Annotated in this window: 42 protein-coding genes, 2 tRNA genes and 3 pseudogenes (1 of these 47 running past the window's edge); 37 read left to right on the plus strand and 10 right to left on the minus strand. The window is 55.0% G+C overall.

What is annotated here, in order from left to right:
* Positions 1–1148: 1148 nt before the first annotated feature.
* Positions 1149–1295 carry a hypothetical protein gene (locus ACT3UA_RS12945; RefSeq protein WP_444616831.1) on the minus strand — a complete coding sequence of 49 codons (147 nt, stop codon included), beginning with the start codon at positions 1293–1295 and terminating at the stop codon, positions 1149–1151.
* A 237-nt stretch (positions 1296–1532) separates the two neighbouring features.
* Here ACT3UA_RS12945 and istA point away from each other — a divergent pair.
* Positions 1533–2363: pseudogene (gene istA, locus ACT3UA_RS12950) on the plus strand (IS21 family transposase); the annotation flags it as partial.
* A 9-nt stretch (positions 2364–2372) separates the two neighbouring features.
* Here the strand turns inward: istA and ACT3UA_RS12955 are convergent.
* From ACT3UA_RS12955 to ACT3UA_RS12965, 3 genes are read right to left on the minus strand one after another with little or no spacing between them, the layout of a single operon-like run.
* Entirely contained in the window at positions 2373–3392 is a 1020-nt protein-coding gene (locus ACT3UA_RS12955; protein WP_444616833.1) for a tyrosine-type recombinase/integrase, read from the minus strand.
* Positions 3379–4353: a tyrosine-type recombinase/integrase gene (locus ACT3UA_RS12960; RefSeq protein WP_444616835.1), complete on the minus strand. Its 975-nt coding sequence runs from the start codon at positions 4351–4353 to the stop codon at positions 3379–3381. Before ACT3UA_RS12960 ends, ACT3UA_RS12955 begins: the two co-directional genes overlap by 14 nt.
* Positions 4350–4958 carry a tyrosine-type recombinase/integrase gene (locus tag ACT3UA_RS12965; protein WP_444616837.1) on the minus strand — a complete coding sequence of 203 codons (609 nt, stop codon included), beginning with the start codon at positions 4956–4958 and terminating at the stop codon, positions 4350–4352. Before ACT3UA_RS12965 ends, ACT3UA_RS12960 begins: the two co-directional genes overlap by 4 nt.
* Before the next feature lie 802 nt (positions 4959–5760).
* Here ACT3UA_RS12965 and ACT3UA_RS12970 point away from each other — a divergent pair.
* The 10 genes and pseudogenes from ACT3UA_RS12970 to metG all read left to right on the plus strand — a co-directional run.
* A pseudogene (locus ACT3UA_RS12970) lies at positions 5761–6570 on the plus strand (Mu transposase domain-containing protein); the annotation flags it as partial.
* Positions 6567–7295, plus strand: a pseudogene (gene istB, locus ACT3UA_RS12975) (IS21-like element ISAar33 family helper ATPase IstB); the annotation flags it as partial. The pseudogenes ACT3UA_RS12970 and istB, both read left to right, overlap by 4 nt.
* 782 nt (positions 7296–8077) lie before the next feature.
* Complete coding sequence (locus ACT3UA_RS12980) at positions 8078–12508, plus strand: glycosyltransferase (RefSeq protein WP_444616839.1); 4431 nt, start codon at positions 8078–8080, stop codon at positions 12506–12508.
* 117 nt (positions 12509–12625) lie between these two features.
* On the plus strand, positions 12626–14539 hold the full coding sequence (locus ACT3UA_RS12985; RefSeq protein WP_444616841.1) for a glycosyltransferase family protein: 1914 nt from the start codon (positions 12626–12628) through the stop codon (positions 14537–14539).
* 49 nt (positions 14540–14588) lie between these two features.
* Entirely contained in the window at positions 14589–15764 is a 1176-nt protein-coding gene (locus ACT3UA_RS12990) for a glycosyltransferase family 4 protein (RefSeq protein WP_444616843.1), read from the plus strand.
* Between the two features lie 9 nt (positions 15765–15773).
* Complete coding sequence (locus tag ACT3UA_RS12995) at positions 15774–17519, plus strand: glycosyltransferase family 4 protein (RefSeq protein WP_444616845.1); 1746 nt, start codon at positions 15774–15776, stop codon at positions 17517–17519.
* 132 nt (positions 17520–17651) lie between these two features.
* Positions 17652–18884: a UDP-N-acetyl-D-mannosamine dehydrogenase gene (gene wecC, locus ACT3UA_RS13000; protein ID WP_444616847.1), complete on the plus strand. Its 1233-nt coding sequence runs from the start codon at positions 17652–17654 to the stop codon at positions 18882–18884.
* A 30-nt stretch (positions 18885–18914) separates the two neighbouring features.
* On the plus strand, positions 18915–20099 hold the full coding sequence (gene wecB / locus ACT3UA_RS13005) for a non-hydrolyzing UDP-N-acetylglucosamine 2-epimerase (protein WP_444616849.1): 1185 nt from the start codon (positions 18915–18917) through the stop codon (positions 20097–20099).
* 123 nt (positions 20100–20222) lie between these two features.
* Positions 20223–21227, plus strand: coding sequence for an NYN domain-containing protein (locus ACT3UA_RS13010; protein ID WP_444616851.1), 1005 nt, complete (start codon positions 20223–20225; stop codon positions 21225–21227).
* Positions 21228–21284: 57 nt separating this feature from the next.
* Positions 21285–22835, plus strand: a complete 1551-nt coding sequence (gene metG / locus ACT3UA_RS13015; RefSeq protein WP_444616853.1) for a methionine--tRNA ligase — start codon at positions 21285–21287, stop codon at positions 22833–22835.
* A gap of 70 nt (positions 22836–22905) precedes the next feature.
* Here metG and ACT3UA_RS13020 read toward each other — a convergent pair whose 3' ends face one another.
* Positions 22906–23595 carry a response regulator gene (locus tag ACT3UA_RS13020; RefSeq protein WP_444616855.1) on the minus strand — a complete coding sequence of 230 codons (690 nt, stop codon included), beginning with the start codon at positions 23593–23595 and terminating at the stop codon, positions 22906–22908.
* A 5-nt stretch (positions 23596–23600) separates the two neighbouring features.
* Entirely contained in the window at positions 23601–24812 is a 1212-nt protein-coding gene (locus ACT3UA_RS13025; RefSeq protein WP_444616857.1) for a sensor histidine kinase, read from the minus strand.
* A 161-nt stretch (positions 24813–24973) separates the two neighbouring features.
* On the opposite strand from ACT3UA_RS13025, the gene ACT3UA_RS13030 reads away from it, so the two are divergent.
* From ACT3UA_RS13030 to thiL, 11 genes are all read left to right on the plus strand, one after another.
* Positions 24974–26032 carry a 3-isopropylmalate dehydrogenase gene (locus ACT3UA_RS13030; protein ID WP_105554632.1) on the plus strand — a complete coding sequence of 353 codons (1059 nt, stop codon included), beginning with the start codon at positions 24974–24976 and terminating at the stop codon, positions 26030–26032.
* 118 nt (positions 26033–26150) lie between these two features.
* On the plus strand, positions 26151–27245 hold the full coding sequence (locus ACT3UA_RS13035) for a branched-chain amino acid aminotransferase (RefSeq protein WP_444616859.1): 1095 nt from the start codon (positions 26151–26153) through the stop codon (positions 27243–27245).
* An 85-nt stretch (positions 27246–27330) separates the two neighbouring features.
* Positions 27331–28416 carry a UDP-glucose 4-epimerase GalE gene (gene galE, locus ACT3UA_RS13040; RefSeq protein ID WP_444616861.1) on the plus strand — a complete coding sequence of 362 codons (1086 nt, stop codon included), beginning with the start codon at positions 27331–27333 and terminating at the stop codon, positions 28414–28416.
* A 229-nt stretch (positions 28417–28645) separates the two neighbouring features.
* The gene (locus ACT3UA_RS13045; protein WP_444616863.1) at positions 28646–30898 is read left to right on the plus strand and encodes a hypothetical protein; all 2253 of its coding nucleotides are present in this window, start codon (positions 28646–28648) and stop codon (positions 30896–30898) included.
* Positions 30899–31043: 145 nt separating this feature from the next.
* The gene (locus ACT3UA_RS13050; RefSeq protein ID WP_444616865.1) at positions 31044–31808 is read left to right on the plus strand and encodes a fumarylacetoacetate hydrolase family protein; all 765 of its coding nucleotides are present in this window, start codon (positions 31044–31046) and stop codon (positions 31806–31808) included.
* Between the two features lie 121 nt (positions 31809–31929).
* Positions 31930–33435 carry a glutamate--tRNA ligase gene (gene gltX / locus ACT3UA_RS13055; RefSeq protein ID WP_444616867.1) on the plus strand — a complete coding sequence of 502 codons (1506 nt, stop codon included), beginning with the start codon at positions 31930–31932 and terminating at the stop codon, positions 33433–33435.
* Between the two features lie 686 nt (positions 33436–34121).
* A tRNA-Gln gene (locus ACT3UA_RS13060) sits at positions 34122–34193 on the plus strand.
* Between the two features lie 48 nt (positions 34194–34241).
* Positions 34242–34314: transfer RNA gene (locus ACT3UA_RS13065), tRNA-Glu, on the plus strand.
* A gap of 95 nt (positions 34315–34409) precedes the next feature.
* A complete protein-coding gene (locus ACT3UA_RS13070) occupies positions 34410–36179 on the plus strand; it encodes a dynamin family protein (RefSeq protein WP_444616869.1) in 1770 nt (589 codons plus the stop codon).
* Positions 36176–37819, plus strand: coding sequence for a GTPase (locus ACT3UA_RS13075; RefSeq protein ID WP_444616871.1), 1644 nt, complete (start codon positions 36176–36178; stop codon positions 37817–37819). The genes ACT3UA_RS13070 and ACT3UA_RS13075 overlap by 4 nt, the downstream gene beginning before the upstream one ends.
* 6 nt (positions 37820–37825) lie before the next feature.
* Positions 37826–38842, plus strand: a complete 1017-nt coding sequence (gene thiL, locus ACT3UA_RS13080) for a thiamine-phosphate kinase (protein ID WP_444616873.1) — start codon at positions 37826–37828, stop codon at positions 38840–38842.
* Between the two features lie 12 nt (positions 38843–38854).
* Here the strand turns inward: thiL and ACT3UA_RS13085 are convergent, their stop codons facing one another.
* Positions 38855–39577: an IclR family transcriptional regulator gene (locus ACT3UA_RS13085; RefSeq protein ID WP_096287226.1), complete on the minus strand. Its 723-nt coding sequence runs from the start codon at positions 39575–39577 to the stop codon at positions 38855–38857.
* Positions 39578–39699: 122 nt separating this feature from the next.
* Between ACT3UA_RS13085 and leuC the strand changes: the two genes are divergently transcribed.
* The 6 genes from leuC (at position 39700) to ACT3UA_RS13115 (ending at position 46288) form a co-directional block, all read left to right on the plus strand.
* The gene (leuC, locus tag ACT3UA_RS13090; RefSeq protein ID WP_096287228.1) at positions 39700–41139 is read left to right on the plus strand and encodes a 3-isopropylmalate dehydratase large subunit; all 1440 of its coding nucleotides are present in this window, start codon (positions 39700–39702) and stop codon (positions 41137–41139) included.
* 14 nt (positions 41140–41153) lie between these two features.
* Entirely contained in the window at positions 41154–41759 is a 606-nt protein-coding gene (gene leuD, locus ACT3UA_RS13095) for a 3-isopropylmalate dehydratase small subunit (protein WP_444616876.1), read from the plus strand.
* A 247-nt stretch (positions 41760–42006) separates the two neighbouring features.
* Positions 42007–43326 carry a UDP-N-acetylglucosamine 1-carboxyvinyltransferase gene (murA, locus tag ACT3UA_RS13100; RefSeq protein ID WP_096287100.1) on the plus strand — a complete coding sequence of 440 codons (1320 nt, stop codon included), beginning with the start codon at positions 42007–42009 and terminating at the stop codon, positions 43324–43326.
* A gap of 14 nt (positions 43327–43340) precedes the next feature.
* Positions 43341–44114 (plus strand): lysophospholipid acyltransferase family protein, encoded by a 774-nt coding sequence (locus ACT3UA_RS13105; protein ID WP_444616878.1) that lies wholly within the window; start codon positions 43341–43343, stop codon positions 44112–44114.
* A 27-nt stretch (positions 44115–44141) separates the two neighbouring features.
* Positions 44142–45176, plus strand: a complete 1035-nt coding sequence (locus tag ACT3UA_RS13110) for an NAD(P)H-dependent glycerol-3-phosphate dehydrogenase (protein ID WP_444616880.1) — start codon at positions 44142–44144, stop codon at positions 45174–45176.
* Complete coding sequence (locus tag ACT3UA_RS13115) at positions 45176–46288, plus strand: D-alanine--D-alanine ligase family protein (protein WP_096287102.1); 1113 nt, start codon at positions 45176–45178, stop codon at positions 46286–46288. Before ACT3UA_RS13110 ends, ACT3UA_RS13115 begins: the two co-directional genes overlap by 1 nt.
* Before the next feature lie 65 nt (positions 46289–46353).
* Here ACT3UA_RS13115 and ACT3UA_RS13120 read toward each other — a convergent pair whose 3' ends face one another.
* A complete protein-coding gene (locus tag ACT3UA_RS13120) occupies positions 46354–46788 on the minus strand; it encodes a DUF3515 family protein (protein ID WP_444616882.1) in 435 nt (144 codons plus the stop codon).
* Positions 46789–46941: 153 nt separating this feature from the next.
* Here ACT3UA_RS13120 and ACT3UA_RS13125 point away from each other — a divergent pair, with 153 nt between their 5' ends.
* Genes ACT3UA_RS13125 through rsmD form a run of 4 tightly spaced genes read left to right on the plus strand, consistent with a single transcriptional unit; the run spans position 46942 to position 51775 of the window.
* Positions 46942–47988 carry an LCP family protein gene (locus ACT3UA_RS13125; protein WP_096287104.1) on the plus strand — a complete coding sequence of 349 codons (1047 nt, stop codon included), beginning with the start codon at positions 46942–46944 and terminating at the stop codon, positions 47986–47988.
* Between the two features lie 22 nt (positions 47989–48010).
* Entirely contained in the window at positions 48011–48976 is a 966-nt protein-coding gene (locus ACT3UA_RS13130) for a DAK2 domain-containing protein (protein ID WP_176484203.1), read from the plus strand.
* A gap of 7 nt (positions 48977–48983) precedes the next feature.
* Positions 48984–51155 carry an ATP-dependent DNA helicase RecG gene (locus ACT3UA_RS13135; RefSeq protein ID WP_255248463.1) on the plus strand — a complete coding sequence of 724 codons (2172 nt, stop codon included), beginning with the start codon at positions 48984–48986 and terminating at the stop codon, positions 51153–51155.
* Positions 51156–51184: 29 nt separating this feature from the next.
* Positions 51185–51775, plus strand: coding sequence for a 16S rRNA (guanine(966)-N(2))-methyltransferase RsmD (rsmD, locus tag ACT3UA_RS13140; RefSeq protein WP_096287108.1), 591 nt, complete (start codon positions 51185–51187; stop codon positions 51773–51775).
* Here the strand turns inward: rsmD and ACT3UA_RS13145 are convergent.
* Together ACT3UA_RS13145 and ACT3UA_RS13150 are read right to left on the minus strand one after the other, a co-directional pair.
* Positions 51746–52528 carry a spermidine synthase gene (locus ACT3UA_RS13145; RefSeq protein WP_444616886.1) on the minus strand — a complete coding sequence of 261 codons (783 nt, stop codon included), beginning with the start codon at positions 52526–52528 and terminating at the stop codon, positions 51746–51748. The genes rsmD and ACT3UA_RS13145 overlap by 30 nt on opposite strands.
* On the minus strand, positions 52525–53736 hold the full coding sequence (locus tag ACT3UA_RS13150; RefSeq protein WP_444616888.1) for an aminotransferase class I/II-fold pyridoxal phosphate-dependent enzyme: 1212 nt from the start codon (positions 53734–53736) through the stop codon (positions 52525–52527). The genes ACT3UA_RS13145 and ACT3UA_RS13150 overlap by 4 nt, the downstream gene beginning before the upstream one ends.
* 113 nt (positions 53737–53849) lie before the next feature.
* Here ACT3UA_RS13150 and coaD point away from each other — a divergent pair, with 113 nt between their 5' ends.
* From coaD to ACT3UA_RS13175, 5 genes are all read left to right on the plus strand, one after another.
* On the plus strand, positions 53850–54323 hold the full coding sequence (gene coaD / locus ACT3UA_RS13155) for a pantetheine-phosphate adenylyltransferase (RefSeq protein WP_444616890.1): 474 nt from the start codon (positions 53850–53852) through the stop codon (positions 54321–54323).
* Positions 54324–54400: 77 nt separating this feature from the next.
* Entirely contained in the window at positions 54401–55303 is a 903-nt protein-coding gene (galU, locus tag ACT3UA_RS13160; RefSeq protein ID WP_444616892.1) for a UTP--glucose-1-phosphate uridylyltransferase GalU, read from the plus strand.
* Positions 55304–55423: 120 nt separating this feature from the next.
* A complete protein-coding gene (locus ACT3UA_RS13165) occupies positions 55424–56485 on the plus strand; it encodes an LCP family protein (RefSeq protein ID WP_444616894.1) in 1062 nt (353 codons plus the stop codon).
* 144 nt (positions 56486–56629) lie between these two features.
* A complete protein-coding gene (locus tag ACT3UA_RS13170) occupies positions 56630–57478 on the plus strand; it encodes an ABC transporter permease (protein ID WP_444616896.1) in 849 nt (282 codons plus the stop codon).
* A 148-nt stretch (positions 57479–57626) separates the two neighbouring features.
* Positions 57627–57671 carry the beginning of an ABC transporter ATP-binding protein gene (locus tag ACT3UA_RS13175; RefSeq protein ID WP_444616919.1) on the plus strand. It continues 681 nt past the right edge of the window, so the window shows 45 of its 726 coding nt (coding positions 1–45); its start codon is at positions 57627–57629; the stop codon falls past the right edge of the window.

Raw genomic sequence — 57671 nt, forward strand, 5'->3', positions numbered from 1 at the left:
GAAGCTGAACGGGGATTTGGATCCAGGCCAGGACGGGGTGTTGGAGGTTGTGTTGGATCCTTTGCCGACGCGTCGGGCCACGGTGGCGTTGGGTGAATTGTGTGAGTTGCTCAGCGGCACGCGGACTGTGTATCCGGGGACGGATCGGGTGTTGCGGTACCGGGTGAAGGGCTTAGAGGCGTCTCATTAATTTTCTACCGATGTCCAGAGCCCTGGGGATGGGAAGTAAAGCAGCCACGGCCCAGCTGGGGCTCAACTACTATCCTGTTCGCGGAGTTTTTCGACGGTGGCAGCTTCATGGCTGCTGAATTGCATCTGGTGGTACTCCTGTTCTGTGGACCCGGTGTGAAATCTCGGTACATCGTGGACACCGAATCTCACCAGTTCGTGGACAGCGGATCTCAATACTTTGTACACAGCTACCAACAGTCATGAACTGTTGGTAGCCGGCGAACGATCATCGGTGGTCGAAGACCATGGGGATCTGTTCTTCTTGCGCTTGGCTCTGAACCGCATTATTGGTGGCTTTCAAAGAGTCAGATATTCATGCCCAGATATCCGCCGCGTGTTGGTCATACAGTTTCGGTTTGGCCCAGCCTGGAGTCCGCTTCCGAAACCGGAAAGTGATTCATGTCGAAGCGACGCAAATACGTCGACCACCAATGATCATCTTCGCCAAGGTACTTGGGAACAATTTTCGATCTCCAATGCAACAGGGACTTTGGATGGGTTCTGCCAACCAGCCCCTGCGCTGTGAGGTCGATCGGTGATCCCTAGAGATGACCGTTGGGCGACCGCGCTCATCGGCGATTCTGCCTCGAGTATCGAGTTTGGGGGTGCATTCGCTCAATCTTTGGAACTTGTGCTTTGCGGTACCGGGACAGCTCTTAGACGGTGGTGTGTGCCGATGGCGGTTAGGTTGCCCGAGCTCTGATCGTCGTCTTAGCTTCGTGGCGTGGTGCACGCCCGATAGTATGCCCCCGGCGGGCCTCGGGTGGGGCATTGAACGCCCGGTTCAAGTTGATTCTGGCTACTAAGTTTACCGGCAGGTACCTCAGGAGCAATGCCAAGCGTGCCACTTCATACCCGGCATCAATGAAAATGATCAGTTCCGGATCCTTTCTCCCGTAGGCGCTGGCGCCGATCGGTCAGTTGACCAATTCACGAATTTGGGTGGCGTGGATTTCGGTGGCGTCTTGCCCGAGGGGTAGGCGCCCCGCATCGAAGGGCGTGGTCCATGAAATGGCCCCGGCGGGTAGCGGGGTGATGAAGGAATACGGCCATCTCGGGTTCATCTGGGATTGTCCATCGCGGGCGTAGGTCTGGCAAGGCGCCATTTCCGAGACCCAGACGGCGACAAGTCGTTGTCTGAATATTTGACTCTTTGAGAGCCACCGATATTTCGATTCAGAGCCGCCACGTCGAGATGACGTTATTGTCTTTCAGAGCCACCCAATATTCTCTCTCAGAGCCACCCTGTATAAACTCCTCCCACCACGCAACAGCCTGCGTGGTGAAAGGAGCCATTTTCAATGGTACGTAAGATCAAAGCGAAGCGAATACTCCAGCTTCGCGCCGAGGGCTTGTCAGGACGCACCATCGCGTCCACCCAAGGCATTTCCCGCAATAGTGTCGCAGAAGTCCTCAACGCTGCCGCCGCCAACTCCAGTAGCTGGGACGAGTTCAAGGACCTCACCGAAGACAAAGTCTACGAACTCTTGTTCCCTGGCCGCAGCGAGCACGAAAGCGTGTTCACCCAACCGGACTGGCCCACCGTGCATAAGGAACTGGCCAAAGTCGGCACCAACCTGAAGCTCCTGCACGGCGAATACTCCGATCAGGCCAAAACCACCGGCGCAGCATTCATGGGTTACGACCGGTTCTGCAAGTCCTACCAACGTTACGTCCTGGAACACGGGGCCACCTCACGAGTGGAGCATAAATCCGGTGTCAGCGTCGAAGTTGACTGGTCAGGTCCAACGATGGCCCTGCATGACCCGGTCGCGGGCCGACGATCCACGGTGTATTTGTTCGTCGCCTGCCTACCGTTCAGCCGGTACGCGTTCGTTGAACCCTGCCTCGATATGAAGCAGGAATCCTGGATGCTATGCCACGCAGCGATGTTCACCGCTTTCGGCGGCAGCGTGCCGCGGATCGTGTGTGACAACCTGAAAACCGGGGTGATCAAGCATCCCGCCGAAGGGGAGATTATCCTCAACGATGCCTACCGTCACCTCGCCGAGCACTACTCTTCCGCGATCCTGCCAGGCCGCGTCCGCAGGCCAAAAGATTATTCCGAGTATTCCGTTATCCCGAGTATTCGTCTGCACTTCTTTGATCAACCGGAATCCGTGCGCACTTCCTCGGGATAACTATTTGAGGCCGGCGAGTCGGAGAATCAAATCATCGGTTCCCTTCCAGATCGGGGCAGGGTCGGGAGTTCTGCTGGCTGCTTTCTGGATGGCCTCGCGCACCATCTGGTTATCTGCCGAGGCATAGATTTCGGTGGTGGAAATGTGCGCATGACCCAGGAATTCCTTGATATGCGGCAAGGCCACCCCGGCACGCAACAACTGCATTGCACGCGCGTGCCGCAGCTGGTGGGCATTCACGTGCTCGGGAACCTCGGGGCATTGCGCTTGGGCGATGACCGCATACTTGTTGAGCATGTAGGCGACGTTGTCCTGGCTCATCTGGTGTTTTTGTCCTGCCCAGACCGTATAGAACAACGTCGCATCAGGCTCGGCCGGGTTCGAATGGAAAAACTTCAGGTACTGCTCAACGTGGCGTCCTGTCTTGTCCATGATCGGCACCGTTCGCGTCTTTTGCCCTTTGCCGGTTAGCGTCACCGCACCGCCTCCGGGCGTGGTGACGATGTCGGCAGGTTTTAGGCCCAGGATTTCCTGGATGCGCGCGGCGGCGTCGAACATCAGCAAGATCAACAGAGTGTCTCGCAGCCCTTGGCGGGTTTGTTGCCCCGGCGCGCGAATCAAGGCCTCGACGGCTGGCATGCTCAACGCATTCGGGACATGCTCCGGTGCGCGTGCCGGGCGGACCCTTTTGACGTCTAACCAGACCGCAACCAGTGCAGGCTCCTCTCCGGCGCAGTACGACAAAAAGGACTTGATGGCGGCCAGCCGTTGATTCGCTGAGGCGGCACTGAGCTTCCGGACATCTATGAGCCACGAGATGAACTCGGACATGCTGCTGTAGGTGATCGCGTCGAATCCGACCTGCTCCAGCTTTAAAGAACGGGTTTCGCCCAGAAACGCCAGCAGCGTGTTCAGGGCCGCCTTGTAGGAACGGATCGTGTGTGGGCTGAGTCTGCGCGAACGGGGCAGATAGCTGGTCAACCAACTTCGCACCAGGGCGAAGAATTCATCGGAATTCATGGTGTGCCTCCGGGAATATGGATTCAATGCTTGTGTTGGCGATACCGCGCAGCTCGGGGTGGAAATCTGCGGCCAGATGGAAGTAAAACCAGGTATCTTCCGTGTTGCTATGCCCCAAATGCAGGCTCAGATACGCGACCAGCACTTCTGGGCTTCTACCTGCGAGCACCCATCGGTTAATCAGTTCGACTACGTGCGCGTGGCGCAAGTCGTAGGGTCGCGGCGCCGAACCGGGGCTCGCCACGATCAGGGAGCCCGCGGCCTCCAAAAGCTCATGAAACCAACAGTTCGGGGTGCTTTTGCTGTAAAAATTTCCCTGGTGGTTGGGAAAGAACGGTATCCGGTCCGGATACAAAGAGCTGATCGCGGCATCATAGCGGCGGCAGTACTCGTGCAGGTCCGGTGACATGAACACCATCCGGTCCTTGTGCCCCTTGGACTCACGGATCAGCACCGAACCATGGGCGAGGTCGACATCATTGCGGTGCAGGTTCCTCGCCTCACCCGGACGCAGACCCAGGCAGTAGAGCATCCGGAACATCACCGGAATGATCAGCTGCCGCTGTCCACCAAACGGCGAAACTTGGATCGCGTCGGCGGAATCAAAAAGTGCCCGCAACTCCCGGTGGGAGAAAATATGCGGACGGTAATGGACTTGGCGCCCCGGAATGCCTTTCGGGATGACATAGGCTTTGGCTCCCACCGACGCCATGTATTTGGCGAGCTGCCTGATCGGGGTGATCCGTCGCGTCTGAGCGTTGACGTTCTCATTCGGGCGTTTCACTGCCCATTCCATGGCCATGGCCTTCGATAAGGTGCTCTGGTTTGGATAGTGCAGGGAACAGATGGCGTCGAAGGCCAACAAATGCCGTTCAGAGGTCTCATAGGGCAGTCCCATCGCACGCTTGAGCTCCAGCAGCCCCCGAATATGCGGGGCCAAACCACTAACAAACCCGCTCATGACTGTGCTCCTCGCGGCTCGATCCCCGCGAAATCAAGACAGCATTCACGCATGTGTACCTCGTCAGCAGTCAGATAGTGCTTGGCCGAAGCAATGCCACGGTGGCCCAACGCCCCGGAGATGACGGACAATGGGATTTCGCCTTCCAGCATGCGGGTCGCAAAGGATGCCCGTAGCACCCGAAAACCGTGGCCCATCTCGGGATCGGAACCGACGCCTGTCCGGGCAAATGCGCTGGAAGCCACGTGATGTAATCCGTTTGAAGGTGCAAGGGCAACGTGCGGGGCTTGGCTCCTCAAGAACACGTGCTCGTCGTTGACCCCTGTGGGCCTGCCATGGAGTAAGTAGTCGGCGATGGCTTCTCCCACATCAGCCAACAGGGGCAAGCCCAGCACCACGCCAGTCTTTCGTTGCACCAACGTGATTCGTCCTTGTCGCCAGTCGATATCCTGCAGGCGCAGGGCCACGATGTCGACGGGACGCAACCCGGTGCGCGCGCCCAGCAGCAACATTGCACGGTCCCGGATTCCGGTGACCGTCTCCGGGTCGGGTGAGTTTGTCAGCATCTCGATCTTCTCGGAGGGCAGCACAGAAACCTGCCTCACGCGCCGTGAAGCGCCCCTCGGAACTGACCTAGAGAGCCCCGAGCATCCGGCGGACTCTTCGAGAAAACGACATAGCACCCGAACGGCCGAGAGCACCGTCCTCATGCTGCCAGGATGGTAATTTTCTGCCAATGAAATCAAAGCGGAAGCCACCTCTGCACCGCCCAAGGCCCGGAAGTCCGTGATTCCTCGGCTTTGCCACGACGCCAATGTTCGGCGAGCGACAGCTGCATACAGGTCCTGAGTGTGCTGGGCCAAGCTTTGGTGGGTCAGCCACGATTCGAAGTACTCCTGGACCGGGCGAAACACAGTATTGAGCCCAGAGTTCGGGGAATCCTGCTTCGATAGTTTCCACCGATATGTGCCAGTGTTTTGGACCTCAGATAAAACGAGTGCTGACTTGCGTAGGAGCTTGTATTTCCATTCCTTGAACCGGCCTTCGTTTCGTTCCGTGGTTAGGTATCGCAAATACGTTGCCAGGGCTTCGTCGGTGAATTCGGTTATGCCATTTTCGGAACAGAACACTTCGCACCGGTGCCACGCCCACCGGTACTGCATCAGTGTCGAAGCTGCGTGATTGAGCCTGAGGATCTCTGTATCGGCTTTTGAGACCAGCTCGGCAAGTGGGATCTTCATTTCTTCCTCACCTCCATGTGAATACGAATAGGGGTGAGTCAGCTTAATCCTGATTTGTTATCCCGAGGAAGTGCGCACGGATTCCGGTTGATCAAAGAAGTGCAGACGAATACTCGGGATAACGGAATACTCGGAATAATCGCGCTAATCCCGAGTTCGGGATTAAAAAGACAAATCCAGCGTGGAAAATACCGTGGGTCTTGTGGTTACGTGGGTGATCGCTTCACTACGTCATGAAAAGTTCACCACGCTTGATTCACAGCGTACGGCCATCTATCGGCAGGCCGAAGCCTATAACGCGCAACCCTTCCAGAAACGTGCCGGCTCCCGCCAAAGCGTTTTTCATGAAGAAGAGCAACCACTGCTGCGTCCGCTACCAATGGTGCCATACGAGATGAGCGACTGGGTCCACGGACGCAAGGTAGCCAAGAACAGCTACGTGACGTGGAAGAAGAACTTCTACTCCGTCCCGCTCAAACACGTCGGCGCCACCGTGGACCTGAGGATCACGTCCAAGACGTTGGAAGTCTATCTTCAGTCCCAACGGCTCAGCAGTCACCTCTTGTGTGATGCGGCCACAGTGAATCAGTATCGGACCAATGACGCCGATATCCCACCAGAACGCAAGTACCGCTCATGGGACCCCAAACGGCTCCGCGGATGGGCTCACCGCATCGGCCCGAACACGGTGCAGGTGATCGATAAGATCTTCGTTTCCGTGCCGGTTGCCGAGCAAGGAATCAACCCCGCCCTGGCCGTGCTGCGCTTGTCTTCAAAATACAGTCCAAACCGACTGGAGGACGCTTGCTTCGTCGCATTGCAGTCACGGATCCGCTCCCCACGCTACGGGCATTTACATCCGATTCTGCAGAACCGGCAGGACGAGAACTGGAAAGAAGCGACCCTCCCGCCAGCAGCTGAAGCCAACACTGGATACGTACGAGGCAGCGACTACTACGCAAGGAAGACCCGATGAACCTGAACACCGAAACCAAGCGCAAACTCCGCGAGATGGCCGCCGGCGACCTGCTCACGGCATTCGAATCCCAAGACGATGTGGTGAGCATGTCATTAAGTATCGAAGCACGGATCGAGCTGGCCGTGGACCAAGCCCACGGGCTATTTCTGAATACGAAGTCCCACGGTCTAATCCGTCGCGCTAAGCTCCGTTATCCGCAGGCTGACTTACGGAAAGTGGACCGGGCTGAAGAGCGGGGCTTGAACCAGCCGCTGCTGGCTCAGTTGGCGACCTGCCATTTCATTGAGCTCAACAGGAATCTGGTTTTTCAAGGTTTTACGGGGTCCGGCAAGTCCTATCTGGCGTGCGCCGTGGCGAAGCAGGCCTGTGTTCACAGCTACCGTACCGGATACGTGCGGATGCCGGACCTCGAAGAAGAATGGCAGCAGGCCGCCAACAAGCCGTTGGGCGTGCAGAAGCTGTTGCGTAAGTATGCCAATTACAGTGCGCTGGTATTGGACGAATGGCTTTTGGAACCGCCGAGTGGAGAGTTCTTGAGTTTCATCTTCGAGCTCATGGAGCGAAGGTACGATGCCGCGTCGACTGTTTTCTGCACTCAGTACAAGCAGGCTGATTGGCATGCCCGGTTGGGTGCTGGTGCGTTAGCCGACGCAATCATGGACCGCATCGTGCACAATACGATCTGGATTGAGACCGGTGGGTTCAACATGCGTGAGGCGAATGAGTGCTGGGCGCTAAACGCATCAAGCGTCCACGGTGAGATTCCTTGTTCAGAGCCGCCAGTCAACCGTCAAGGCTGGGTGGTGGCTCTGAATGAGAATATTGGGTGGCTCCGAACCGCAATAACGGGTGGCTCTGGGTGGGAATATCGGTGGCTCTCAAAGAGTCAAATATTCAGTTGTCATTTGCAAACGTTGACAGCCTGCAGCATCTGCTCCTGCCGGCTCTCAGAACCGTAATTTGAGGTTGGGACCCGTCGTAGTGCGGTCATCAGGTCCTTGAGCTGTCTGCTTTGGATGCTATCGAGGTTGATTTTCCCATACAAGGCACCGTAGCCGTGCTGGTGTTCCGGTTTGAGCGAGAGGTGAGGCGCGGGTCAACAACCTTGCATTGAACCCTTAACAGCGCATCGGTTAGTACGAGCACCGCGTCGGCGCGGGCATCGAAGCATTGGTAGTAATCGCCCCGGAACGTGTTGAACTGTTTAGTGGTTGCGGTGTACTCCATGCCGCGTGTCTATATGCTCGCTAACATTCAAAGAGTGTCTCACGACACTACGACAGCTCAATACGGGGACGGGTCGGGGTGGGGTAAAAGTTTACCGGAATCCAGAGCCATGGGACTTCAGTGACAAGTGATGTTATTTGGCGAAGCGTGTCTAGTATCGTCATTGTAATCTCATGCTGGAGACAAAACGCAGAAGTAAGTTTACAAATTCTGCAATACCTATCGAACGGCTAGAATTACTCTTGACTAAGAATTCAGAGTATAGGGAGTTTCCTCGTTGAAACGAACGAATCGTAAGACAGCACAGCCGATTTCGACACGCGCGGAGCTATTCAATATCCGACAAGAATACTTAGATCTTGGTGGCGATATGGAAAGCTGGGTGCTAGACGATCTAGTGAATTATCGCGTGCAGGCGGGTAAAATGTCAGCTGAGAATAGAGCGCTTGTCGAACGCAAGATTAAACTAGAGGGTCGGGTCGCGAGACTGGAACGGGATTTTAAGCGCACATCAGCGGACTGTAAGAAGCACCGTAGCGAGGCTTCAACTCTCAAGAAAAAACTTGCGAATGAACACGAGCGTGCAGAGAAATTCAAAACTGCCTACGATAATTTGAAGAATCACCCTGTCGTGAAGGCAGCTCGCGGAATGAAGAGTCCATTCGCGCGGAAGCCCGTTGCGGCAGCCAATAAGACAATGGTTGCACAGCAAGAAGTAAAATCTTCTTCCAACGTTGAACAAGGCCGAGACGGGAATTCCAACGCAATCGGCAGCGATGTACTGCCAGATACGTTTGATTCGCTTGAGGCTAAAGCATCGGCATACATTTCTCGTTATCGCGAGAAGGGAGAAATTTCCGAGCCGGCGAAGGGCCTCGAAGCGCTTGGAGCGGAGGAGGGTGCCCCCGCGGATTTCGGGACTTTGCACAAGCAAATTCTCGGTCAAGCAAGACTATTAGAAGCTTTACCTGTGGTTTCGCCAAACTGCCAAACCCCCGTTTATGTTCCACAACCGGACAGAGTCATGTACTGTGCGCATAGCACGGGTGAATATAACAGTAATGGCTACTCTACGCGTACGACCGGTATAACTTCTGCGGTAATAGAAGCTGGAATGGATCTATTCATCGCAGCTCGACCCGGTTATCCATGGGACTCACGGGTCGACCAGAAATTGCCCAAAGTCAGGCGCCTGATTCGCAACTACCAAGGTGTCGACACGCATTTCAATCCAGGCGTTTCCCTGCGGAACGATCCTTTGGATAAGTTCATTCAGATCGCTGCAGATGTCTATGTCCGCGAAGCGATGATGAACCGTCCGTCGGTGATAATCTCGGCATCTAATCACATCACTGCTCTTCCTGCGCTTATTGCAGCCCGTCGCTTGGGTATTCCATTTATCTATGAAGTTCGTGGACTGTGGGAAGTTACGGCGGCCGCTGGCAACGAAACCTGGCATGCGTCAGAGCGTTTCGAACTGGCACGCAGTCTCGAAGCACTTGTGGCAAACGAAGCTGATCAAGTTTTTGCGATTACTGAAGAAGTGCGCGCGGAACTTGTGAAGCGTGGGGCAAATGCAGACAAAATCGTGATTCTGCCCAATGCCGCCAACATTTTCCAGTACGTGCCACTGCCATCAGAGCGTTCTAGCGTTGTGAGCGCGAAAAAGCCAAAGGAATTCTTGTTAGGCTATGCTGGCAGCCTAGTCGACTACGAAGGCCTTAATCTGCTCATTGACGCAATTCAAGAGCTGCCTGAGTCACTCGATCATGTCGGCGCGCTCATAGTTGGCGATGGCGCTGTATTGCCGGCTCTGAAGCAGCAGGTTGCGGAACAAGGGTTGCAGGATCGCGTTCGTTTCACTGGGCGAGTACCGAATGACAAGATCAACGATTACCTCGCCATCTTCGACGCAGTAGTCTGCCCACGAAAGTCGAATATCGTCACCGAACTTGTTTCTCCACTGAAGCCCATTGAGGCCATGGCAGCAGGTCGGCCAGTAATCGGCTCAGACGTTTCTCCGATCGCGACCCTGTTGGGTAATGACAATAGTAGGGGCAAGCTGTTCATGGCAGACGATGTAAAGTCCCTCGGTGCAGCAATTGCGGAGCTCGCTGAGAATCCAAAGAAGGCGCAGGATATGGGTCGCCGCGCCCGTCTGTGGACCGTTGAGAACCGCACATGGCCTATTGTTGCTGATATTTTTGTCGCCCAAGCTAAATTGGCTCAGAAGCGAGACACTCCAGGAAAGAAACTCAGCGATATCAATATGGCTATCATCGCCGACGAATTCACTTCGACGACGATTAGCCGTGAAGTCAATGTCGTTTCGCCGACTCCGGAAAACTGGCGAGCCTCACTTCAAGCCAACCCAGTCGACGTACTTTTCGTAGAGTCAGCGTGGTCGGGTAACGGCGGCACGTGGACACGCAAGGTTGGATACTACGATGATGAGCAGTGCGCAGAGCTTGCCTCGCTCGTTTCCTATTGTCGAAGCAATGGAATCCCAACGGTCTTTTGGAACAAGGAAGACCCCGTGCATTTCAACCGTTTCCGCAGAACTGCGAAGTACTTCGATGTTGTCCTGACGACCGATGCAAACTGCTTGCAGGAGTACTGGGAACACCGTGGCGGAAAGCTCAAGGCTCTTGGAAGCCTTCCTTTCTGGGCTCAGGCTGAAATTCATAATCCGTTGGGCAGCACTCGTGAATATTCCCATACCGTTGCCTACGGTGGTTCTTACTATGGTGACCGCTATGCTGAACGTTCCAAGGAATTACGCGCAATTCTCGAAGGCGCAAGTCCTCAAGGGCTGACCATCTTTGACCGCCAAGCAGATAATTCGGAGTCACCTTATAAGTTCCCACCAGCACTTCAGGACTACGTGCAGGGAGGGCTGACCTACGATCAGATGGTTGAGGCCTACAAATCACATCCAGTGCATGTGAATGTGAACTCGGTAAATGCGTCACCGACGATGTTCTCTCGTCGAGTGTTTGAGCTTGCTGCTTGTGGTACACCAGTCATTAGCGGAAAGAGCTTCGGAATTTCCTGGATGTTTGATGGCGCCATACCTGTGGTAAGCAGCCGTCGGGATTCGGCACTAATTTCTTCGCTGTGGATGAATTCGGAGAGTGACCGTGTCTCTGATGCATGGGCGCCGCTACGCTGTACTTTCCGCAAGCACCTCGCACATCATCGGCTGGCCCTTGCATTGCGTATGGCAGGCATTGCGGTTGATATTCCAACGCTGCCAACCCTTGGACTGGAGCTGGATGAGCTCAATGAGACCGTGACACACAAGATTCTGGCTTCGAGCGCCCGGCCTAGTGAAGTATATGTTGATGCAGGCGTGGATTCAGAGCAGGCTGCCCTAGTACTTAAGAATTCAGGAATCGCTGTGTTGGCACGCCGTGATCCCCGTACAGCTGATGTGGTTGCTGAAAATGTACAGGATGTTTTGGATGACGACAACCTCTTGGAAGACATGCTGACTGCATTGCTGTACGGCAATGCTAATACCGTTCAGTCAAGCGACGGTCACCTGCATACTCGTGGGCTGCCGTTGTGGATGGTGGCAGATGAAGAAGCCAATCTTCCAACTCTGAAGCTGGAACCAGCTGACGAGCAAGAGATGATTGCAAGCATTTGCTTGCGACGGCCATTCAACTTCGATGAAGACGAGGAAAAAGCACACACGACAGCAGGCGTCGCAAGCCGAGCAAACATCCTAGTGGCCGGTCACGATTTGAAATTTGCTGGTCCCATGATGGATAAGCTCACCTCTCTAGGTCACCAACTCCAAATTGACCAGTGGGACGATCACACGAGACATGACGCTGGTCGTAGCCAGGAACTACTATCGAACGCTGACGTAGTCTTCTGCGAGTGGTCGTTGGGCAATCTTGTGTGGTATTCGAAGAATGTGATGCCGGGACAGAAACTCGTGGCTCGGTTCCACTCCCAGGAGCTTTTCACGGACTACCCCCATAAAGTGAACTTCGAAAAGGTTGATACCGTGATCTTCGTCAGCGAGCTGATCCGAGGCATGGCTATTCACAAGTTTGGAATTCCTGTTGAGAAGACTCTGGTCATTCCAAACTCGGTTGATACGAATAATCTGGATCTACTCAAGCAAGATGAATCGAAATTTGTTCTGGGCTTTGTCGGCATGGTTCCACAGCTGAAGCGATTCGATCTTGTCCTGGATCTTCTTGAAGAACTGCGACGTCATGACTCACGATTCAAGCTCCGAGTTAAAGGCAAGCGACCTGAGGATTATCCATGGATGACGGTTCGCCAAGACGAGATGGCGTTCTATGAGGCTCAGTATGCCCGGATCGAAGAGTCGCCGCTACTAAAAGGTGCAGTAGCTTTCGACCCGCAGGGCAACGACATGGACCAGTGGTATCAGCAGATTGGTGTTGCAGTATCCACCAGCGACTTTGAGTCCTTCCACTTTACTCTGGCTGATGGTGCTGCTTCCCGCGCACTTCCTGTTGGTTTGGCATGGCCAGGTTCAGAGTGGCTCTACCCCGAAGAATGGCTTTTTACCGATACGGAACTTGCTGCCAAACACGTTGCCGGAATCGTTTCAAACCAAGAGCGCTTCGACAAATCGGTAGAGGAAGCGAGAGCTTTCACGGTGGAAAACTACGATTCCAAGAAGATCATGGCTCAACTGGTTGAGGCCATCGAAGCGGACTAATTTCGGAACTAAGTTCAAGATAACGAGGTGCGCCCTAGTCCCCGAATAGAGTCTGGGGCGTGCCTCGCTGTAATATTGGTAATTCCTGCCTGCGAATATTTTAGAGTGAGTTGAGAAGTGAAAATTGCACTAGGCGAGTTTCGAAAAGCGCTGTGGCATCTTCGACAAGGTGGCCCGCGACAAGTCCAAGAATGGTACCGTCGCAGCAACTACGAATCTCGCGCCGGCGGTTTTAACCGCAGCTTCCAAACTGACATCGAAATGACGCTCGGGCTTCAGCTGCCAACGGTAGCTTTCGAACCTGCGCAGGGCTACGAAGCCACACTAAAAGTTGCAGTCATCCTGGACGACTTTAGCGCAAGGGCTTGGGGTCCAGAGTGGGACTGCACATTTATCACCCCTGCAGACTGGAAAGAACATCTTGAATCAACAGATTTCGATTTGCTCTTCGTCGAGTCCGCGTGGGCAGGAAACGGCAAAGCATGGCAATACCACCTGACAGGTACGAGTGCTCCAAGACCTGCCTTGGTCGAAATGGTCAATGCATTCAAAGAGAAAGCCATTCCTGCGGTCTTCTGGAACAAAGAAGACCCCCCTCACTTCGAAGACTTCTTGGACTGTGCACGGCTTTTTGATTTTGTATTCACCTCAGATGAACGCAAAATTGTGGATTATCAGCGTGAATTGGGCCATGAACGGATCGCATCGCTGAGCTTCGCTGCGCAACCGGTTTTTCACAACCCGGTGCGTCCGCTGAGCCAAGAACGTCGTGATGTCGCTTTTGCCGGTATGTATTTCGCCCATAAGTTCCCAGAACGTCGCGAGCAGATGGAAATCGTACTTGGGGGAGCAACTGACGTAGCGGATAAGCTACCGTACGGACTCGATATTTTCTCGCGCCAGCAGGGGGGAGACGAAAATTACCAGTTCCCGGCTCCTTACGCCGAGCATGTGGTTGGGTCTTTGGATTATGACCGGATGCTTGCCGCCAATAAGTACTACAACGTTTTCCTCAACGTAAATTCAGTCGTCGACTCGCCGAGCATGTGCGCACGCCGCATTTTCGAGATCACGGCGGCCGGTAGCGCGGTAGTATCGGCACCAAGCGACGCTATAGGAAATTTCTTTGACCCATCCGAGGTATTAGAAGTTTCGACGCGTGAAGAAGCAGCAAACGCAATCCGCAGCATCGTGCAGAGCCCAGAGCTCCGCGATCGAATGGTGCATTCGGGGCAACGGCGTATCTGGAGAGAGCACACCTATGCCCACCGAGCGCGTCGAGTAGAGTCGTTTGTTGGACTGTCGCAGGTTGAGCCCTCGGCCCGATCTATGGCGTCACGGCCCAAGGTGAGTGCAGTGGTTTCGACGATCCGCCCGCACCAAATCGACCACATCATTTCTTCCGTCGGATCACAGCTCAATGTCGATACCGAGCTTGTTCTTGTCACACATGGGTTTGCCGTTGATCGTAAGGCTTTTGAAGCCAAAGCCGTCGAGGCGAACCTCGCTGACTACAAGATTCTCGAGTTGTCAGCGGAACTGTCCCTGGGCGATTGCCTCAACGCAGCAGTTGCTGAGGCGACCGGCGATTTCATCACGAAAATGGACGACGACGATCTCTACGGAGCAAACTACCTCTTCGATCAAGTTGCAGCCCTGCGATATAGCGGAGCTTCGATCGTTGGGAAGCAAGCCCATTTCATGTACCTTGCAGATTCGGACGCAACTCTGTTGCGATTTGCTCATCGGGAGCACCGGTTTACGAACCTGGTGATGGGACCGACCATGCTCGGGCATGCTTCGGTATTCAAGAACACGCACTTTGCGTCACGAAGCAGGGGGGAAGATACCCAATTCCTGCGTGACGTCATAGATGCTGGCGGAAGCGTCTATTCAAGTGATCGTTTTAACTTCATGCAGATGCGTAGCGGCGACGGAAAAGCTCATACTTGGGGACTCAGCGACGCTGAACTAACCGCTACTGGTAGTATTCAATGGTTTGGACGAAATGACACGCATCTTTTCTTCTAAGATTGATTGGGTGCGAGTTTGTATACGAAGGCAAAGGGGTGAGCAGTAGATGAAGATCATGTTGCTGACTCATTCGTTTTCTCCAGAAATCTCACCTCCGCAACGCCGTTGGTCCGTCATTGCCGATGAATTAACTAAATTAGGACATGAATTTACTGTTGTTGCTCCCCAACCACGGGGCAACACAGCTCAAACTACTCAGTCGATTAACGATAATGAACGCATCCACATCAAACGTTATCGTTCATTGCATAAATCCAAATCCATGGTTGGAAAAGTCCTCAAACATGGTGCGGACGCGGTGTTGAGCGTTCCCGCAGCGTTGAAAGAAAGCCGTCCGGATGTAGTTGTTGCGACTGTGCCGGCGTTACCGACGCTGATTGTCGGGTATGTAGTCAGCAAAATCCGCGGCGTACCGTTTGTCGTTGACCTGCGAGACGCATGGCCGGACCTTTTACGAGAATCCCAAGTCTTGAAGTGGCGTTGGCTGGAGCCAGTTGTTTCTCATGCGCTGTCGTATCTGGTGAAACGAAGCGACCTGCTGGTGACCGTGACGCGCGGCCTCGCAGTAAAGATGCGGTTGAACGGGGTGCGCAACGTAGCTACGATTTCCAACGGAGTTGAAGTTGAACGCCCTGAAGTTGTTATAAGGAATGAGCCTCGAACTGAGGCGTTGCGCGTGCTTTATCTCGGAAATATTGGTCGGAGCCAAGGTTTAGACACACTTATTCACGCGGCCAAAATTCTCGACAATAAGATTTCGCTGAGGATAGTAGGCAATGGTACCGAGAAACGACGCTTGATTGAACTGGCCGCTGAGCTTGATGCAGACGTTGATTTTCGTGAGTCGGTCTATGGAGATCTCGTTCTGGAAAATTACGCCTGGGCGGATACATGCGTCGTTTCGCTACGACCCGACTGGCCAAGCTTCGATCACACCGTACCTTCGAAGCTCTACGAGTTACTGTATCTCGACCGCCATATTACAGGCCTAGTGCGCGGCGAAGCCGCTGGGATCATCACCGCTGCCAAGTCCGGGCAAGTTGTCGGCCAGAGTCTTGGTGAACTAACGCAATATCTGAAGCACTTGGCAGAAAATCCGGACATGTTGAAAATCTACAATCATGGTTCACACTGGGTGCGGAAAAACGCGTCATTGCGCGACGCAGCCAAAGTTTATGCCAAGTTGCTCAGCGAAGTTGTCACGAGCGACGGCAGGAACTAGGACAGTATTTTGAATTCTCAGTTGATAGCAAATCTTACGAATACTGGTCGATTGGCCCTCTCAAATGTGGCTGACGACCCGAGCTATTTCGCGCTTCAAGTAGCAAGAAAGTTCAAGAATCAAGCTCCTGTGAAGGTTCTCGGCAAAGTGCTTTCACTTGGGAACAACGAAACCTTAGCAAATGCCATGTCGGCGATGATTCGCGACGATAGCGTTCAATTACAGGTATCCTGTCGTCGCTGGTTGGAGAAATCCAGCTCACATCGCGGCGCGATTTTTCTGGCGAATCTTTGTATCGCTAGCGGGGAATGGGAGATGGCGGCTAACTTGTTGGCTGAAGCGAACTCATCCCCAAATGCGATAAGAGCACGAGCACGGCTGCAATGGGGCTTAGGCAATATGAGCGAAGCGATTGCTTTGCTGGATCGAATTAAGCCTAGCCGCCAAAAACGTCACTACGTTTCTGAATACAAGGTCTACCTTGGCGCAGAGCCGAAACTCCCGGCGACTCCGTTTGCTGGTTCCAAGAGTGGAACATCAAAATCCGTAGTCTTCTTAGCGACCAATTCGCTGCCTCACACTGGCAGTGGTTATGCCCAACGCACTCAGTCCACTTTGTCGGCACTGGCCGCCGTAGGCTGGAGCGTGAGAGCCTGCACTCGAGTGAATTATCCGTTAAGCATTGGCATATTCAATGCTAATAAAACGGATCGGGTCGGAGCCGTCGAATACGAGCGGTTGATTCCAACCGGAGCAAAATATGATCTATCAGGCCGGATACAGCAGCAGGCCGAAGAGCTGCTGGCGAAAGTCGTTCGTGACCGCCCCCAAATTCTCCACACCACCACCGACTTTTCAAATGCTCTCGCGGTGAAAGCGGTCTCCGAGGCGACTGGTATTCCGTGGGTATATGAAGTCCGCGGGCAGCTGGCTGACACTTGGCTATCGACGCGTCCAGAATCTGCCGTAAATTCTGAGCGCTACAAGCTCTTCAGAGAACGCGAAGCATTTGCCGCCAAGAACGCTGACCATGTGATCACCCTCGGTGCAGAGATGAGGGAAAATCTCACAGCGACCAATGTAGAGCCAAACAATATCGAGATTCTTCCCAATGGCATTGGCGAAGAGTTCCTCAACGAACCTGTGTCGCGGTCTGTTGCTCGACAAGAGCTTGGATTGGATGTTCAGGCATTTTATGTCGGTACCGTGAGCAGCTTGGTGCCCTACGAAGGACTGGACACGGTACTTCGCGCCGTCGCGAAAATTATGCCTGATACAGAGAAACTTAGAGTCCTCATTGTTGGAGATGGCACTGAGAGAGAAAATCTCATTCGACTTGCGGTCGAGCTCGGAATCTCTGAATATTGTGAATTTCCGGGGCGAGTTCCGCGTGAAAAAGCGCATTTGTACCACGCGTCCCTGAATGTATTTGTAGTCCCTCGCGTCGACTCGTCGGTTACTCGAGCGGTGACTCCGCTCAAGCCAGTTGAAGCACTAGCATCTCGTGTCCCGGTTATCGCCTCTGATTTGCCCGCATTGCGCGAGCTCATAAGTGACGGTGAAACCGGTCACCTTGTACCAGCTGGTGACGTAGTTGCTTGGGCGAATTCCGTCGAATCCTTGATTGATGAACCGGCGAAGGCTGAGCTCATGGGCAGGTCAGGTCGGGAATTCGTACTAAAAACCAGAACTTGGAATAAAAATGCCAGAAGACTGGCCGAGATTTACCAGCAAGTAATAACTAAAGCAGTCTGACATGAAAGCTGACGGCAGTTGCACTCTTGCGATATGGTTTACAAGGCTCGCCTTGTAATCAAAGCTTTATAAGATCAGCCTGAACGCCCAGTTTTTGGGAATGACACTCGCACCAGAAGGAAAGTCACTTTAGTGAATAGCATTAAAGAAGTCGCCGTCATCGGTTTGGGATATATCGGCCTACCAACCGCCGCGATCCTCGCGTCGAAAGGAATCACCGTCAAGGGTGTAGATGTTACTCCCCGGACTGTTGAGGCCGTCAACAAGGGCGAAGTTCCGTTCGTTGAACCAGCGCTGGGCGAATTCGTTTCAGCCGCGGTTGCCGCAGGAACGCTCAGCGCCAGCTTCGAGACTCCTGCCGCCGAAGCATACATCGTTGCCGTGCCAACTCCGTTCAACGATGATTACACCGCAGATCTTTCGTACATAGAAGCCGCCGCAGAAGGTATCGCACCGAACCTCAAAGGTGGCGAACTGGTCATCCTTGAATCCACCTCGCCTCCTGGGGCTACTCAGCACATGGCTGACTACCTGTTGGCCAAGCGCCCAGACTTGAACGCCGACAGCCTGCTCGTGGCGCACTGCCCAGAGCGCGTATTGCCGGGCTACGTCATGGAAGAGCTTGTGACCAACGACCGTATTGTTGGCGGCATTACCCCGGAAGCTGCCGATAAGGCCAAGGCTCTCTACGAGGTTTTCTGCCAGGCTGCGATTTTGACTACCGATGCCAAAACCGCCGAGATGGCGAAGCTGGTTGAGAACTCGTTCCGCGACGTGAATATTGCTTTCGCCAACGAGCTTTCGGTGATCTCTGACAAGATCGGGATCGATGTCTGGGAACTCATTGCCCTTGCGAACCGTCATCCGCGTGTGAACATCCTTCAGCCTGGTCCAGGCGTTGGCGGTCACTGCATTGCTGTGGATCCATGGTTCATTGTTTCCGCCGCTCCGGAGGAGTCCAAGCTCATCCGGATGGCTCGCGAAACCAACGACTCCAAGCCAAACTGGGTCATCGACAAGGTTGTTCAGGCCACTAAGTCGCCAGCGTTTAATGGCAAGGTTGCTGTATTAGGGCTTGCCTTCAAGGCGAACATCGATGACATGCGTGAATCGCCATCCATTGAAATCGCTCGCAAACTGGCTGTCGAGAATCCAACCGTCGAGTTCTTGGCTGTCGAACCACACGTTGATGCACTGCCCAAGAAACTTGACGGCATTGCGAACCTCACCCTGACTCCACTGGATGAGGCGCTGGAAGCCGCAGAGGTTGTGACCCTGTTGGTGGATCACGATCAGTTTAAATCGGTTCCCGCCACTGCGCTTGCAGGCAAGGATGTCATTGACACCCGCGGTCTCTGGCGCTAAATTCCCCACTTCTGACAAGGTAGATTCCCCATGAAGAAGATCATGCCGATCTATGGCACTCGTCCCGAGGCCATCAAGGTTGCTCCGATCGTTAAGGCCTTGAAAGAGGCCGAAGGTTTCGACTGTGTAGTTGTTGTTACTGGACAGCACCGCGAGATGCTGGATCAGGTCAACGAATTGTTTGGTATCAAACCGGACTATGATCTTGACGTAATTCAGCCGCGACAGACCCTCAACGGTTTGCTGACTAAGACCATTGCTGGTCTGGATGAAATATTTGAAAAAGAAAAGCCGGATGCCGTAGTCGTCCAGGGTGACACCACCACCTCTACTGCAGGAGCTATCGCAGCCTTCTACCGTGGAATTCCAGTGGTACACGCCGAGGCTGGTCTGCGTAGTTACGACCTTTTCTCGCCATTCCCGGAGGAAGCCAATCGCAAGCTCACCAGCCAGATTGCCAGCCTTCACTTGGCGCCAACCTCGCTGAGCAAGCGTAACCTCGAGCGCGAGACCTTCAACAGCAAGGACATTGTCATCACTGGCAACAGCGTTATTGATGCGCTGCTGACCGTGGTTGAAAAGAAGATCCCCTTCACGGATCCACAACTTGAAGAAATCGTGAACTCCGGCAAGCGAATTGTTTTGGTGACGACTCATCGTCGCGAGAACCAGGGTGAGCCGATGCGCGGTATTGGCCGAGCGATCGCGCGCTTGTCCGCAGCAGAGCCCGATATTCAGTTTATCCTTCCACTGCACCGCAATCCTGCGGTACGTGAGGCTCTGCTTCCGGAAATCGATGGTATTCCGAACATTACGTTGACGGAGCCACTGGCTTATGGTGAGTTCACTCGAATCATCGATGCCTCAACAGTTGTCCTGACTGACTCCGGTGGAGTGCAGGAAGAAGCGCCAAGCCTGGGTAAGCCAGTATTGGTAATGCGCCTGAATACCGAGCGTCCGGAAGCAGTGACGGCTGGTACCGTTCGACTCATCGGAACTGACGAACAGCGGATCTTCGATTCAGTTTCGGAGTTGTTGAATGATTCTGCCGCATATGAGGATATGGCCAACGCGGTTAATCCTTACGGCGACGGAAGAGCTTCTGAACGCACTGTAGCTGCCATTGCGGAGCTGCTTGGTGTGGGGGAGCGAATTGAAGAATTTGATTCGCGTCTATCCGATGCGGATGACATGATGCGAGCAACAAGCATCTAGCATGTCTATCGTGAGGGACTAGAACATTTTGTTCTAGTCCCTCACGCTTTTAAAATGAACCAATATCTGGCGTAGCTCTTATGGTGCAGGATTCTTCGCTCTGTACTGACTAGTATCAAAAGTATGATGAATCAAACTGCAATATTTGTTGATGCCGGGTTTTTATTGTCCTTAGGCGGGCATAGGGTTGCTGGAACGACTCTCCGTTCGGCCTTTACCACGCATTATGAGTCTTTAGTTCGTGGAATAGTCCAGACTGTCAAGAAGAATACGGGACTGAATAACCTCCGGGTCTACTGGTATGACGCATCCAAGGACGGTCTATTTACCGAACAGCATAAGCGTATTGGCCTGATTCCAGGTGTAAAAGTCCGACTAGGTCGCATTTCCTATAATGGCGAGCAAAAAGGTGTTGATCTCCGGCTGGCCTTGGATTTGGTTGGCGTAGCACGACATGGATCGGCATCCGTTGCTTATCTCGTTTCCGGAGATGACGACCTGGCCGAAGCAGTAGAAGAAGCCCAAGACTTGGGCATGAAGGTCGTATTGCTTGGTTTGCAAAAGGACCAGAGCCGTTTGGGAGTAGCCTCGGTTGCCGAACACTTAGCTCTGACGGCCGACGCTATTGAGGTGATGCCCGATTCCATTATTGATAGTTCATTCACTCGAATCATTGACTGGGATAAAGATCATTGTGATAAAACCGCATTGGTGGCAGGTGCTCCAACGGCGAAGCCCTCGGCGGTAGCAAAACCTGGAATACCAACCCCCGCCTTATTGGCGCAAAAGGCCCAAGTTCTCCGCAGCGCCGAGCCAACGACTCAAGCGGAAGTCGTCTACTCTTCAGATAGCGAACGTTCGGGTTTCCATGGCCATGCTGCCTACGAACAAAAGGAACTGACCGCGGCTGAAGAAATCGGGGCCAAAGTAGCTCAGTCCTGGCTTGCCAGCACTACCCAATCAGAGGTTGTTGAACTGGTCGCGGACAAACCACAACTGCCGCCAGAAATCGACCGGACCTTGCTTAAGGACTGCGCCCAGGTGCTCGGGGAGTGGAAAACGGATCAACAAACTATCCGCCGTACCCTTCGTGGCGCTTTTTGGGACTATCTGGATCAGATCATGTGACGCGATGATCGCCTCGAAGAATCCAGCTTCCAGCACTGACTAAGGTAAATTTGTATCGTGACTTCTCAGCAGAAACCCTTTTACATCACCACAGCTATCTCCTACCCGAACGGCACCCCACATATTGGGCATGCCTACGAGGTTGTCGCAACGGATGCCATGGCGCGTTTCAAGCGGCTTGACGGTTATGACGTCTTCTTTCTGACCGGTACGGACGAACATGGTCAGAAGATGATGCAGACTGCGGAGAATGAGGGCATCACCCCAGCGCAGCTGGCGCAGCGCAACTCGGATGCGTTCCAGTCGATGAATGATGAATTGGGCACGAGCTACGACCGTTTCATTCGGACCACAGACGCGGACCATCACGCTGCGGCGCAGGAGCTGTGGCGCCGGATGGAAGCCAACGACGATATTTATCTGGACAAGTACGCCGGCTGGTACTCGGTTCGTGATGAAGCCTTCTACACCGAAGAACAGACCGAGGTACGCGAAGACGGTATCCGGTACACGACCGAAACCGACACCGAGGTAACTTGGACCGAGGAAGAATCTTATTTCTTCCGACTGTCCAAGTACCAGGACAAGCTGCTGGCTCACTACGAAGAGAACGCTGATTTCGGTGCCCCGCGATCACGGTTCAACGAAGTTGTTCGTTTCGTTGAAGGCGGGCTGACTGACCTTTCGATTTCGCGCACAACCTTCGACTGGGGAATCCCGGTTCCAGGCAACGAGAAGCATGTCATGTACGTATGGGTCGATGCCCTGACGAACTACTTGACCGGTGCAGGCTTCCCCGACGTGGAATCTGCGTCTTTCCAGAAGTACTGGCCCGCAGACGTACACGTTATCGGCAAGGACATTTCCCGGTTCCATGCCATCTACTGGCCGGCCTTCCTCATGTCGGCAAAGCTGCCGGTGCCCAAACGTGTAATGATTCATGGCTTCTTGCACAATAACGGTGTGAAGATGTCCAAGTCTTTGGGCAATACCGTGTCACCCGATGATTTTGTGGCTCGGTATGGACTCGACCAGGTGCGCTACTTCTTCCTGCGTGAAGTGACCTTTGGCGCTGATGGTAGCTACAACCATGACACCATTGTTGCGCGCATTAATGGCGATCTCGCCAATAACTTTGGAAACCTCGCGCAGCGATCGCTTTCCATGGTGGCCAAGAACTGCGGGGGCGTCGTGCCGGCACCCGGGCAGCTGCTGGAAGCCGATGAGCAGATACTGGCTGCCGCCTCAAAGCTTTTGGAAATCAATCAGGAAGCATATGACCGCCAAGACTTCAGTCGGGCTTTGGAAGCCGTCTGGCACGTCTTGGGTGACACCAATGCGTACTTCGCCGAGCAGGAACCCTGGAAGCTGAAGAAAACCGATCCAGCACGCATGGAAACGGTTCTCTACGTGACCATTGAAATTGTTCGCAAGGTCGCGATGCTCCTGCAGCCGGTCCTGCCGCAGACTATGACCGGCATGCTTGACCTGCTCGCAGTAGGGCAGGGGACCGCACGCAATTTCGAGAACTTTGACACCGTCCTGGTGCCGGGAACCGAATTGCCAGCACCGGCTCCGGTTTTCCCGCGGTACGAAGAAGAAAAGTAAGCCTGAAAACTTAGAGCTCCAAGCTTGGTTTCAACACCAGGCTTGGAGCTCTAAGTTTAATCGGTAAGCGCTAGGCGCTGACTACACCGGTCTGGTAGGCAATCACCACGGCCTGGACCCGGTCACGGGCACCGAGCTTGGCAAGAATGTGTCCCACATGAGTTTTTACCGTGGCCTCGGATAGAAACAGATCTCTCGCGATCTCTGGATTCGAACGCCCTAAGGCGATGTGTCCAAAGACTTCGCGTTCACGAGGTGTCAAGGACTCTACGGCGGACATCAACGTATCGTTGGTTTGAGATGAGCGTTTTAGCAGCGGGGCCATGTGGTCCAGAAGCCTTCTTGTTGTCGAAGGCGCAATCACGGCGTCCCCGCGGTTTACCGTACGCACCGATTCCAGCAGCTCTTCGGGAGGAGCATCCTTGAGCAGGAAACCGCTCGCTCCAGCCTGAATGGCGCTGAACGCATACTCGTCCATATCAAAAGTGGTCAGCACAATGATGCGAGGCGCGGGCTTGGATTGATCCTTAGAGGCCAGTAGCCGTTCGGTCGTTTCGATTCCATCCATTTCCGGCATGCGGACGTCCATCAATATGATGTCTGCAGAGGCCAGTGAGGGAGAGGCCAACGCCTCGCGTCCGTTGGAAGCCTCGGCGACAACATTCATATCCGGTTGGGAATTGATGAGCATTCGGAAACCGCTACGAACCAGAAGCTGGTCATCGACCAAGGCGACTGTAATTGGCTCACTGGTGGTCATTCTATTTAGTCCTCGGAGTAGGGGATGAACACAGAGACGGCAAAACCTCCGCCTGGATGCGGAGCAGCGGTGCTGGTTCCATCGTATAGGGAGACTCGTTCGTGCAATCCGCGCAGACCTTGGCCGGTGCCAGCGATACCCAAGCTTCCTGCGCCCCGGCCGTCATCGATGACGCTTATTTCGATACCTCGATTAGTCCAGCTCAGGGTCACGTTCGTGGTTGACCTTGGGCCCGCGTGTTTCATGACATTTGTCAGCGCTTCCTGCACGCAGCGGTACGCGGTCAGCTCCGCTCCGGTTGGCAACTGGCGACGCGGCGATCCTTTGACCTGAAAATAAACTTCCAGTCCGGACCTCAGGGCAGTTTCAACCAACTCTTGAATGTTTTCCAGTGTTGGCAACGGGCGGTGATCAACCTCTTCATCTGTGCGCAGCACGCCCAATAAGCGTCGCATTTCGCGCAGTGAGGAGCGCCCCGCGTCAGAAACCGTCTTCAAGGTTTCAACCGCAATATTTGGGTCCTGTGCGGCCGCGTAGCGTGCACCATCTGCCTGGGTAATAATCACCGAGAGCGAGTGGGCCACGATGTCATGCATTTCTCTGGCGATATGGTTTCGTTCATCTGAGGCTGCTAGCTCACGTTCAATCAACCGTTCGTTTTCCAAGCGTTGTGCATGCGCGCGCAAGGCGTTCAGGGTTTGCCGCCGGCTTCGGGCGAGATCACCAAAGGTCCAGGCCAGCGTTACCACCAGCGATAAGCCCACAAAGGAGATGATCATGTCAAAGGATAAGGCGGCTTGACCGTAGGAGCCCGGGCCAAAGATGTTAAAGGTTGCAAGAATCGCACCGAGCAACCCCACGCCTAAGGTAGCGAAGGATTGCCACCGCTTCCCGTAGACGGCCATGGTGTAAATCAGCAAGGGAACCGATAGCTGCGAGGGAAGGAAGAATCCCTGGAAGAACAGCTGCATGAGGTGAGCGCAGGCTACGACAATCGTGACGCCCCATGGATAGCGGCGGCGAACCATCAGGGGGGCCGATTGCAAAATGGCGATGGCAAATAAACTAAGGGCGAAACCCATGCCGTCCCCGGCGCCCATGGCAAGCGCGACCCCTGTGCACATCAAAGTATAGAAAGCGCCGGTGAACAAATCGATCCGGCCTGGATTCGAACGAATCCACCGGTCGATGCGCCGGTGTGGATTATTAAAGATCAACTGTTCCCTCGTGCCTAAAGACTTCTACTACTCGAGTCTAGTCAGCGTTCAGAGCCCCGTCCTCATGCCACGGTTTGATGTTCTCATGACTTACATAGAAATGATTCTCAGTATTTGAGATGGGTTCTCAAATGGTGGATTTGCTTCGTTATGATGAAAACATGGGAAACGTCATTAATATTGCTGTCATTCCAGGCGACGGTATCGGCCCAGAAGTGGTTGCCGAAGCCGTGAAGGTCCTGAAGTTCGTGACCAACGGTGGAGGTCAACAAGTTGATCTCACCGAATACACGTTGGGTGCGGAACACTGGCTCAAAACGGGGGAGACCCTGACAGATGAGACGCTCGAAGCCATCAAGCAGCATGATGCCATCCTGTTTGGCGCGGTCGGCGCGGCTCCGGGCGACACGAGAATCCCCTCGGGAATCATTGAGCGTGAACTGCTGTTGAAGCTGCGCTTCTCGTTGGATCATTTCGTGAACCTGCGCCCCGCCAAGCTCTACGCTGGAATCGAAAGCCCGCTGGCTAACCCGGGTGACATCGATTTCGTAGTCGTCCGCGAGGGCACCGAAGGCCCGTACGTTGGAAACGGCGGCTCGGTGCGTACCGGGACCCCGCATGAAATCGCGACCGAGGTTTCAGTGAACACCGCCTACGGTGTTGAACGTGTAGTTCGTGATGCCTTCACCCGCGCAGCCGCCCGGGAGCGCAAGCATGTGACCTTGGTCCACAAGCACAATGTGTTGGTTTATGCCGGACATTTGTGGCGGCGCACGGTAGAGATGGTGGCACCGGAATTCCCAGAGGTGACCCACGACTACCTGCACGTTGATGCAGCGACCATCTTCTTGACCACCGATCCATCCCGATTCGACGTCATTGTGACCGATAACCTATTTGGTGACATCCTCACCGACCAGGCCGGCGCCATCACCGGCGGCATTGGACTGGCGGCTAGCGGCAACATCAACATGGACCGTACCTATCCATCCATGTTCGAACCGGTCCACGGCTCTGCTCCCGACATCGCCGGCCAGCAGAAGGCTGATCCTACCGCCGCAATTCTGTCGGTGGCGCTGATGCTGGATCACCTCGGCATGTCTGCCGAAGCGGCTACCGTTGAGCAAGCTGTCGAAAAAGAGATCACTTCACGCCAAGAATTGACCGATCACCGCACCACAAGTGAAATTGGCGATGCAATCGTGTCGCTACTGGCATAAGCTAAAAGCGATGTAACTCGATTATCCGCTAATCGAGAAGCAAATCCACGGACGGGTGTTCCGCCAATGGCGTGGGGCACCCGTTATTCGTTAATTGAGCAAGGAAGTCCTGAGGCAGATGGAATTCAACGAAAATCTTTCATCGAATCGCAAGAGCGCAGAAGAACGCGCCGCCGTTCTGGCCAACCCGGGGTTCGGAGACTTCTTCACCGACCACACCGTGGTCATTGACTGGACCGCCACCTCCGAGCCCGGCTCGGGCCAGTGGCATGACGCGCGGATTGAGCCGTACGGGCCGATCGCCATGGATCCCGCCGCTTCGGTACTGCACTATGGCCAGGAGATCTTTGAGGGCCTGAAGGCCTACCGTCACGAAGATGGTTCGGTCTGGACCTTCCGCCCCCATGCAAACGCTGCTCGCTTGAATAAGTCGGCAGCTCGGCTCGCCCTGCCGCAGCTTGATGATGAAGTCTTCGTTGAGTCCCTGCGCAAAATCGTCGCTACCGACATTGAGTGGGTTCCAACCGGTGATGGGGAAGCTCTGTACCTGCGCCCATTCATGATCGCTACCGAGGCGTTTCTGGGTGTACGCGCGGCACGCGAAGTGTCCTACCGTGTGATTGCCTCACCGGCCGGAAACTACTTCGGTGGAGAGCTGAAGCCGGTGGGCATTTGGGTATCCAAGAACTACGCACGCGCAGGCCGCGGTGGTACCGGATCGGCTAAATGCGGTGGCAACTACGCAGCATCTTTGGTGGCTCAGCTCGAGGCGGAAGAAAACGGGTGCAAGCAAGTACTCTTCCTTGATTCTTTCAATGACAATGCGGTGGAAGAGCTCGGCGGAATGAACGTGTTCTTCGTGACCAAGGATAAAAAGCTGGTCACTCCGGCGTTGACCGGCACCATCCTCGAAGGAGTCACACGTTCCTCGATCATCCAGCTTGCCAAGGACCGCGGCATGGACGTTGAAGAGCGAAAGATCACTCTGGATGAGTGGCGGGACGGCATCGCGAATGGTGATATCACTGAAGTCTTTGCCTGCGGCACCGCTGCGGTCATCACTCCAATTGGCGTGCTGAAGAATGGTGGCGAACTAATCGGCGATGAAAATGCGCCGGCCGGTGAAATCACCATGTCGATTCGTGAAGAGCTTCTCGGTATCCAGCGTGGAACCGTAGAGGACCGTCACGGCTGGCTGGAGCGACTGGCCTAAAAGCGCAGTAAAAATTCGCTAGAATAGCCCGTGTAAGTACCTTTTACATGGGTTATTCTAATTTTTGACGTTGGAGAAATCATAGATGCGCATACTTGTCACCGGCGGTGCTGGATATATAGGCTCGCACACGGTACTTTTGCTTTTGCAGGAAGGGCACCAAGTATCAGTCATTGATAACTTTAGTAATTCGTCTCCAGAGTCTCTTCGCAGAGTGGTTGGTCTTGCCGGACGGAGTCTGAATGCATACCACATCGATCTCTTAGACGCGGAAAGTTTGAGTCAAGCCGTCGGTGAGATCAAGCCGGAGGCAGTCATTCATTTTGCCGGGCTTAAAGCTGTTGGCGAGTCGGTAGCTCAGCCGCTTAAGTATTACAAGAACAATGTCGTCGGCACCCTGAACTTACTTGATGCTATGAGTGAAGCTGAATGTCGAACCATCGTTTTTAGCTCTTCTGCCACTGTTTATGGAGATTCGACAGATCTACCGCTACATGAAAACACACGAAGAAACGCTACAAATCCCTATGGGCGCACGAAATTGCATATCGAGGAGATGCTTGAAGAGCTGGCAGAGTCAGACTCGCGCTGGCATATTGCTAATCTCCGTTACTTTAATCCGGTTGGTGCACACGAGTCGGGACTAATTGGGGAAGACCCGCAAGGAATTCCGAATAACCTGATGCCTTTTGTGGCTCAAGTAGCCATTGGAAAACGCGCCGAAGTACAAGTATTCGGCGGCGACTATTCAACCGCTGACGGCACGGGCGTGCGCGATTACATCCATGTCTTGGATCTCGCAACTGGGCATCTGGCCGCACTCGACTATCTGTCTAATTCTCAAGGTGTGCATGTTTGGAATCTAGGTACTGGTGCTGGTTCCAGCGTGTTGGAAGTAATAGACGCGTTCGCTCGAATCTCCGGGCGGCCGGTTCCCTATCGAATCACGGAGCGTCGTCCAGGCGACGTCGCAGAAAGTTACGCACACCCTGAAAAGGCTCGCCTAGATCTTGGATGGAAAGCCGAACGTGGTTTAGAACAAATGGTCGCAGACATGTGGAATTGGCAGTCCAATAATCCCGACGGATTTCCGGAAGATGACCCTCAACTTATCAACGCCGAATCGTTACAAGATTTTATCTGTGGAACTAGTCGTACAGTCATTGAGTAGCAGGCATCTGTACTTTCTCAGTCCACCACAGGGGCGGACCCGGTCAGTTATTTCTCACTTCGGTCAATGCCTTGGAAGATAGTGCGGCGGACCGGATGCAGTAAATGTGAAAACCGAACTTTTCAACTTTCAATTTGCCGCGTGGTGTCGTTACTGAAATATCAGGCTTCGATAAACGCGTCTTTTATCCGCTATGCTGGCGTATTTCATGAGCGTAAGGAAGTAGTTAGTGGCAGAAGACGAGGGGCGTTCGGCGAAACGAATCAGCCGAAGAGTAGTTTTGACTCTCGGAGCGGTCACCGCAGGGGCAATTGTCTACAATCAACTTCCGGACTCTGGACCTAGCGAATCGTCGGTTTCTTCCAAACCGATCGCTCCGACGAAAACTCCACAGCCTAAACCGGTTCTCAGCAATCGTGATCCCTCAGTTATCGCACTACTCAAACGCACTCGCAACACCACCGGTGCACTGCAAAATCATGAAGGAGCCTTCCCGGCCACGAAAATTAGGCGTGTGGAACCGCTGCCCGGTATTGAAAAGTCCGGGCTTCCCTGGTTGGCAGTGTCGATTGTCGGCCCCGCCCACCAACTTCAAATAGTGGATCCGCGGCGAACTTCCCCCGTGCACGTTGTGGACGTTCCCAACAGCCATAGTGGTGGAATCCAATCCATGAAATGGCACAAAGCGAGCAAGACCCTATATCTAGCAACGCGCAATTCGCTTTTGGTTTGGAAGCCATCAAGCCCTTCGGTGACGACCGTGGTGGGTGAGGTTCCCAATGCCTCCACGATCTATGATCTGCAAATAGATTCCAAGGGGACTGTTTGGGGCGGAACTTATCCGCTGGGCGCTGCCTTTAACTACACTCCCAAGACGCGCAAGGTCCAGGTCTTTGAGCGGGTTGCGGCCGATACTGACTATGTCCGCCGCGTGGCCATTGACGAGAACGACGTCGTGTGGCTAGGCACAGGTTCGCGTAGTCCAAGACTATTTCGTTTCTCCGCGAGTGCTCCCAAGAAGACCACCGAGATCGCTCTGCCAGAGCCCAAGGCCACTGGCTTTATCTCATCATTGAAAGCGATTGGAAATAGAATTGTCGTTTCGGTCGATACCACATCGGGACAATTGCTGTTCAATCCGCAAGCAAATTCTTGGGACGGAACGGTGGAACGGGTTTGGTCAGGTCGCAAAGCCTCCGCGGTGACTCCTAAGGCAAAGAATTTCTACAGCGTGAGCAATGGTCAACTCTTTGCGACCAACATTTCCTCTTGGGAAGACCAGCTGGTCGGCAATATTTCTGCCAGTTCTGCACTCAGCATCTATGCCACCGAAAGTCAGATCGTTGTCGTCTCGTCGAATGCAACGGGCCTGCAGATTGAAGTGGTAAGACTTTCGAGTCAATCGGTGCAATTGGTGAATACCGTGGCCCTGGCAAAAGGCGAGTTCGTGGTGCAATCCCTGATGGCGCATTCGGACGGCAACGTGTATGTCGGAGGCTATATGGGCGCCGGCATAACCTCGATCAACCCTGATACGGGACAACGATGGACATCACCAGCGGACCAAAATGTGATTAACCAGATCGAAGGCATGATCGAATTCAATGCCGGTAAAACTCTGGTTGGATCGTACGGGTCGGCTGACGTCGTGCGCATCAACAGTGCAGCCAAAAATAAGGCCGAGGGCTATCTGAGAATCGAACGGCTCGCAACGAATTACGAGCAATCCAGAATTTTCGCCTGGGCGAAGAACTCGAAAAACGTCTTCTTCGGAACTGTTCCGGAGTACGGACGTTCGGGCGGCGCCCTTGGAATGCTTGATTCTCACACCGATGAGATCATCTGGGTGCTGGACGGCAAGGGCCAAGGATTTATTACCGAGCATTCGATCACCGGTCTGGTTGCAGACGAAGAATATGTTTATGGCACCACCTCGGTGCGAAACGGATACGGCCTGCCAGACACAGAGGGGATCGCGAGGGTGTTTAAACTCCACATTGCGACGAAAGAAATCTCCTGGGATGTCGGGCCAAGGGCGAACTGCGGAGCACTGTACGCGCCAAAGCTCATTGCCGGATGGCTGCTCGTGGCTGATCTTGAAGGCGTGAACGTTTTGGATCCGGAGAGCGGAAGATTGCTCAGGAAGCATCGTCTGACCAATGCAAAGAACACAAGCTACCGGCCTGGATGGAAAAACGCGGACCTGGTTGTCTTAGAACAACAGGGCAAGGCGGTCCACAGCGCAGCTGGGACAACAACTGTCATAGACTTTCCGGCCGGGACTCGTGCAACCATTGGCAGCCCGCAGCTCACCCGTCAGTTTGGAAGTCGGCTTACCGCATCAAATGATGGCCGAGTCTTTGCGAACGCTGCGAAAACTTCAATTGCCGAATTGGACTTGCAACCAATTGCTGCCAAGACGAAATCCACAGGTACGCCGACACCAAAGGTGCCCGCGGCCACCAGTTCCAAGGCTCCTTAGCAGCAAATAACCGGCCTTCCGGAAACTGGAGCGCTACAGACAGTGCGCATGGCTTTAGCTAGATGTAGCAAATCGCACTCCGGCCAACGGATCGGCTTTCCGGCAACATGCGTTTCAGGGGAAAACATGCCCTAGGCTTATTACTATGCGCATTGCCAGATTTGTAGTTGATAGCGACCCTATGTACGGAGTCGTTGACGGAAACGATATCCACGTTTTGGCCGGAGATCCTTTCTTCCAGGGAATCAAGACCACCGGTGCCACGCACCAGTTAGACGACGTACGACTCGTTGCACCAATCATTCCACGGTCAAAAGTCATTGGATTCGGGCGGACCTACGGCGAGCATGCCAACGAGCTCGGCAACGAGATTCCTAGCGAACCGCTGATGTTCTTGAAGCCAAATACTTCGGTAGTTGGGCACGGCGACCCAGTGACACTTCCTTCGTTTTCCGAAGAAGTCTCCTTTGAAGGCGAACTAGCCTTGGTCATTGGACGTATCTGCAAGGATGTCCCTGCCGAAAAGGCAGCGGATGTGATCTTCGGATACACCGTGGCCAATGACCTCACCGCTCGCGATGCCCAGCGCACCGACCCGCAATGGGCGCGTGCCAAGGGCTTTGACGGCGCTTGCCCGCTGGGACCGTGGATTGAAACTCAGCTGGAAAACCCGGATGATGTGGGAATCGTCAGCCGCGTTAATGGTGAAGTCCGCCAAGACGGATCGACCAGCGAGATGATCTGGTCGGTGAATGATCTGGTGGCTCGGGCATCCGAAGCATTCACCTTGCTACCCGGAGACGTGATCCTCACCGGCACACCAGCAGGTGTTGGACTGGTCAATGAAGGCGATAACGTCGAGATTGAAGTTGAAGGTATCGGAACGCTGCGTAGCGTCTTCCGCCGCTAGGCCAACGGGACCGGCAAGGCCGGTTTGACCATAGCGCGCTGGTCTTCGCATCCTTATGTGATGCGAAGACCAGCGCGCTATTGTGCTTCTTGCCTTGCAACGAGACTAGAATGAAAACACCATGACTGATCTATCGCTGATTCCTACCGTGACCGACGAAACCCCGGTTCGCGTTCGTTTCTGCCCATCGCCTACGGGCACCCCGCATGTTGGCCTGATCCGTACTGCCTTGTTCAACTGGGCTTACGCACGCCACACCGGGGGCAAGATGATTTTCCGTATCGAAGATACGGATGCGAAGCGCGACTCCGAAGAAAGCTACAACCAGCTGCTGGACGCCTTGGCGTGGCTGGGCATCGACTGGGATGAAGGCGTCAATGTCGGTGGCCCGCATGAGCCTTACCGCCAGTCCCAGCGCGGCGACATCTACCAGGACGTCATTGCAAAACTTCGCGCTGCCGGGCACGTCTACGAGTCCTACTCCACCCCGGAAGAAGTCGAGGCACGCCACAAGGCAGCAGGCCGTGACCCAAAGCTGGGTTATGACAACTTTGACCGCGACCTGAGTGACGAGCAAATCGCCGCGTTCAAGGCCGAGGGCCGCGAACCGGTGCTGCGCATTCGCATGCCAGAAGAAGACCTCACCTTCACCGACCTGGTCCGCGGCGAAATCACCTTCAAGCCGGGCACCATTCCAGACTTCGTGGTGGTTCGGGCAAATGGCCAGCCGTTGTACACCCTGGTGAATCCCGTGGACGATGCCTTGATGGGCATTACTCACGTGCTGCGTGGTGAAGACCTGCTCTCTTCCACTCCTCGCCAGATCGTGCTCTACCGCGCCTTGATCGACATCAAGGTGGCTCAGTACATGCCGTTGTTCGGCCACCTTCCCTACGTGATGGGCCAGGGCAATAAGAAGCTCTCCAAGCGAGACCCTGAGTCGAGCTTGTTCCTGCACCGCGACCGCGGCTTCATCCCCGAAGGATTGCTGAACTACCTCTCGCTCTTGGGCTGGTCGCTGAGCGCTGATGAAGACATCTTCACTCGTGAACAGCTAATCGAAGCCTTTGATGTCAAAGACGTGCTGTCCAACCCCGCACGTTTCGACCTGAAAAAGGCGGAAGCCATTAACGGCACCCACGTACGCCTGCTCGCGCCACAGGACTTCCGTGACCGGCTAGTTCCGTACCTGCAGGCTGCCGAGCTAGTTGGATCCGAACTTACCTCTCGCGAAAACGAAGTCCTTGATGCGGCAGCACCGTTGGTCCAGGAACGCATTGGGCTATTGGGCGAAGCTGCAGAGATGATGGAATTCCTCTTCAAAACTGATGACCAGATCGTGATTGACGACAAGGCTCTGAAGGGAATGCCAACGAATCTTGTCGAGGTCGTTGAAGCGAGCATTCAGGCATTGGAGGGTGTCCAAACCTGGAACGCCGAAGCCATTCAGGAAGCGCTGCGTGCGAAGCTGATTGACGAGCTTGAATTGAAGCCACGCCAGGCTTTCGGGCCGGCACGTGTGGCTGTCTCCGGAAAGCGTGTTTCGCCACCGCTGTTCGAGTCAATGGAAATTCTGGGCCGGGAATCCAGCCTGAACCGTCTTCGCGTGTTCGGCGAATCCCGCTAGCAGGGCATAACCTGGAATGAAGAACGCCTTCGATACCTCTGTCCTTACGGATTGACGTCTCGAAGGCGTTTTCATTGATATTGACGATACCTTGGTGGATTTGCGTACTGATGCCATCGAGGTGTTTATCGCGATGTCCGGAGAACTCACATTCTAAGGACAGCGCCAACAGCGTTTGACTTGTTCCTCAGAACTCGCCGGGCAAGAGAAGGTCCGCGATGACGAGTTTCGCACCCGGGTCGAAGAGTACGAGTCGTTACCAGCGAATGAAGCTGGAGGCTGCGGGCCTTTCGGGTTTCTCCGTGGTGATGGGGGCTAATGCTGCGGGCGCTCCGAAACCAGATCCGGCACCATCCTGGCAGGTTGCTCTGCATTGGCAACTTTGCCCGCTGGAAAGCTGTACACCGGAGATTATCGCGCTAATGTCGTGCCCGTCGCGAAGAACGCGGGACTCGCCGCAGTCTTGGCCGTCCGCACAATGGAGCGTGAGCCCCACTTCGGAGGCATGGTGGCCGGCCTAGCAGGGCCCGCCTCTCTGCTGCGGAGAATCCGCGTGACTCACGACGGGCGCTGAGTGCGCACTATCAATTTGTCATGGCTCGGCTACGTGGGTATAGTTAATTCTCGTGCTGCGGCGTGCGATCCGAATACCTTGGAGGTATTTTGATCAAATGCCCAAGTCACATTGGGATATGGTGTAATTGGCAACACAACGGTTTCTGGTTCCGTCATTCTAGGTTCGAGTCCTGGTATCCCAGCGCTTCACCAGAGAAATTTGGTGAGTTGAAGAGAAATCTTCAGCGTACGGCCCCATCGTATAGCGGCCTAGTACTCCGCCCTCTCACGGCGGCAACACGGGTTCGAATCCCGTTGGGGTCACGAAAACCACGACACGGTCGTGGTTTTTTCCTTTAACCGGCCAAAGCATTCGTGTGCTGATGGCAGAGCGCTTTCCATAAGGCATGATGGAGCTTATGGAGTCCACATCATTGCCGCAGGAGCCGGCCGAACCGGCGAACCAGCTACCTGACGCCGGTGCCGTTCAGCTACTGGATCGCTTTGCCAAGCTCGAATCGTCATTAAATGATCTGAACTTTATCCTCTCCACCTCGCATTCAGCTCCCGGCGGCGAACAGCTAAGAGTGAAGGCTTTGCACCAGATTAATGATTATCTGGAACCTCGTCTCAAGAACTTGAACGCCCCGCTGCTGGCTGTGGTTGGTGGATCAACCGGTGCCGGAAAATCTACGTTGGTGAACTCCCTGCTCGGCGACCAGATAAGCCGCTCCGGCGCCGTGCGACCCACCACGCGAACGCCCGTGCTTGCGGTGAACCCCGCAGACGAACCTTGGTTCGCAAACGAGCGGGTACTTCCTGAACTGACTCGGCTGAGTGGGGCAGGCTTCAGCGCAGGGCATGGGATGGATCGCCACGACGCGCTGCTTGTCGTGCCGCATCCGAACGTTCCACGCGGACTGGCGATCCTCGACGCACCGGACATCGATTCGGTTTCCGATGACAATCGCGCCCTGGCTGGTCAGCTCTTGAACGCCGCAGACCTCTGGATCTTCGTCACCACGGCAAACCGTTATGCCGACGCTATTCCGTGGGAAGTACTGACCGAGGCAGGCGCTCGAGAAATCACCGTATGCGTGATTCTCAACCGTGTCCCGGCCGGCGCCGAAACGGATATCGTTCCGGACCTCGAACGGTTGCTTGCCGCAAAAAACCTGGACCCCAAACTACTCCATGTAATCAATGAAGTTCAGCTGGACGAGCAAGCAATGATTCCCGGTGAACGAATCGAACCTTTTTCGGCTTGGCTGAATTCCCTGGCTGCTGACGCTACCGAACGCCAACGCATCGCTGAGCAAACGCTCGAAGGCGCTATCAGGAGATTGCACGAAGACCTCCACGCGCTCAGCGAAGAAGCCGAAGACCAGGACTCGCAGCTCAAAGCCCTGGGGAAGGTCGCCACCGAACGTTTTGATTTTGCCGTGGGCAAAACCACGGAGGCATTGAACGACGGTTCGCTGCTTCGAGGCGAGATCCTCGCCAGATGGCAAGATTTTGTGGGAGCCGGCGAACTACTGCGCGGCATTGAAGGCGTCATAGGCAGAATCCGAGATCGAGTCGGTTCCTTTTTCAGCGGGAAGCCGGTGGCGACTCATCGGGTGGAAGAAGCGATAGAATCTGGGCTTCACACCGTATTGGTCAGCGAAATCACCAATGCTTTCCAGGACATTGATCGTAACTGGCGCAATACACCCATCGGGACACATCTTTTAGCATCGCTCCCGGCCGAACGCCCCGGCAAAGACCTTGAGGTCCGGGCCGCGGATAGCATCCGGGTGTGGCAGAAAGATGTCTTGGAAATGATCCGGAGCGAGGGGGCTGGCAAACGAAAAACCGCGAGGATTGCCGCCTTCGGCGTCAATGGGGTGGCGGTAGCGCTCATGGTTGTGGTCTTCGCTTCTACCGCAGGCATGACCGGGCTGGAACTAGGCATCGCCGGTGGCTCTGCCGTTGTCGGGCAGAAATTATTGGAAGCTATATTCGGTGAAGAAGCAGTTCGGCGTATGGCCATGCGCGCACGAACCATGTTGGAAGCCAGAACACGCGAACTCATGGACGAGAATCTGGCTGTCTATCAGGGAGAGATCGAAGCTAATCTTCAGCCGGTCATCGTGCAAGAACTACGCGAACAAGTCAACGGACTGCGCAGGGGAGGATTCAAGGCATGAGCGAGCGGAAGGTGAATCGTGCTCATTCGGGACTTAGCGAGCAAATCGACGCGGTGGTTTCGGCAATGCAAATTGCCGAACCCTATCTTGAACCTGAAGTGGTTGACCACGCTGCGGTGGTCATCGAACGAGCAGAAGCCCGCCGCCAGCTGTCGGCAGACCACGTGGTCTTCGGGCTGTTCGGAGCGACAGGCAGCGGTAAATCATCGCTTTTCAACGCCCTTATCGGTTCCGATATTGCGCAAACTGGCGTCATTCGGCCCACCACTACCAAGACGGTGGGCGCCATCTGGCAGCCGGAAGGCGCCGGTGAGCTGCTCGATTGGCTCGAAGTCAGCGAGCGTCATGTCCTTGATTCCCAGGTGCTCGGTGCGGAAGCGAAGAAATCACAGGACCTAGCCGGAGGGCTGATCCTGCTTGACCTGCCGGATATGGATTCAACCTCCACCGAGCACCATCAGATCGCGTCGCGTCTGGCGGGGCAAGTCGATTACCTGGTATGGGTATTAGATCCCCAGAAGTATGCCGACGCTTCGATCCATCATGGATACCTCAGCGAACTTTCAGGACAGCGCGGAAACCTCTTAGTGGTGCTCAACCAGATAGACACCATTGCGCCTAACGACCGGGAAGCTGTGAGCGGTTCCTTGGCCGCGTTGCTTGAAAGCGAAGGGGTTGGCCAGGTTCCCGTTATTCTGGCCTCAGCGCGTACCGGCGAAGGACTAGAGGGCATTCGTGGAAAGTTTGCTTCGGCACTGAAAACCAAGGTGCAGGCGACTCGGCGCTTACGCGCCGATGTTGACGAACTGCTGCGCACGCTTGAAGGTGAACTCGCCGTGCCCAAGGTCAGAATGCCAGGAGTGATGGAGCAATCCGACCTGGAGCGCAATATCGCCAAAGCTCATGGAACGCACCGCATCGCCGAGGCCGTGCAGACCTCATATAAGTTACGCGCCTCAACCAATACGGGCTGGCCGATCACCAGCTGGCTCACCCGACTGCGAAACGATCCGCTCAAGCGCATGAACCTTGGGCGTGGAATCGAAAAGCCAGAAATCTCATTGACATCTCGCCCGGATCTTTCGGTGGCCGAAAATGCGGCGGTTGACCAATCAATAGGGCGCTATCTTGGCGAAGCCACCGAAGATCTGTCGCCACGCTGGTCCCAATCATTGAAGGACGGCGTGCATGAGCAGAAGGAACAACTAGCCAACGATATTGATATAGCCATTGCCAGCAGCACCTTGGGCGTTGAAAAGAAGTCCTGGTGGTGGCCGGTCACCAAGTTTGTCCAATGGCTTGGCGTCATCGTGGCCCTGGCCGGCGCGTTATGGCTGGGCGGAATAGCGTTGGCCGCGTACTTCCAATTCGACCTGCCGCAGACGCCACGAGTCGAAGGGATCGCGATTCCCACGCTGATGGTTTTCACCGGGATACTTTTGGGCATAGTCCTCGGAATTCTTGGATCATTCGTCAATCGAATGGTCGCTAGACTGAAGCGTAGGAAAGCGCTTAAAAACCTCCAAAATTCAGTGTCGGGGGTCGTCCGTCGATATATCGTGGATCCCACTGCACACCACTTAGAGCAATACAACAGTTATGCAGCGTTGATTTCCAACGCGGCGAAGAAAGCCGAATAGCAACCTGTGACTAATCAACAGACTGACAATAGCCCGACCGTGGGCGACATTGGTGAACAAGGAATCTTGAACGAGATCCTCCCGCTCTTGGATGCCAAGGACGCGGGGCTCGGCCCAGGAGATGATGCCGGAGCGCTACGCGTTGCCGGGGGAGAAGTAGTCGTTTCCGTGGATACCATTGTCCAAGACCAAGATTTTCGTTTGGTGTGGCCCAGCGGACATGAACATGCCGCATATGACATCGGCTGGAAATCGATCGCGCAAAATGTCTCCGACATCAACGCCATGGGTGGCGTCCCTACAGGTGCCGTCATTTCACTTTCCATGCCAGCGGAGGTCTCGCTGGCCTGGGCCAAGGAATTTGCGCGTGGAATTGCTGCCGCGATTTCTTCGCTCGGGGCCGATCGCTTGGCCGTCTTAGGCGGTGACCTCAGTCGCTCATCAGAGATCTCGGTGACTACCACCGTATTGGGCGAGTGCGAATATGGAAAAATCCTTCGCACGGGGGCTAAACCCGGAGACCGGCTCGCCGTAGCTGGCCGACTTGGTGCAGCGGGGGCAGGGCTAGCCTTGCTGGAGGGAAAGCATGAAGCAACGACCTGGAGCCGCGCGGTGCTACGTCTTGCCGATGCCCAGTGCAAGCCAACTCCGCCTTTGGAGTCTGGCCCGAGAGCCGCTCAATCCGGCGCTCATGCCATGATGGATATTTCCGATGGGCTCGTCCGAGATGCCGGACGACTGGCCAAGGCGAGCCATGTCAGCTTCAAGTTGGATAAGTCCGCACTTGAAGTCTTTGCTCAGCGGCTGGAACCAGCGGCAAAACTCTTGGACCTTGATCCTATGCAATGGGTACTGCACGGCGGCGAGGACTTCGGATTGCTCGCTTGCTTCCCATCAGGCGTAGAGATTCCAGAGGAATTCTCGGTGGTGGGTGAAGTGGTGCCGCTGACCGGCCGGCGTTCCAATGTTTTCCTCAATGGAAAGCAGCTGGACTACCGAAGCGGTTTCGACCACTTCGGCTAAGCGCCCGCCGTTTTATCCTTCTGACTGGATCCGCAGCAAGTCCGAAAGCTCGCGCGCGGCATTGACTATGGAATCGTGGTGGATCTTTCCCGGCTGACGGGTCAGTCGTTCAATCGGGCCAGACATCGACAATGCTGCAATGACCCGCCCCGATTGGCCGCGCACGGGAGCCGACACCGAGGCGACGCCTGGTTCGCGTTCGCCGAGCGACTGGGCCCACCCGCGGCGACGTACCCCGGCCAAAATGGTCGGGGTAAAACGAGCATGTTGCAGGCCGCCGATCATGCGTTCATTGTCTTCCCAGGCTAGAAGAACCTGCGCAGCAGAACCTGCCTTCATGGACAGCTGCGTCCCCACCGGAATAGTGTCGCGCAATCCCACGGGACGTTCCGCGCTGGCAATGCACACACGGAATTCACCCTGCTTGCGGAATACCTGTGTGCTCTCGCCGGTCAGATCGCGCAGCTTCGTCAATACCGGTCCTGCCGTGCTGACCAAACGGTCTTCACCGGCCGCGCTGGCTAGCTCGACGAGTCGACCACCGAGCTCGAATCGGCCGTGCAAGTCGCGGCCCACCAAGCCATGGTGCACCAATGATTGGGCGATGCGGTGCACCGTTGGCCGGGAAATTCTAGTGATTTCGACCAGCTGCGAGAGGGACGTTGGCCCATTTTCCAATGCATTGAGAATGGCTGCTGCCTTATCCAGAACACCAACACCGCTACCTGTAGTCATGAAATCATTATCATGTCTCAGCATTTGAGATTCAAGTCCAGATACTGGAAATGAGGTTCTGTGAAGTGTCACAGTAAAGGTGTTGATAGTTCGTAGCTTGAGGAGTGTGTCGCATGTCCACCATGCAGTCGCCCCAGACCTTGGCAGAAAAGGTCTGGAACGCGCACGTAGTGCGCCAGGGAGAAGGGCAGGGCGAAGCCCGTCAGCCCGATTTGATCTACATTGACCTTCACCTGCTACACGAGGTCACCTCCCCGCAAGCCTTCGAAGGCCTGCGGTTGGCCGGGCGCAAGCTGCGCCGCCCAGATCTCACTATCGCCACCGAGGATCACAACACCCCGACCCTCGACATTGACAAGCCCATTGCGGATTTGACCAGCCGGACGCAGATTTTCACCTTGCGCGATAACTGCAAGGAATTTGGTGTTCGCCTGCACTCCTTGGGTGACAAGGAACAGGGGATCGTGCATGTGGTTGGCCCGCAGCTGGGTTTGACGCAGCCGGGCATGACCGTGGTGTGCGGTGACTCCCACACCTCGACCCACGGTGCCTTCGGCGCATTGGCCTTCGGCATCGGTACATCCGAGGTTGAGCATGTGATGGCAACCCAGTCGTTGAGCCTGAAGCCGTTCAAGACCATGTCCATCAATGTTGAAGGCACGCTCAAGCCCGGAGTGACCGCAAAGGACATTATCTTGGCTGTCATCGCCAAGATCGGCACCGGCGGCGGGCAGGGCTACGTGTTGGAATACCGTGGCTCCGCGATCCGTGCATTGTCCATGGACGCACGCATGACCATCTGCAACATGTCCATTGAGGCCGGTGCGCGCGCAGGAATGATTGCGCCGGACGAAACAACCTTCGAATATGTCAAGGGACGCCCGCATGCGCCGCAAGGTGCCGAGTGGGATGCTGCCGTTGAATACTGGCAGACCCTGCAAAGCGACGAGGGCGCACGCTTCGACAATGAGGTGTTCCTGAACGCGGATGAACTGGAACCATTCGTCACCTGGGGCACCAACCCGGGTCAAGGCGTTTCGCTTTCCTCCAGGGTTCCGGTACCTGAAGATTTTGAAGACGAAAATGATCGCAAGGCCTGCGAACGCGCGCTCGAATACATGGGGCTCATCGGTGGAACACCGATGAAGGAAATCCGTGTCGACACCGTCTTCCTGGGTTCCTGCACCAACTCGCGGATGGAAGACCTGCGTGCCGCGGCCGAGATCATCAAGGGCCGTGAAAAGGACCCGCAGATCCGCATGATCGTGGTTCCCGGTTCGGCACGAGTTCGTCTCGAAGCCGAGGCGGAAGGCCTCGACCAGGTCTTCAAGGACTTCGGTGCCGAATGGCGTTTCGCCGGCTGCTCCATGTGCTTGGGGATGAACCCGGATCAGTTGGCCGAGCAGGAGCGCTGCGCCTCGACTTCAAACCGAAACTTCGAGGGACGCCAGGGCAAGGGCGGACGCACCCACCTGGTATCCCCGCTGGTCGCCGCGGCCACCGCCGTGCGTGGCACGCTGGCTTCGCCCGCGGATCTCATTAACGCTCCGGCATCGGTCTAGGAAGGAACACCATCATGGAAAAAGTCATTACCCACACCGGGATTGGTGTCCCGCTGCGCCAGAGCAACATCGACACCGACCAGATCATCCCGGCCGTCTACCTGAAGCGAATCACTCGCACTGGTTTTGAAGATGCGTTGTTTGCCGGCTGGCGCCGGGATGAGAATTTCATCCTGAATACCGAGCCGTACACCAATGGTTCGGTGCTGGTTGCCGGTCCGGACTTCGGCACCGGTTCATCCCGTGAACACGCCGTCTGGGCCTTGAAGGACTATGGCTTCAAAGCGGTGATCTCCTCACGTTTTGCCGATATCTTCCGGGGCAACTCGGGTAAGCAGGGTCTGGTAGCGGCCGAGGTCGCACAGAGCGATATCGAACTGATCTGGAAGGAACTGGAGAATAATCCGGGAACCGAGATCAGCGTAAATTTGGAAGCACGTACCGTGCAGTGCGGTTCGATCCTGGCCCCATTCCAGATTGATGACTACACGCGGTGGCGTTTAATGGAAGGCCTTGATGACATTGGGCTGACCTTGCAGCATGAGGAAGACATCACATCCTTTGAAGCTACCCGCCCAGCATTCAAGCCGCAGACCTTGCCTGCAAGAACTGCTGACTGAGAACGAATCTAGGCCTCGTCCGTACCCACCAGTAGGTGTCTGCGGGCGAGGCTTTTTTCGTTTTGCCGCAATTGCGAGCCGACCCATCAATAGTCCAACCCTGAAAGCATGCTCACAATGTGTGCGCCACGGGCTAAACTGCCCAGAACTGCTCCCACGATGGCGGTATGCTTGCTAAGTCCTGCCTGTTTTGTTGGCCCACCGGTCCGGGCAGGAAAAACGACTACGCGATGAGGTTTATTCATACATGGGTAAGATTCTAACGGTCCATGGCGGTGTCCCCTTGAAAGGCACCGTTCGAGTAGGCGGCGCTAAGAACCTGGTCCCCAAGGCTATGGTTGCAGCCCTGCTTGGAAGCTCTCCCTCGGTACTACGCAACGTACCGGAAATTAAAGACGTCGCGGTAGTGCGTAGCCTTTTGGAGATCCATGGCGTCAAAGTTTCCCAGGATCCTGAAACAGGCGACCTGACCATGGATCCGGTCGCGGCGAAGAGCGCTTCGAATCAGGCGATTGACGCCCACGCGGGCGACTCGCGTATTCCGATTCTGTTCTGCGGTCCGCTGATCCATTCCCTGGGGGAAGCGTTCATCCCCGATCTGGGTGGCTGCCGTATCGGTGACCGCCCCATCGATTTCCACTTAGAGGTATTGCGCGAATTTGGTGCGGTCGTGGACAAGGAAGCGGCAGGTATCCGCATTTCTGCACCCCTGGGGCTGACCGGTGCCAAGCTTGAACTTCAGTACCCAAGTGTTGGAACCACCGAGCAGGTACTGCTCTCCGCGGTCCGCGCCAAGGGTGTGACCGAAGTCAGCAACGCTGCGATCGAGCCAGAAATCTTGGACCTCATTTCCTTGCTGCAAAAAATGGGTGCCATCATTTCGGTTCACCGTGACCGCGTCATCCGCATCCAGGGCGTTGATGAACTGCGCGGCTATGACCACTACGCATTGCCTGACCGCAATGAGGCCGCCTCGTGGGCTTCGGCAGCGCTGGTCACCAAGGGTGACATTTTCGTAGAAGACGCCCAGCAACGGGATCTGACTGCCTTCCTTCACGTCTACCGGCAGATCGGTGGCGAGTTCGAGGTTGCCCACAACGGTATTCGCTTCTTCCACCCGGGTGGCGAGTTGAATCCGTTGATCCTGGAGACCGACGTGCATCCAGGCTTCATGACGGACTGGCAGCAGCCGTTGGTTGTCGCGTTGACGCAGGCCAATGGCGTGTCGGTGATCCACGAAACCGTGTACGAAAACCGCTTCGGCTTCACTGATGCATTGGTGCGCATGGGCGCTACGGTTCAGGTCCATACGGACTGCTTGGGCTCCACTCCATGCCGCTTTGGCCAGCGGAACTTCAAGCACTCTGCGGTCGTGCTCGGCCCAGCGCAGCTCAAAGGTGCAAATATAGACGTCCCGGACCTCCGTGGCGGTTTCTCCCATATGATTGCCGCGCTGGCTTCCGAAGGCACCAGCAAGGTCACCGGAATTGAAATCATCAACCGCGGCTACGAGCATTTCATGGATAAGCTCACTGCCTTGGGCGCAAATGTTGAACTGAGCAACTAGGGGAACACTGGATCGTGACAGATAACCTAGTGCACCGGGAAACAGCTAAATCCAAGACAGTCTTTGCCATCTTGGCCGGGGTTGTGCGTCCGGCAATGAACGTGCTGATGGGCAAGACCTGGAAGGACTTTGACAAGCTTCCCTCCGGAGGATTCATCCTTTGCCCGAATCACCTCACCGAAATTGACCCACTGGTTGTCGGTCACGCGATCTACAGCAGCGGCCGTCTGCCTCGCTGGCTAGCCAAGGAATCCTTGTTCAAGGTTCCGGTCCTCGGCGCTGCCTTGCGTGCCACCGGCCAGATCCCTGTCTCACGTAGTGGATCCAACGCGGCGGATTCGCTAAGTGCCGCGAAAAGGATGCTTGAAGCAGGCGGCGTCATCGTCATTTACCCCGAGGGCACCTTGACGCGTGATCCGGAATTGTGGCCCATGGTCGGTCGCACCGGGGCTGCGCGACTAGCGCTGCAAACGGGTGCCCCAGTAGTTCCCATGGCGCACTGGGGGGATCAAGAGCTGTTTCCTCGCTATGCCAAGAAGATGTACCCGTTCCCGCGAAAGCACGTTACCTTGAGCGTGGGGGAGCAGGTGCAACTTGACGATCTGCGGAGCGGCCCGCGAACGCGTTCGGTCTTGCAAGCAGCCACCGAGCGGATCATGGCTTCGATCACCGAGCTGCAGGCCGAGCTGCGTCAGCAGACCCCGCCCGAGAAGCCATGGAATCCGTCCGAACATGGACAAACAGCTACCGGTCGGGAATTTGATGCCCCAAAACCTCCGAACGACTAAGTCTCAATACCTAGCGAAGGAACTGCCTTGAGTAAGCCGCTACCACGTAAGATCGCCGTCATGGGTGCCGGAAGCTGGGGAACAACCTTTGCGAAGGTGCTTGCGGACGCGGTGCCTGAACAAAGCATTCCGGTGCAAATTTGGGCTCGACGGGATGAAGCCGCACAGGAAATCAATGAACGGCACACGAACTCGCGCTATCTGCGGGACACGAAACTTCCCGCAAATGTGACTGCCTCTTCCAATGTTGAAGAAGTGCTGGCCAACGCGGACCTGGTGGTCTTGGCCATTCCGGCGCAGTCGCTTCGTGAGGAACTAGCGAAGTTCGCCGCGCACTTTGAGCAAGAGGTCGTTTTGCTTTCCCTGATGAAGGGGCTGGAGCGCGGTACGGATTTGCGCATGAGCGAGGTCATGGCAGAGGTCACTGGAATTCCATCCGACCGCATCGCCGTGCTTTCCGGCCCGAATCTGGCCATGGAAATTGCCCGCGAGCAACCGACCGCTTCGGTGGTTGCCTGCACCAGCAATGAAACTGCCCATTGGATCGCACAGTTGTGCTCCGCACCTTATTTCCGCCCATATACCAATGATGACGTGCTCGGCGTAGAGCTTGGGGGCATTGTCAAGAACATCATTGCCCTGGCCGTTGGCATGTGCGACGGCATGGGGATGGGGGACAATACCAAGTCCACGGTTATTACGCGTGGGTTGGCGGAGACCACTCGCTTGGTGATTTCCCTCGGCGGACGGTTGGACACCTTGGCGGGCCTGTCTGGTCTGGGCGACCTAGTCGCAACCTGCTCATCCTCGCTTTCGCGGAACAACACCGCCGGGCGTCTGCTCGGTCAGGGACTTTTCATCGAAGAAGTCAATGACCGGATGTCGCAGACGGCTGAGGGGATCAAATCGGCCCGTGCGGTCTTTGACCTCTCGCGAAGCCATGGGGTGGAAATGCCCATCACCGAAGCAGTGGTGATGGTCTTGGAAGGAAACTTAAGCGTGGAGAACATGGCTGAGCGACTTCTGGCACGAGAATTGAAATCTGAAGGGGAACAGCAGTAATGAGTCAGCGTAAACCACGGGTGCTATTGCTCTTTGGCGGCCGTTCCTCTGAACATTCGGTCTCTTGCGTCACCGCAGCCGGCGTGATGCAAGAAATCGACAAGGATCGTTTTGACGTGATCCCTGTCGGGATCACTCGTGACGGTGCCTGGACGTTAGTCGATGAAGATTCATCGGGGTGGACGCTGAGCTCCGGGAAACTTCCCGAAATCGCCGTGGCAGATAAGCCGGTCCACCTTTCGAACGATTCTGAACGCACAACTCTGTTGCATTACTCGGACTCGCAAATTATGGATCTGGGCCAGATCGACGTGGTATTCCCGCTGCTCCACGGACCGTTCGGCGAGGATGGATCCATCCAGGGCATGCTTGAAATGTCTGGTGTCGCCTACGTAGGTTCAGGCATTGCAGCCAGCGCCATGGGCATGGACAAGCATTTCATGAAGGTCGTGTTCGAAAATGCCGGGTTCAACGTAGGCCCCTACGAAGTGATAACCAATAAGCAATGGCTGCGCGACAGCGAAGCGGCGTTGGCCCGTTGCGAAAAATTGCAGTACCCCTTGTTCGTCAAGCCTGCACGTGCCGGTTCGTCGGTGGGAATCACCAAGGTTGATGAGCCTTCAGACCTTCGGGCGGCCATCGACGCGGCGCGCCTTGAAGATCCAAAAGTCATCGTTGAGCAAGGAATCAGCGGCCGTGAAATTGAGTGCGGGGTACTTGAAGGCCGTCACTCAGAGCCTGCCCGAGCCTCAATGCCGGGAGAGATCGCCGTTGCTGAAAATGGCCATACCTTTTATGATTTTGAAGCGAAATATGTTGATGGCACTGCCGCGAAGCTCAGCTGCCCGGCGGTACTCAGCGATGAGGCCACGGCGAGCATCCGCGAGCTGGCAGTCAATGCATTTGATGCCATTGACGCCGAAGGATTATCCCGGGTGGACTTTTTCTACACGCCAGATGGCCAGTGGATCATCAACGAGATCAACACCATGCCTGGCTTCACACCTTCCAGCATGTACCCGCAGATGTGGGACAAAACTGGGATTGGCTACAGCGCACTGATTGATGAGTTGATTGCCTTGGCCTGTGAGCGGAAGATCGGTTTACGCTAAACCGTTCAAGAAGTGTTTGACCGCGCGAGATCCAGGATCGCGGCCAAACACTTCTTTTGCATTAATCAGAGATCCACACTCTTATCGACGCTTACACAGGCCCCCTCGGCCGGAATGCGCGAGGCTGCCTGGGAAAGCGAAGCCAGCACCGTACTGGATGGAATGACTTGAGGATCCAGCACAACTTCGGTCGCTGGCGTCCGGCCGTAGGTGGTCAGCGTCCAAATCCCGTCATCACCCTCGTGGGCAATCCAATCAACATCATTGACTGATACGCACGGATCCGTAGTTGGTCCGGGCACCTGGACTCCGCATCGCAGGACCACCTTCGAAGGCTCGCCCCATACGGACGTCGCCTGTGAATTCGTGCTTCGACGCTCGGCATCGCCGACGAATTCGGGAAGGATGACCATCATCTCGGCGCACAATGGATTTCCTGCATCTGCGGCAGGTTCGACGGCGGCAATGGAGGCGCACGCGGAGAGCATCGGTGCAAGCACCGCTGCTCCAAGCAATAGCGCACTTGTACGCCTAATCCTTAGATTAAGTTTTGATGACTCTTGACTCTTATTACTGAAAACTGGCACTTTATCAGCCTACCGTTCGTTTCTGAAAGATAGGATGTAAAGAGTTGAAACTGTGAAAGGTAGCATATGTCCTTTGAAGAACAGCCTGTACGCCCGCGTGCGAAGAAGAAACGTACGGGGCGTGGAATCCTTATCGGTATTCTGGCACTGGTCGTTATTGCCGGATTGGTAGCCGGCGGGTACGTATGGAATCTTGGCCGCACCTTCGATGAGAAGAGCGACAAGATCGCCGAGGCTTTCCCGGCTGAGGAGACTCGTCCAGAAGTTAAGGAAGAGTCAAAGGACGCCGTAAACATTCTGCTCCTTGGCAGCGATACACGAGCCACTCGTGATGTCGATGATGCGGAAGATGACTTTGGCACACTGCCCAATGGTGGTCGTTCGGACACCATGATGCTGGTGCATATTCCGGCTGATCGCGATGGCGTTTATGTCACCTCGGTCATGCGCGATACCTGGCTGGATATTCCGGGCGTCGGTACTGCGAAGATCAACCGTGCTTTTGCCAGCGGAGGCGTGCCAAAAGCAGTTGAGACCTTAGAGGGCCTCTTCGGGGTACGCATCAACCACGTAGCATCAATTGACTTTGAGGGATTCAAGGGATTGACGGACGCGCTTGGCGGCGTGACCGTTAACAATCCTCAGGCTTTCCGCCAGTCAATTACCAATGGCATGTATTTCCCGGCTGGTGTCCAAACCCTTGATGGAGAACAGGCCTTGGCCTTTGTTCGTGAACGCAAATCGTTCCCGGGCAGCGACTATGGACGAGTCAAGAACCAGCAGCTGTTTGTCAAAGCGATGCTTGGGCAGATTATGTCTAAGGAAACCCTGACCAATCCGGCTAAGCTTAATAGCGTGGTCAGTGAGATGGCACCATTTATCGCGGTTGATGAATCGTTGGATGCATCTACCGTGGCCGGTTATGCCACCTCGATGATGAATGTGCGTCCAAACGACATGACATTCTTTACGCTCCCGAACAATGGCCCTGGCCGTTCGGCGGACGGTCAGTCGATTGTCATTCCGGATATGGCAACCATAGACAAGTTTGGCACCGCGTTGCAGGAAGACAAGATGGAAGAATTCGTGAATACCACGGACCTTTCCCGCTAAGAACTGAAAGACCCGATTTCCCATGACACAAAAACTCGATACCTCCGTGCGCGCCATCGGTGAATGGTTGCAGCGGAGCGTGAAGAGTCTCGGGAATCATTCCGATCGGCTGAATGCCATCAATGTTTTCCCCGTGGCGGATGGAGATACAGGTAGCAACCTGTATCTCACCGCCCGGGCGGGGCAAGACGCGGTCAGCAAGTTGGAAAGCGATGATATCGGCGCCTTTTTGGAAGTTGCTGCCCGCGCCGCCATGGAGTCGGCGCGTGGCAATTCGGGGACGCTGCTTGCGGTCTTCCTCAGCGGTCTAGCGGAACCTTGGCTGGGTCATGATCGGCTGAATGCCAGCATTCTGGCCAAGGGGCTGGAACGCGCCAAGGTCCGCTCATGGTCTGCGCTAAGCGAGCCAGTCGAGGGCACCATGCTCTCGGTGATCAGTGCCGCCGCGCTGGCAGCCGGATCCACGCTAGCCCACCTGAAAACCGATGCCGAAAGCCGTGCAGCGCTGGATTCGGTGCTAAGCCAGGTATCCCAAGCCGCACGTATGGCCGTGCACGGCACCGAAAATGAGTTGCCCAGCCTTGAAAGTGCCGGCGTAGTCGATGCCGGGGCGGTTGGGATGCTGGTTATTCTTGATGAGCTTTGCGCTGCCGTCCGCGGCACCGAGACGGATTTCGAATATTATGAAGGATTCCATGGGTACCATATCCAAGACCCACATGTGCATCTGATCCAGAATGATGCGCAGGGTGTCGAGGTCATGTGCACGATCACCCTGGACGCTTTGGGTGCTGCGACCTTGCGCGGTCAATTGGACCGAATAGGCGACTCGGTCATCATGTCGCCGGTCAATTCGACCAGCGAAGAATTCTACCGTTGGCGAGTCCATGTTCATGTTGCCCAAGCCGAAGCTGCGCTGGAACTCATCCGTCAACAGGGCGAGCCGGTGAACGTCAGCGTCACCGATCTGTGTACCCATGATGGATGAAATCCGTTTGAAGAATATTGAACTAGCCGAGCTCTCCAAGGCATTGGGCGCCAAAAATGCTGGAGCACTGGAGAAGGCCTTCGGGTATACCACCGTTGGAGAGTTTCTCTGGCATTTTCCCCGCCGCTATGTCGATGTGGGGGAGCTGACCCCCATCGCCGAGCTGCCCTTTGACGAACACGTCACCGTAGTAGCCCAAGTGGTCAACGTCAGCCAGCGGCAGATGCACTCACGGCGTGGTTTCATCTTTGAAGTGACGGTGAGCGACGAACTTGCCAATAATGGGCAAGAACTGCGGATGACCTTCTTCAACGGTTACCAAGCGCGCAACGATCTGCAAATTGGAACCATCGCAATGTTCAGCGGCAAGGTGGGCTGGTACCAAGACCATCTGCAGCTGAGCCAGCCGGATTACGCAATTCTGGACACGGCTGAGCAGGCCGATCCGCGGCCAATACCGATCTATCCGGCCTCGGCAAAAATGCCGAATAAGAAGATTCGTGATCTGATGGGCCTGCTCACCGAACTGTTCACCGAAGAGCAGCTTCCGGAGTTCCTGCCCGAGGCAACCCTCGCACAGCATCATTATCCGCGTCGGGCGAAGGCCTACCTGGATAGGCATAGCCCGCGCGAAATCAAGCAGGCGTATATTGCCCGGCAGCGCTTTGCCTTCGAAGAGGCCTTTCTGCTGCAACTTTCGCTCGCCGAACGAAGCCGAAAGCTGGGAAATCAGCCTGCAATTGCCCGAAGGCAAGTCAAAGATGGACTCGCCGATAAATTCGAATCAAGATTGCCCTTCGAGCTCACTGACGATCAACTAGAGGTCGGGGCGGCTATCACCGCCGACCTGGCTAGAGCGCATCCCATGCACCGATTGCTGCAAGGCGAAGTTGGTTCGGGTAAAACGATTGTTGCCCTCCGTGCAATCTTGCAAGTCATTGACGCCGGGGGACAAGCGGCGCTGTTGGCGCCGACAGAGGTCCTCGCCGCGCAGCATTATTCCTCCATTAAGAAGATGCTGGGGAACCTAGCCGAACCAGGCCTCTTCGGTGAGGGCGAGGGAACTGGGGTAGCGCTGCTGACCGGTTCGGCCAAAACGGCTCAACGCCGGGAAGCCCTCTTGGGCATAGCCAGCGGGGAGACCGGACTGATCATCGGCACGCACGCGCTGCTCGGCGAACACGTGCGATTTGCCGAGCTCGGCCTCGTTGTCATCGATGAGCAGCATCGATTCGGTGTCGAACAGCGTGATGCGTTGCGGGCCAAAGGCGAAGACGCGGTGCCTCACACGCTTGTCATGACCGCTACGCCGATTCCACGTACGGTGGCGATGACGGTCTTTGGCGATCTGGACACCTCCACCATCAGGAAGCTTCCTGCCGGACGCGCCCCCATCTCCACGCATATCGTTCCCATGCAGCTCACCGGATTCCGGGACCGGCTCTTCTCACGGATACGGGAAGAAGTCAGCAAAGGCCATCAGGTGTATGTGGTCTGTCCGAGAATTACAGAAACGGCAGCGGAGCAAGGGATCTTGGTAGCCACCGCTGAAGATGGGGCCAACCAAACCATGAGCGTTGAAGCAATGTTTGAACTTCTTTCCTCCATGCCTTCGTTCACCGACGTTCGTCTGGAATCATTGCATTCGCAGCTTGACTCCCATGACAAGCAAGAGATCATGGATGAATTTGCAGCCGGGCAGATAGATGTCCTGGTTTCCACCACGGTGATTGAAGTCGGTGTGGACGTGCACAACGCAACCTTGATGGTGATCATGGACGCCGAAAGATTTGGGATCTCACAACTCCACCAGCTGCGCGGTCGTGTCGGCCGTGGCGGATTACCGGGCACCTGTCTGCTGACCACCTGGTTGGACGCCGATCACCAGTCGGTCAATAGATTGCGCACCATTGAGTCGACTCTGGATGGATTCGAATTGGCCGAAGCGGACCTTGCCGAACGCAAGGAAGGAAATATCCTTGGCGTTCAGCAGTCCGGTAGCCGGTCAACGCTGCGTGAATTGAGTATCATCAAAGATCGTGGCTTGATCGAATCGGCCCGTGACGACGTCCAGCTGCTCATGCAGTCCGGGAATTGGGCCGCCGAGCACTCGCAGCTCGCCTCGGTTGTAGGGTCGTGGATTGATCAGTCCACCAGCGAATTCTTGAATAAAAACTAATATCTATATTTCGAAAGTGGCAGCATCACATGAGCCGTATTATCTCCGGCATAGCCGGTGGCACTACCTTGAAGTCGGTTCCTGGAGATGCCACGAGGCCCACCACAGACAGGGTCAAAGAGGCTCTGTTCTCCCGGCTGGAAAGCTGGAACGTCATTTCTTCGGCGCGAGTGCTGGACCTGTTTGCTGGTTCCGGAGCCCTCGGGCTGGAAACCGCTAGCCGTGGGGCGCGTCAGGTGCTGCTGGTGGAGCTGGCGCCAAAAGCTGTGAGCGTGTGCCAGCAGAATGCAGCAAAAATCAACGTGGCCTTGAAGGGCCAGATTGCTTCGGTTCAACGAGGCAAGGTGGATTCTGTACTCGCAGGTTTCGTCGACGAAGAAACTTCCTTGACCCGAAAGACTTTTGACCTGGTCTTTATGGATCCGCCGTATCCGTTGACTGAGCAGGAGCTCTCGGCGACCTTGGAGAAAGTCTCCAGGGTTCTCGCTGAGGACGCGACCCTTATTGTTGAACGTTCCAGCCGTTCTCCTGAACCGCAATGGCCGTCGGGCCTTGAGAAGATCGCGGATAAGAAATACGGAGAGACGCACCTATGGTTTGCCGAACCGGTCCAAGGCTAGAGAATGCTTGATCTCCGACGGATAAGGGCCTGCCGCTTGGCAAGCTTCGATAGCAGGCTTCTCGATCCTGGCTTTTGACGCGGTAAGGATGAGGTTCCCGGGGAATCTTCGGCTAAACATCTCTGGAGTTGAGCTGAGCAGCACATGGGCGAAGACAGTTTGTGCGGCCGCCACCTGGCGATCGGTGAAGGCCAAGGGCGGGTCATCTCCGATATTCACGAAGAGCAGACCATCGACGGCCAGCGAGTCTGCAAGTTCTGCATAGTACTCTGCGGTGGTCAGATGCTCCGGTGCCTCCGGTCCGCTAAAAATGTCAACGACAATAACGTCGTAGAGCTCACCTGCCAGTTCTTCGTAAAGCACCGCACGGGCATCGGCCACAATCGCCCGCAAATTGCTTTCTTTTGGCATGGGAAGGTGCGTTTGCACGAAGTCGAGCAGTTCGCGTTCGATATCAACGGCAACGTGCGTGCTTTTTGGATAGCGCAGAGCACCCCAACGGGCTAAGGTCAGCGCTCCGGCACCTAGATGGAGGAATTTTAATGGTTCTGGCTTGGGGCGCAATACGCTCAAATGATTGGCAATTCGAGCCAGGTATTCATAGAAGATCTGTTCCGGATCAGCCAGATTTACATGTGACTGTTCGGCGCCAGCAATGGCGAGGATCTTGGCACCAGGAACTAGGTCATCGTCATAAATCGTTGCATGAGCCTGAACACCACCGAGCCAGCGTTTGATGGGTTTATTGCTCATTTTGCGAGTTCTCCCGGAAGATTTTGCAGCAGCTCGACGGCGCGCGCAATGACCTCAGGTTTTTTGCAGAAGGCAAAACGCAGTAGGGAGGCATATTCCGACTGATTTTCTTGGTGCGCAAATACCGATAGCGGGATTGCGGCCACACCGATTCGTTCGGGCATGAGCTTCGCCGCGTCCACAGCGCTTTCGACTCCCTGTCCCTTGAGATCGGCGACCAAGAAATAGGTGCCTTTGGGGCGCATCACCGGGATCCCCGCCTTTTCTAGGCCGTCGGCAAGCTGTGCACCTCGCTCACCGAGATCGGCGGAAAAGTTGGTGAAGAAGGAATCCGGAAGCGCCAGAGCCTCAGCGACGGCTGGCTGGAAAGCAGGCCCGGAGGAATAGGAAAGGAATTGCTTGACTGTCCGTACCGCGGTGATGAGTTCGCGAGGCCCGGATGCCCACCCAACTTTCCACCCGGTGAAGGAAAACGATTTGCCGGCAGAGGAAATCGTCACGGTGCGTTCAAAACCGCCGGCAAGAGTCGCGATGGGGATATGCGGCGAATCAAATGTGAGATGTTCATAGACTTCATCCGCCAAAATGATGCAATCATGCTTATGCGCGAGAGCAATGATTTCGTTCAACACGTTCTCGTCGAAAACCGTGCCCGTGGGGTTATGCGGATTATTGACAATGATTAATCGTGTCTTGTCGGTGACAGCAGCCCGGAGTTCATCCAGATCTGGCGCGAATGACGGTGCTCGCAGTTTCACTACCTTGTGCGCAGCATTGGCCAACCCAATCATGGCTGCATAGGAGTCGTAGTAAGGCTCAAAAGTGACTACCTCGTCACCAGCTTCGACAAATGCCAAAATTGTCGCCGCGATAGCTTCCGTGGCGCCGGTGGAGACGACCACCTGTGTATCCGGATCAATTTTCAAACCATAATAACGATTCTGGTGCTCCGAGATAGCCTGCCGCAACGCGGGAATACCGCTGCCTGGAGCGTACTGATTGGCTCCGTCATGTATGGCTTTGACGGCCAATTCGCGAATTTCTTGCGGGCCCTCGGTGTCGGGGAAACCTTGACCTAAATTTATTGCGTGGTGTTTATTCGCCAGACCGGTAATCTCTTCGAAGATTGTGACCCCGGGATCGCCCGTTGGTCCCAGCAGGTTTGCACTGCGCGCGGTACGCCGCCATGGCGTGGATTCGTAGGTCATAGATCAATTATGCTTCCTATCAGGAAATTGGCGTTGGGTAACACGCATGAATCGTTACGTGACAGCCCATCCAAAATCACGCGCTATTAGCGGTTTGTTGATAGATTCAATATATGCGCAGAGCTGTATGCCCAGGATCCTTTGATCCCATCCACAATGGCCATGTTGAGATCATTGCCCGTGCGGCGAGCCTCTTTGACGAGGTAATCGTTGCTGTGTCGACGAACTATTCCAAGAACTACCGCTTTAGCGAAGAAGAACGAGTAGCCATTGTCGAAGAGACCGTAGGAGGTCTTCGCGGAGTTTCCGCAATGCCCATGGGCCAAGGGCTCCTCGCGGATTTCTGCAAGGAGCAGGGTGCCGAAGCTATCGTCAAGGGTCTGCGCAGCACCGTGGATTATGCCTATGAGATCCCCATGGCCACCATGAACCGCCACCTCACAGGCGTGGAAACAGTCTTCCTTCAGGCGGACACCAGATTTACTCATTTGTCGTCGTCACTGCTCAAAGAAGTGCAGTCGCTCGGCGGGGATGTCGCTGAATACTTTCCACGCGCAGTCATCAAGCGATTGTCGAAGAAGAGTTAGAAGCTTTGCTCGTGAGATGAAGATTGCTTGCTTCATCAGATACAGATTACCTTTTGAGAACAGTAGGGATTATCAAAATGGCGTTGACTCCAAAAATTACCAAGGCAGTCATTCCAGCTGCCGGGCTGGGAACTCGGTTTTTGCCAGCAACGAAGGCAATGCCAAAAGAGATGCTTCCCGTAGTTGATAAGCCTGCAATCCAGTATGTCGTTGCCGAAGCCGTGAACGCTGGGCTGAACGACGTGCTGATGATTACTGGGCGTAGCAAGCGCGCTCTCGAAGACCACTTCGATCGGGTTCCCTCCTTGGAAGCATCCTTGGAAGCCAAGGGGGACATGAAGAAGTTGCGTTCGGTTCAGGAAGCAACGGAACTTGGCGATATTCACTACGTACGCCAGCGCGACCCGCGAGGCCTTGGGCATGCGGTCCTATGCGCAAAGCAGCACGTAGGGCAGGAACCATTCGCAGTTTTACTGGGAGACGACTTAATTGATTCACGCGATGAACTGTTGTCGCTCATGGTAGAAACCCAGCAGAAGACCGGTGGGTCGGTGATCGCGCTCATGGAGGTCGAGCCTGAACAGATTAGCGCCTACGGCTGTGCGGACGTTTCTGCCGTCGAGGGCGAAGACTATGTGAAAGTGAACGCCCTGGTTGAGAAGCCAAGCTTGGAGGAAGCCCCAAGCAATCTGGCAATCATTGGCCGGTACCTGCTGCACCCCAGAGTTTTCGAAGTGCTTGAGCACACCGCTCCGGGACGCGGCGGTGAAATTCAGCTGACGGATGCTCTTCAAGAGCTTGCTGTGGGCATCGATGAAGGAGCCGGAGTCCATGCCGTAGTTTTCCGCGGCCGACGTTATGACACTGGTGACAAGCTGAGCTATCTCCAGGCAAACGTGACTTTGGCCGTTGAAAACGAGGAACTAGGCGCGGGCATGAAGACTTGGCTAAGGACGTTCGTCGCAAACCTCGAAGACTAATCGTAAGGGGCTACTCAGGATAATCACATTTATCTTGAGTAGTCTTTTTCTTTGCCCCTGTAGCGAGCATTGAACTTGCCACATGGGCATACCCTAGATTTTCGTTGAGAAGCTGCAGGAATGAATACCCAAAACACAAGTGAAAGCTTTACGTCTCGTAGCGCGCGCTATGGTGTGGAGCGACGGCGGAAGCGCCGCCTGCGCGGCGTTCTATTATCCGTCGTTGCGGTCGTAGTCGTTGCAGCCTTGGGTGCAGGGTTCTACCTCTTTAGTCTTCAACATCAGTTCAATTCGAAAACCAATACCTTGTCCATCGATTACAGCGATGAGCAGCAGAGTTCGAGACCTGTCAAAGATCCCGACGATGGCTCCATGAATATCTTGATGCTAGGAGTAGATCATGCTGATGATGAGCAATCGGACGCAGCCGCGCTAGACGGCGCGGTGAATCAACGTAGTGACTCCATGATGCTGGTGCATATTCCAGAAAACCGAGAGCAAATTTACATCATGTCTTTGGTCAGAGATATGTGGGTAGATATCCCAGGATTTGGCCAGAACAAGCTCAACGCTGCGGTGTCGCTTGGAGGGGTACCGTTACTGATGCAAACCGTGGAAGGTCTATTCGACACGAAAGTTGATCACGTGGCGATGATAGATTTTGAGGGCTTCCGAGAGCTTTCCACGGCCCTGGGCGGCGTTACGGTCTCCAATGAAATACCCTTCACCGCGAATGACACGGACTACTTCTATCCTGCAGGCGAGGTCACTTTAGAAGGGGATCGTGCCTTGCGTTTCGTCCGTGAACGAAAGTCATTCAGCGACGGTGACTACCAGCGCGTCAAGAATCAACGGACATTCCTCGTTGCGGCCGTGAACCAGATGCTATCCAACGATACTCTCACCAATCCGGTGAAGCTCTACGGTATTGTCGACAAAGTTTCGCCTTACCTCACCTTCGACTCGCAATTCGATGCGGCGACACTAGTTGGTTTGGGTATGCAGCTCAAAAACGTGGACACCGAAAACCTGGAGATGTTCACGATGCCGACTGCAGGTAGTTCAACTAGCGCCGATGGTCAGTCAATCGAACTTGCCAGCGAACTAGCAGTCGCTGAAATTTCAGAGGCGCTGCAAACCGATACCATGGCTGAATATTTGGCTGAGTACCCGCCAGAATAGACGTGGCCAAGCGCGAGTGGGAGCAATTGCACTCGCGTATGCAGCGCGAAATCACGTGTTACCACCACTCGTAAACTAGACTTTGATCATCTGTGCTTACGAATTCAAGTAGTAGTTAGCATTCGACAAGAGGACATTTTGCACATGACAGTTGCGGAGGAGGCCGATAAGTACGGCTTGCACCGAGTAGGGGCAAGACCGTCATTGGTCGATTACCTGAAGCAGACGTGGAGTCGTCGCGAGTTCATTTATGAACTTGCCAAGGCCCGACTTCAGTCTCAGAACGAACGTAACCGTCTGGGCATGGTTTGGGTCGTCCTGAAACCTACGTTCAATGCCCTCATGTATGGATTCATCTTTGGCATCTTGCAGGGCGGGAACCGTCCTGCTGATTTCCCTGTATTCGTGGTTATCGGAGTGTTCCTCTTCGAGTTCTTCACTACGTCGATGAATGGCGGTGCAAAATCGATCACCGGAAATACCGCGCTTGTACAATCATTGGCTTTCCCAAGACTGTCACTTCCTGTAGCTCAAGTCACCCAGAATTTCTTGACTCTTGTTCCAATGCTTGGTGTGATGTTCATTTATGCCCTCATCCTAGGAACCTCTCCGAAATGGACGTGGTTTGTGATCATTCCACTGGTGCTCCTGTTTAGCGTTTTCAATATGGGTATAGCGTTAATATGTGCACGAATAACGGTTCACATTCGAGATTTTACGAACATACTGCCGTTGATCGGACGTGTTCTCTTCTATACCTCAGGCGTGCTATTCAGCGTCGATCGTATCCTCAATCAATGGCCTTGGATGCTTGCCATATTTGACTATCACCCGCTTTACCAAACTCTGACTATCGCGAGAGCAATGATTATGGACAATAGCCCTTACGATCCACACGCGTGGCTTGTCGTGGGCATCTGGGCCATCGCTACTCTGGTGGTCGGGCTTATTTACTTCTGGAAAGCTGAGGAGCGTTACGGCCGTGCGGATTAGTTTTGATGACCTAATAAATCCTGAATTGCATCCAGACTATGAACCAGAACGGATTTTTTCAGATGACACCTCATTTATCGATGTGGTGTCTTCAGATGACGTTAAGAGCCCGAACCTAAATGTCGATTCGAGCCGCCAACCGGTAGTCATGGTGGACAACCTCCACGTGAAATACCAAGTGTATTCAAGCGGC

The organism is Glutamicibacter sp. 363, from assembly GCF_052379505.1.
Lineage (GTDB): Bacteria > Actinomycetota > Actinomycetes > Actinomycetales > Micrococcaceae > Glutamicibacter.

Excerpts from the sequence above, each read along its gene's own strand:
- leuD (WP_444616876.1), top strand. The coding sequence starts at position 41,154 with ATGGAAAAAGTCATTACCCACACCGGGATTGGTGTCCCGCTGCGCCAG.
- ACT3UA_RS13010 (WP_444616851.1), top strand. The coding sequence starts at position 20,223 with ATGATGAATCAAACTGCAATATTTGTTGATGCCGGGTTTTTATTGTCC.
- ACT3UA_RS12960 (WP_444616835.1), bottom strand. The coding sequence starts at position 4,353 with ATGAGCGGGTTTGTTAGTGGTTTGGCCCCGCATATTCGGGGGCTGCTG.
- ACT3UA_RS13130 (WP_176484203.1), top strand. The coding sequence starts at position 48,011 with ATGACACAAAAACTCGATACCTCCGTGCGCGCCATCGGTGAATGGTTG.
- ACT3UA_RS13020 (WP_444616855.1), bottom strand. The coding sequence starts at position 23,595 with ATGACCACCAGTGAGCCAATTACAGTCGCCTTGGTCGATGACCAGCTT.
- ACT3UA_RS13125 (WP_096287104.1), top strand. The coding sequence starts at position 46,942 with ATGTCCTTTGAAGAACAGCCTGTACGCCCGCGTGCGAAGAAGAAACGT.
- ACT3UA_RS13030 (WP_105554632.1), top strand. The coding sequence starts at position 24,974 with ATGGGAAACGTCATTAATATTGCTGTCATTCCAGGCGACGGTATCGGC.
- ACT3UA_RS13150 (WP_444616888.1), bottom strand. The coding sequence starts at position 53,736 with ATGACCTACGAATCCACGCCATGGCGGCGTACCGCGCGCAGTGCAAAC.
- galU (WP_444616892.1), top strand. The coding sequence starts at position 54,401 with ATGGCGTTGACTCCAAAAATTACCAAGGCAGTCATTCCAGCTGCCGGG.
- ACT3UA_RS13035 (WP_444616859.1), top strand. The coding sequence starts at position 26,151 with ATGGAATTCAACGAAAATCTTTCATCGAATCGCAAGAGCGCAGAAGAA.
- ACT3UA_RS13075 (WP_444616871.1), top strand. The coding sequence starts at position 36,176 with ATGAGCGAGCGGAAGGTGAATCGTGCTCATTCGGGACTTAGCGAGCAA.
- ACT3UA_RS12955 (WP_444616833.1), bottom strand. The coding sequence starts at position 3,392 with ATGAATTCCGATGAATTCTTCGCCCTGGTGCGAAGTTGGTTGACCAGC.
- wecB (WP_444616849.1), top strand. The coding sequence starts at position 18,915 with ATGAAGAAGATCATGCCGATCTATGGCACTCGTCCCGAGGCCATCAAG.
- ACT3UA_RS13170 (WP_444616896.1), top strand. The coding sequence starts at position 56,630 with ATGACAGTTGCGGAGGAGGCCGATAAGTACGGCTTGCACCGAGTAGGG.
- coaD (WP_444616890.1), top strand. The coding sequence starts at position 53,850 with ATGCGCAGAGCTGTATGCCCAGGATCCTTTGATCCCATCCACAATGGC.
- ACT3UA_RS12990 (WP_444616843.1), top strand. The coding sequence starts at position 14,589 with ATGAAGATCATGTTGCTGACTCATTCGTTTTCTCCAGAAATCTCACCT.
- murA (WP_096287100.1), top strand. The coding sequence starts at position 42,007 with ATGGGTAAGATTCTAACGGTCCATGGCGGTGTCCCCTTGAAAGGCACC.
- ACT3UA_RS13085 (WP_096287226.1), bottom strand. The coding sequence starts at position 39,577 with ATGACTACAGGTAGCGGTGTTGGTGTTCTGGATAAGGCAGCAGCCATT.
- ACT3UA_RS13050 (WP_444616865.1), top strand. The coding sequence starts at position 31,044 with ATGCGCATTGCCAGATTTGTAGTTGATAGCGACCCTATGTACGGAGTC.
- gltX (WP_444616867.1), top strand. The coding sequence starts at position 31,930 with ATGACTGATCTATCGCTGATTCCTACCGTGACCGACGAAACCCCGGTT.
- ACT3UA_RS13145 (WP_444616886.1), bottom strand. The coding sequence starts at position 52,528 with ATGAGCAATAAACCCATCAAACGCTGGCTCGGTGGTGTTCAGGCTCAT.
- ACT3UA_RS12945 (WP_444616831.1), bottom strand. The coding sequence starts at position 1,295 with ATGAACCCGAGATGGCCGTATTCCTTCATCACCCCGCTACCCGCCGGG.
- ACT3UA_RS13070 (WP_444616869.1), top strand. The coding sequence starts at position 34,410 with ATGGAGTCCACATCATTGCCGCAGGAGCCGGCCGAACCGGCGAACCAG.
- galE (WP_444616861.1), top strand. The coding sequence starts at position 27,331 with ATGCGCATACTTGTCACCGGCGGTGCTGGATATATAGGCTCGCACACG.
- ACT3UA_RS13165 (WP_444616894.1), top strand. The coding sequence starts at position 55,424 with ATGAATACCCAAAACACAAGTGAAAGCTTTACGTCTCGTAGCGCGCGC.
- ACT3UA_RS13115 (WP_096287102.1), top strand. The coding sequence starts at position 45,176 with ATGAGTCAGCGTAAACCACGGGTGCTATTGCTCTTTGGCGGCCGTTCC.
- rsmD (WP_096287108.1), top strand. The coding sequence starts at position 51,185 with ATGAGCCGTATTATCTCCGGCATAGCCGGTGGCACTACCTTGAAGTCG.
- leuC (WP_096287228.1), top strand. The coding sequence starts at position 39,700 with ATGCAGTCGCCCCAGACCTTGGCAGAAAAGGTCTGGAACGCGCACGTA.